The sequence below is a fragment of the Streptomyces caatingaensis genome, assembly GCF_001187435.1.
In the GTDB taxonomy this organism is placed as follows: domain Bacteria; phylum Actinomycetota; class Actinomycetes; order Streptomycetales; family Streptomycetaceae; genus Streptomyces; species Streptomyces caatingaensis.
Genome location: NZ_LFXA01000002.1, coordinates 746058 through 803045, shown reverse-complemented (window position 1 = coordinate 803045; position 56988 = coordinate 746058). Strand labels below are relative to the sequence as shown.

52 protein-coding genes, 2 pseudogenes and 1 riboswitch (2 of these 55 running past the window's edge) are annotated in these 56988 nt (G+C 74.3%); of the genes and pseudogenes, 29 read left to right on the top strand and 25 right to left on the bottom strand.

Features of this window, described 5'->3' with window-relative positions; all coding sequences use genetic code 11:
- The 6 genes from AC230_RS04160 to AC230_RS04135 form a co-directional block, all read right to left on the bottom strand.
- Positions 1 to 175, bottom strand: the beginning of a protein-coding gene (locus tag AC230_RS04160; protein ID WP_049715007.1) for an ABC transporter ATP-binding protein. The gene continues 713 nt to the left of window position 1, outside the view; the window shows 175 of its 888 coding nt (coding positions 1-175); it begins with the start codon at positions 173 to 175; the stop codon falls past the left edge of the window.
- A gap of 41 nt (positions 176 to 216) precedes the next feature.
- On the bottom strand, positions 217 to 1035 hold the full coding sequence (locus AC230_RS04155) for an ABC transporter permease (protein WP_049714531.1): 819 nt from the start codon (positions 1033 to 1035) through the stop codon (positions 217 to 219).
- A 5-nt stretch (positions 1036 to 1040) separates the two neighbouring features.
- Complete coding sequence (locus AC230_RS04150; RefSeq protein ID WP_049715006.1) at positions 1041 to 2003, bottom strand: ABC transporter permease; 963 nt, start codon at positions 2001 to 2003, stop codon at positions 1041 to 1043.
- Between the two features lie 20 nt (positions 2004 to 2023).
- Positions 2024 to 3622: an ABC transporter substrate-binding protein gene (locus AC230_RS04145; protein ID WP_049714530.1), complete on the bottom strand. Its 1599-nt coding sequence runs from the start codon at positions 3620 to 3622 to the stop codon at positions 2024 to 2026.
- 141 nt (positions 3623 to 3763) lie between these two features.
- Entirely contained in the window at positions 3764 to 4117 is a 354-nt protein-coding gene (locus AC230_RS04140; RefSeq protein WP_049714529.1) for a MiAMP1 family antimicrobial peptide, read from the bottom strand.
- 107 nt (positions 4118 to 4224) lie between these two features.
- A complete protein-coding gene (locus AC230_RS04135; protein ID WP_049714528.1) occupies positions 4225 to 4584 on the bottom strand; it encodes an antibiotic biosynthesis monooxygenase family protein in 360 nt (119 codons plus the stop codon).
- A gap of 66 nt (positions 4585 to 4650) precedes the next feature.
- Here AC230_RS04135 and AC230_RS04130 point away from each other — a divergent pair, with 66 nt between their 5' ends.
- Positions 4651 to 4854: a hypothetical protein gene (locus tag AC230_RS04130; RefSeq protein ID WP_157868505.1), complete on the top strand. Its 204-nt coding sequence runs from the start codon at positions 4651 to 4653 to the stop codon at positions 4852 to 4854.
- A 52-nt stretch (positions 4855 to 4906) separates the two neighbouring features.
- Here the strand turns inward: AC230_RS04130 and AC230_RS34620 are convergent.
- Positions 4907 to 5629: pseudogene (locus tag AC230_RS34620) on the bottom strand (helix-turn-helix domain-containing protein); the annotation flags it as partial.
- Between the two features lie 167 nt (positions 5630 to 5796).
- Between AC230_RS34620 and AC230_RS31755 the strand changes: the two are divergent.
- A complete protein-coding gene (locus AC230_RS31755; RefSeq protein WP_157868504.1) occupies positions 5797 to 6048 on the top strand; it encodes a hypothetical protein in 252 nt (83 codons plus the stop codon).
- Positions 6049 to 6234: 186 nt separating this feature from the next.
- On the opposite strand, the gene AC230_RS04115 is transcribed toward AC230_RS31755, so the two are convergent.
- On the bottom strand, positions 6235 to 7281 hold the full coding sequence (locus AC230_RS04115; RefSeq protein ID WP_049714524.1) for a LacI family DNA-binding transcriptional regulator: 1047 nt from the start codon (positions 7279 to 7281) through the stop codon (positions 6235 to 6237).
- Positions 7282 to 7394: 113 nt separating this feature from the next.
- Between AC230_RS04115 and AC230_RS04110 the strand changes: the two genes are divergently transcribed.
- The 12 genes and pseudogenes from AC230_RS04110 (at position 7395) to AC230_RS04060 (ending at position 21768) form a co-directional block, all read left to right on the top strand.
- Positions 7395 to 8693 carry an ABC transporter substrate-binding protein gene (locus tag AC230_RS04110; RefSeq protein ID WP_049714523.1) on the top strand — a complete coding sequence of 433 codons (1299 nt, stop codon included), beginning with the start codon at positions 7395 to 7397 and terminating at the stop codon, positions 8691 to 8693.
- A gap of 10 nt (positions 8694 to 8703) precedes the next feature.
- Entirely contained in the window at positions 8704 to 9591 is an 888-nt protein-coding gene (locus AC230_RS04105; RefSeq protein ID WP_049714522.1) for a carbohydrate ABC transporter permease, read from the top strand.
- On the top strand, positions 9588 to 10421 hold the full coding sequence (locus tag AC230_RS04100) for a carbohydrate ABC transporter permease (RefSeq protein ID WP_049714521.1): 834 nt from the start codon (positions 9588 to 9590) through the stop codon (positions 10419 to 10421). The genes AC230_RS04105 and AC230_RS04100 overlap by 4 nt, the downstream gene beginning before the upstream one ends.
- 11 nt (positions 10422 to 10432) lie before the next feature.
- A complete protein-coding gene (locus tag AC230_RS04095) occupies positions 10433 to 11692 on the top strand; it encodes a glycoside hydrolase 5 family protein (protein WP_049714520.1) in 1260 nt (419 codons plus the stop codon).
- An 80-nt stretch (positions 11693 to 11772) separates the two neighbouring features.
- Positions 11773 to 12348, top strand: a pseudogene (locus AC230_RS34465) (endo-beta-N-acetylglucosaminidase); the annotation flags it as partial.
- An 88-nt stretch (positions 12349 to 12436) separates the two neighbouring features.
- Complete coding sequence (locus tag AC230_RS34460) at positions 12437 to 13606, top strand: endo-beta-N-acetylglucosaminidase (RefSeq protein ID WP_338399777.1); 1170 nt, start codon at positions 12437 to 12439, stop codon at positions 13604 to 13606.
- Between the two features lie 9 nt (positions 13607 to 13615).
- Positions 13616 to 16648, top strand: coding sequence for an alpha-mannosidase (locus AC230_RS04085; protein ID WP_049714519.1), 3033 nt, complete (start codon positions 13616 to 13618; stop codon positions 16646 to 16648).
- Positions 16649 to 16705: 57 nt separating this feature from the next.
- Positions 16706 to 19357, top strand: a complete 2652-nt coding sequence (locus AC230_RS04080; protein ID WP_049714518.1) for an alpha/beta fold hydrolase — start codon at positions 16706 to 16708, stop codon at positions 19355 to 19357.
- Complete coding sequence (locus AC230_RS04075) at positions 19354 to 20202, top strand: ABC transporter permease (protein ID WP_049714517.1); 849 nt, start codon at positions 19354 to 19356, stop codon at positions 20200 to 20202. The genes AC230_RS04080 and AC230_RS04075 overlap by 4 nt, the downstream gene beginning before the upstream one ends.
- 109 nt (positions 20203 to 20311) lie before the next feature.
- The gene (locus tag AC230_RS04070; RefSeq protein ID WP_049714516.1) at positions 20312 to 21169 is read left to right on the top strand and encodes an SCO6745 family protein; all 858 of its coding nucleotides are present in this window, start codon (positions 20312 to 20314) and stop codon (positions 21167 to 21169) included.
- 67 nt (positions 21170 to 21236) lie between these two features.
- Positions 21237 to 21458, top strand: coding sequence for a heavy-metal-associated domain-containing protein (locus tag AC230_RS04065; protein ID WP_049714515.1), 222 nt, complete (start codon positions 21237 to 21239; stop codon positions 21456 to 21458).
- A gap of 118 nt (positions 21459 to 21576) precedes the next feature.
- Complete coding sequence (locus AC230_RS04060) at positions 21577 to 21768, top strand: hypothetical protein (RefSeq protein ID WP_049714514.1); 192 nt, start codon at positions 21577 to 21579, stop codon at positions 21766 to 21768.
- On the opposite strand, the gene AC230_RS04055 is transcribed toward AC230_RS04060, so the two are convergent.
- The 4 genes from AC230_RS04055 to AC230_RS04040 are packed head-to-tail and all read right to left on the bottom strand — an operon-like array spanning position 21769 to position 25254.
- Entirely contained in the window at positions 21769 to 22548 is a 780-nt protein-coding gene (locus tag AC230_RS04055) for an SDR family NAD(P)-dependent oxidoreductase (RefSeq protein WP_049714513.1), read from the bottom strand.
- 47 nt (positions 22549 to 22595) lie between these two features.
- Positions 22596 to 23108, bottom strand: a complete 513-nt coding sequence (locus AC230_RS04050; protein ID WP_049714512.1) for a hypothetical protein — start codon at positions 23106 to 23108, stop codon at positions 22596 to 22598.
- Positions 23105 to 24559 carry a sensor histidine kinase gene (locus tag AC230_RS04045; RefSeq protein WP_049714511.1) on the bottom strand — a complete coding sequence of 485 codons (1455 nt, stop codon included), beginning with the start codon at positions 24557 to 24559 and terminating at the stop codon, positions 23105 to 23107. Before AC230_RS04045 ends, AC230_RS04050 begins: the two co-directional genes overlap by 4 nt.
- Positions 24556 to 25254, bottom strand: a complete 699-nt coding sequence (locus tag AC230_RS04040; protein ID WP_049714510.1) for a response regulator transcription factor — start codon at positions 25252 to 25254, stop codon at positions 24556 to 24558. The genes AC230_RS04045 and AC230_RS04040 overlap by 4 nt, the downstream gene beginning before the upstream one ends.
- 180 nt (positions 25255 to 25434) lie before the next feature.
- Between AC230_RS04040 and AC230_RS04035 the strand changes: the two genes are divergently transcribed.
- A complete protein-coding gene (locus AC230_RS04035; RefSeq protein ID WP_049714509.1) occupies positions 25435 to 27078 on the top strand; it encodes an acyl-CoA dehydrogenase family protein in 1644 nt (547 codons plus the stop codon).
- A 125-nt stretch (positions 27079 to 27203) separates the two neighbouring features.
- Positions 27204 to 27959 carry a bestrophin-like domain gene (locus tag AC230_RS04030; protein WP_049714508.1) on the top strand — a complete coding sequence of 252 codons (756 nt, stop codon included), beginning with the start codon at positions 27204 to 27206 and terminating at the stop codon, positions 27957 to 27959.
- Here the strand turns inward: AC230_RS04030 and AC230_RS04025 are convergent.
- Positions 27937 to 29235, bottom strand: a complete 1299-nt coding sequence (locus AC230_RS04025) for a cytochrome P450 (RefSeq protein WP_241833063.1) — start codon at positions 29233 to 29235, stop codon at positions 27937 to 27939. The genes AC230_RS04030 and AC230_RS04025 overlap by 23 nt on opposite strands.
- A 134-nt stretch (positions 29236 to 29369) precedes the next feature.
- On the opposite strand from AC230_RS04025, the gene egtA reads away from it, so the two are divergent.
- The 9 genes from egtA to AC230_RS03980 all read left to right on the top strand — a co-directional run bounded on the left by egtA (position 29370) and on the right by AC230_RS03980 (position 37206).
- Complete coding sequence (gene egtA, locus AC230_RS04020) at positions 29370 to 30665, top strand: ergothioneine biosynthesis glutamate--cysteine ligase EgtA (protein WP_049714507.1); 1296 nt, start codon at positions 29370 to 29372, stop codon at positions 30663 to 30665.
- Positions 30662 to 32002 (top strand): ergothioneine biosynthesis protein EgtB, encoded by a 1341-nt coding sequence (gene egtB / locus AC230_RS04015; protein ID WP_049714506.1) that lies wholly within the window; start codon positions 30662 to 30664, stop codon positions 32000 to 32002. The genes egtA and egtB overlap by 4 nt, the downstream gene beginning before the upstream one ends.
- On the top strand, positions 32002 to 32742 hold the full coding sequence (gene egtC / locus AC230_RS04010; RefSeq protein WP_049714505.1) for an ergothioneine biosynthesis protein EgtC: 741 nt from the start codon (positions 32002 to 32004) through the stop codon (positions 32740 to 32742). The genes egtB and egtC overlap by 1 nt, the downstream gene beginning before the upstream one ends.
- Positions 32743 to 32781: 39 nt before the next feature.
- On the top strand, positions 32782 to 33753 hold the full coding sequence (egtD, locus tag AC230_RS04005) for an L-histidine N(alpha)-methyltransferase (protein WP_049714504.1): 972 nt from the start codon (positions 32782 to 32784) through the stop codon (positions 33751 to 33753).
- Positions 33754 to 33763: 10 nt separating this feature from the next.
- Entirely contained in the window at positions 33764 to 34249 is a 486-nt protein-coding gene (locus tag AC230_RS04000) for a universal stress protein (RefSeq protein ID WP_198535404.1), read from the top strand.
- 64 nt (positions 34250 to 34313) lie between these two features.
- A complete protein-coding gene (locus AC230_RS03995) occupies positions 34314 to 34940 on the top strand; it encodes an ABC transporter ATP-binding protein (RefSeq protein WP_049714503.1) in 627 nt (208 codons plus the stop codon).
- Positions 34933 to 36528, top strand: a complete 1596-nt coding sequence (locus tag AC230_RS03990; RefSeq protein WP_049714502.1) for a DUF6297 family protein — start codon at positions 34933 to 34935, stop codon at positions 36526 to 36528. The genes AC230_RS03995 and AC230_RS03990 overlap by 8 nt, the downstream gene beginning before the upstream one ends.
- A 91-nt stretch (positions 36529 to 36619) precedes the next feature.
- On the top strand, positions 36620 to 36832 hold the full coding sequence (locus tag AC230_RS03985) for a dodecin (protein WP_049714501.1): 213 nt from the start codon (positions 36620 to 36622) through the stop codon (positions 36830 to 36832).
- A 2-nt stretch (positions 36833 to 36834) separates the two neighbouring features.
- Positions 36835 to 37206, top strand: coding sequence for a VOC family protein (locus tag AC230_RS03980; protein WP_049714500.1), 372 nt, complete (start codon positions 36835 to 36837; stop codon positions 37204 to 37206).
- 73 nt (positions 37207 to 37279) lie between these two features.
- Here AC230_RS03980 and AC230_RS03975 read toward each other — a convergent pair whose 3' ends face one another.
- Positions 37280 to 38281, bottom strand: a complete 1002-nt coding sequence (locus AC230_RS03975) for an Lrp/AsnC family transcriptional regulator (RefSeq protein ID WP_078870935.1) — start codon at positions 38279 to 38281, stop codon at positions 37280 to 37282.
- Between the two features lie 84 nt (positions 38282 to 38365).
- Here AC230_RS03975 and AC230_RS03970 point away from each other — a divergent pair, with 84 nt between their 5' ends.
- Positions 38366 to 39859 carry a carboxylesterase/lipase family protein gene (locus AC230_RS03970; protein ID WP_049714499.1) on the top strand — a complete coding sequence of 498 codons (1494 nt, stop codon included), beginning with the start codon at positions 38366 to 38368 and terminating at the stop codon, positions 39857 to 39859.
- Here the strand turns inward: AC230_RS03970 and AC230_RS03965 are convergent.
- The 7 genes from AC230_RS03965 to AC230_RS32875 are packed head-to-tail and all read right to left on the bottom strand — an operon-like array spanning position 39852 to position 47285.
- Positions 39852 to 40562, bottom strand: coding sequence for a (2Fe-2S)-binding protein (locus tag AC230_RS03965; protein WP_049714498.1), 711 nt, complete (start codon positions 40560 to 40562; stop codon positions 39852 to 39854). The two genes, AC230_RS03970 and AC230_RS03965, sit on opposite strands and share 8 nt — an antisense overlap.
- A gap of 36 nt (positions 40563 to 40598) precedes the next feature.
- On the bottom strand, positions 40599 to 41084 hold the full coding sequence (locus AC230_RS03960) for a DUF4430 domain-containing protein (protein WP_049714497.1): 486 nt from the start codon (positions 41082 to 41084) through the stop codon (positions 40599 to 40601).
- Between the two features lie 37 nt (positions 41085 to 41121).
- A complete protein-coding gene (locus tag AC230_RS03955) occupies positions 41122 to 42630 on the bottom strand; it encodes a prenyltransferase/squalene oxidase repeat-containing protein (protein WP_157868503.1) in 1509 nt (502 codons plus the stop codon).
- Complete coding sequence (locus AC230_RS03950; RefSeq protein ID WP_049714495.1) at positions 42627 to 43466, bottom strand: ECF transporter S component family protein; 840 nt, start codon at positions 43464 to 43466, stop codon at positions 42627 to 42629. The genes AC230_RS03955 and AC230_RS03950 overlap by 4 nt, the downstream gene beginning before the upstream one ends.
- Positions 43463 to 45085, bottom strand: a complete 1623-nt coding sequence (locus tag AC230_RS03945; RefSeq protein ID WP_049714494.1) for an ABC transporter ATP-binding protein — start codon at positions 45083 to 45085, stop codon at positions 43463 to 43465. Before AC230_RS03945 ends, AC230_RS03950 begins: the two co-directional genes overlap by 4 nt.
- The gene (locus tag AC230_RS03940; protein ID WP_049714493.1) at positions 45082 to 46194 is read right to left on the bottom strand and encodes a CbiQ family ECF transporter T component; all 1113 of its coding nucleotides are present in this window, start codon (positions 46192 to 46194) and stop codon (positions 45082 to 45084) included. Before AC230_RS03940 ends, AC230_RS03945 begins: the two co-directional genes overlap by 4 nt.
- Entirely contained in the window at positions 46191 to 47285 is a 1095-nt protein-coding gene (locus tag AC230_RS32875; RefSeq protein ID WP_107082043.1) for a hypothetical protein, read from the bottom strand. The genes AC230_RS03940 and AC230_RS32875 overlap by 4 nt, the downstream gene beginning before the upstream one ends.
- Positions 47286 to 47713: 428 nt before the next feature.
- On the opposite strand from AC230_RS32875, the gene AC230_RS03930 reads away from it, so the two are divergent.
- Together AC230_RS03930 and AC230_RS03925 are read left to right on the top strand one after the other, a co-directional pair.
- Positions 47714 to 50065: a GH92 family glycosyl hydrolase gene (locus AC230_RS03930; RefSeq protein WP_049714492.1), complete on the top strand. Its 2352-nt coding sequence runs from the start codon at positions 47714 to 47716 to the stop codon at positions 50063 to 50065.
- A gap of 112 nt (positions 50066 to 50177) precedes the next feature.
- A complete protein-coding gene (locus tag AC230_RS03925) occupies positions 50178 to 51620 on the top strand; it encodes an amino acid permease (RefSeq protein ID WP_049714491.1) in 1443 nt (480 codons plus the stop codon).
- A 3-nt stretch (positions 51621 to 51623) separates the two neighbouring features.
- On the opposite strand, the gene AC230_RS03920 is transcribed toward AC230_RS03925, so the two are convergent.
- From AC230_RS03920 to nicT, 4 genes are all read right to left on the bottom strand, one after another.
- Positions 51624 to 52487 (bottom strand): Fpg/Nei family DNA glycosylase, encoded by an 864-nt coding sequence (locus AC230_RS03920; protein ID WP_049714490.1) that lies wholly within the window; start codon positions 52485 to 52487, stop codon positions 51624 to 51626.
- 35 nt (positions 52488 to 52522) lie between these two features.
- The gene (locus AC230_RS03915; RefSeq protein WP_049714489.1) at positions 52523 to 53374 is read right to left on the bottom strand and encodes an arylamine N-acetyltransferase family protein; all 852 of its coding nucleotides are present in this window, start codon (positions 53372 to 53374) and stop codon (positions 52523 to 52525) included.
- A gap of 149 nt (positions 53375 to 53523) precedes the next feature.
- On the bottom strand, positions 53524 to 54342 hold the full coding sequence (locus tag AC230_RS03910; protein WP_049714488.1) for a class I SAM-dependent methyltransferase: 819 nt from the start codon (positions 54340 to 54342) through the stop codon (positions 53524 to 53526).
- Between the two features lie 124 nt (positions 54343 to 54466).
- Positions 54467 to 55603 carry a Nickel transporter NicT gene (nicT, locus tag AC230_RS03905; RefSeq protein WP_049715001.1) on the bottom strand — a complete coding sequence of 379 codons (1137 nt, stop codon included), beginning with the start codon at positions 55601 to 55603 and terminating at the stop codon, positions 54467 to 54469.
- A 32-nt stretch (positions 55604 to 55635) separates the two neighbouring features.
- Positions 55636 to 55865: riboswitch (cobalamin riboswitch) on the bottom strand.
- 152 nt (positions 55866 to 56017) lie between these two features.
- Here nicT and AC230_RS03900 point away from each other — a divergent pair.
- On the top strand, positions 56018 to 56988 hold the 5' portion of the coding sequence (locus AC230_RS03900) for an APC family permease (RefSeq protein WP_049714487.1). The gene runs 526 nt beyond the window's last position; 971 of the gene's 1497 nt are visible here — the first part of the coding sequence; the start codon lies at positions 56018 to 56020; its stop codon lies beyond the right edge, outside the window.

The window sequence follows — 56988 nt, the reverse complement described above, 5'->3', positions numbered from 1 at the left end:
CGCCGCCGAGCAGCGCCCGCCCCGAGGCCACGGCGTTGCCCGGCAACAGCCCCAGCAGGGCGGACGCGAGCACGGACTTGCCGCAGCCGCTCTCGCCGATGAGCGCGAGGCACTCGCCCTCCCGGAGCTCGAACGACACGTCGGTGACGGCCGCGACCTCCCGTCCGCCCGGCATGCGGAAGCGGACGGTCAGTCCACGGACGTCCAGCAGGGGCGTCACAGCGCGAGCTCCGATCGCCGGCGGGGATCGAGCCGTTCGCGCCAGGCCCCCGCGAGGCCCGCGACGGCCAGCGTGGGGACGATGATGAACAGCCCGGGGAAGAGGGTCGGCCACCACTGGCCGGCGAGCAGCGTGCCGCGCGCGGCCTGGGCCATCGAGCCGAGGCTCGCCGTGTGGGCGGGCAGGCCGAGGCCGAGGAACGACAGCGCCGACTCGTGCCAGATCGCGTGCGGGACCATGAGGACGGCCGCGAGCCCGGCGCGCGGCAGCACCGCGGGCAGCAGGTGCCGCACGGTCACCCGCCACCGCGAGGCACCACCGGAGATCGCCGCGTCGACGTAGGGGCGGGTGCGCAGCGACAGCAGCTCCGCCCGCACGATCCGGGCCGTGGACAGCCAGTGCGTGACCGCGACCGACGCGACGACCGGCCAGACGCCGGGCCGGAACATCGCCACGACGAAGATCCCGAGCAGCAGGTGCGGCACGGACGAGAAGAGGTCGACGAGGCGCATCACGACACGGTCGGCCCAGCCGCCGAGCGCCCCGGCGAGCGTACCGACCGCCGTCCCGACGACGGTCGCGGCCAGCGCGGCCACGACGCCGACGAGCAGGGACACGCGCAGACCGTGCACACAGCGCAGCAGCAGGTCCCGTCCGACCTCGTCCGTCCCGAACGGGTGCGCCCAGGACGGCGGCCGCAGCTTCGCCGCGAGGTCGACGGCCTGCTCGTCCAGCGGCCAGGCCACGGGGGCGACCAGCGCGGTGAGCACGACGACGGCGACGAGGGCGGCGGACAGCCGCAGGCGGTCACCCATGCCTGTCACATCCCTTCATGGGCCACCCGCGGATCGGCCAGGCCGTACAGCAGGTCGGACAGCAGGTTCCCCAGGAGCACGGCCGCCGTCGCCAGCACCGTCAGCGCCGCCAGCAGCGGGAAGTCCACGGACGTCGCCGCCTCGACCGTGGCCGAGGCGATCCCCGGCCAGCTGAAGACGGTCTCCACGAGCAGCGCTCCGGTGATCAGTTCGGGCACGCGGGAGCCGATGAGGGTCAGGACGGGCAGCAGGCCGGAGCGCAGCGCGTGCCCCAGCAGGACGGTGCGCTCGCCCAGCCCGCGGGCGCGGGCGCCGCGCACGGGGTCCTCGGCGAGCGCGTCACCGACCCCCTGCCGTACGTACAGGACGAACCACGGCAGCTGGGTGACCGCGAGGACGCAGGCGGGCAGCACCAGGTGGGGCAGCACCTGCCCGGCCGTGACCGCGTCGCTCCCGGTGTCCGTGAGCCCGCCCGCCGGCAGCACGTCCAGCCGCAGCGCGAAGAGCCAGACGGCGAGCAGCCCGATCCAGAACGGCGGCGCCGCCTCCAGCATGTAGGAGAGCGCGGTGACGGCCTTGTCGAAGAGCCCGCCGCGGCGGCGCGCGGCGAGCACCCCGAGCACCGTCCCGGCGACGACCGCGAGGACGAAGGCGACCCCGCACAACAGCACCGACCAGCCGATGCGTTCACCGATGACCTGGGACACCGGCTGCCGCAGCGTGGCGGAGTCGCCGAGGTCGCCGGCGAGGGCGTGGGTGACCCACTCCCACCAGCGGACGGCGAACGGCCGGTCGGCGCCCAGGTTCCGGCGCACCTGGTCCAGGACGTCCCGCCCCGCGACCGGCCCGGACGAGCCCGCGTAGGCCGGGTCGAAGGGCGAGGCCGCCGCGACGGCGAAGACGGCGAAGGTGACGACGGCCAGCACGGGGACGGCGGCCAGCAGCCGCCGTCCCGTCATGCGGGCCATCGCCCCCCAGGGCAGGGCGCTCACGGCTTCGGCTGCCACGCCTCGACGTTCCACCACGGGCCCGCGCCGAGGCCGTGGTCGTGCGGCTCGGTCTGCGTCGTCAGGTCCTTCCAGGCGTCGTCGACGACGTAGAGGTGGTCGACGTGCGTGAAGAAGACATAGCCGGGGTTGTCGGCGAGGCCGCGCTGGACCTTGTCGTAGGCCGCCTTGCGCGCGGCCTTGTCGCCCGCGTGCCGGCCCTCCTCCAGGGCCTTGTCGACCTCGGGGTTGTCGTAGGCGGCCATGTTGTTGAAGCCGTCGAGGGCGAGGGAGGAGTGCAGGAGGTTGTAGAGGTCGAAGTCCGGGTCGGCCGGGTTGCCGCCGCCCGCGAGGACGGCGTCGTCCTTCATCTTCGGCTCGATGACCTCCCAGGTGCCGCTCTGCACGGTCACCTTGACGCCGACCTTCTTCGCGTCGGAGGCGAAGGCGAGCGCGTGCTCCTGGCGGAGCTTGTCCCCGGCCGGGAACCAGAGCGTGAACTCGGCCTTCCGCCCGTCCTTCTCCCGGATCCCGTCGCCGCCGGGCTTCCAGCCCGCGTCGTCGAGCAGCTTCCGCGCCTTGTCCGGGTCGTACGGGCGCTCCGTGCCCTTCGCGAACCACGGGCTGTCCGTCGGCACCGGCCCGTAGCCCTCGCGGCCCGCGCCCTCCAGCAGTTCGGCGACCATCGCCTTGCGGTCCACGGCCAGGTCGAGCGCGCGGCGCACGGCGAGGTCGCCGGTGACCTTGTTGGCCGTGGGCAGGGTCACACCGCGGAAGTCGGTGGTCCGGGCGGTGATGATCTTCTTGCCCGCATCCTTGCGGAAGCCGTCCGCGAGGTTCGGGGGCAGGATCGCGCCGTCGAGGTCGCCGGAGCGCAGCCGGGTGGCGCGCACGTCGTCGTCCTTGACGATCGCCATCGTCAGCTTCTTGATCTTCGGCGCGCCGCCCCAGTAGTCCGGGTTGGCGGCGAAGGTCAGCTTCTCGCCCTTGCTCCAGCCCGTCAGCACGTACGGCCCGGTGCCCACCGGCTTGGTGTTGAACGCGCCGGTGTTGACGTCCTGCCCCTTGGCGACGTGCTCCGGGACGATCGGCAGCACCGTGCGCTCGGCGAACGGCGCGTACGGGTACTTGAGCTTGAAGACGACCGAGTCGTCGCCGCGCGCGCTGACGCTGTCGATCGCGTCGAGCTCGCCCTTGTTCTCGTTGTTCGTCTTCTTGTCGAGGATCGTCTCGTAGGTGAAGACGACGTCCTTCGCGGTGAACGGCTCGCCGTCGCTGAACTTCACGCCGTGCCGGAGCTTGTACGTGTACGTCCGCCCGCCGTCGGTCACGGTCGGGAGCTCGGCGGCCAGCGCCGGCCGGAGCCTCATCTCCGCGTCGTGGCGCAGCAGCCCGTCGAAGATCTTGGAGTTGCCGTCCTTGCCGTAGCCGAGGAGCGGGCTCAGCGTGTCCGGCTCCTCCGCCAGACCGACGACGAGGGAGTCCTTGCCCCCGCTCGTGCCGCCCTTGCCGGCGGGCTTCGAACAGGCGGTGGCGGCTCCCGCGGCGAGAATGCCTGCCATGGCCATGGCGGCCATTCCCCGAATGGATCGGGCCGTCATGCGCCGCGCTCCTTTGCTCTCGGTCCATTGCTCTTGCGAATCGCTCGCAATTAAACCGTATGCGCTGGTGGCGGCGGGTGGCGGGGTGGGGAGAACCCCCGGCCGCCCTGGGCGCCCGGGGGTTCTCCGGCACTGCCGGCGTCAGCAGACGATGTACAGGCTCTGCCAGCCGAACGGAGTGGACTGCTCGGCGTCACGGTTGCTCCGCAGCACCGTATGGACCGGGTCACGGCCGTCGGCCGCGTTGTGCATCCGGCCGTCCTGGCCGCGCGGGACCCACTTGTACGACCCGTGGAACGGGATCTGGTGGAACCCACAGCCGTTGATGTCGGCCGAGCGCCCGCTGAAACTCGTCCCCTCGTACGCGACGAAGGACGACGTCATTCCTGCGGCGCCCGATTCCGCGGCGGTCGACGGGACGGCGGCGAGGCCGCCGATCGCGACGGTCGCGACCAGTGCGGCGGCGGCGCGGCGGCCGAACGTGAACGTGCGCATTGCTTCCCCCATTTCGGAGCGGTTGTTCCGTTCCGACGCTAGGGGCTCTGCGGCAGCCTCCGCCTCAGCATTCGATCCTGGTCGAAATCCTGCCCACGGCTTTGCCGCTACTCGTCCAGCTGTTCGCCGAAACCGGCAACGACCTCGTACAGGGCGGGATTTGCCGACACGGTGATATCCGGGTCGTCCTCAAGGGCCCGCATACGCGCCCTGAACTCCGGGTTCGCCATGGCCGCCTGCCAGGCCCCGCGGCTGTCCCAGTGGGCGACATTGATCAGTTGAAAGCGCGTCTCCGAGGACAGGGCCCGGTGCAGCCGGGAATCCCGGAATCCGGGTGCGGTGCTCATGATCCGCGCCCGCTCGCGCCAGGTGGCCACGAATCTCTCGACCTGGTCGGCGGGCACCTCGATGACGTTGACGAACGTGACGGGTGCGACGTCGGCGTCCTGTCTGCTGTCTTGACTCATGGGACGCATGTTCCCACCATGGCCGGATCGGCCGAGGGGCGGGGCCGGGCGGGGAGTTGATGCGTGGTGTCCACCGTGACAGCCGATGTGGTGGTGGCCGGGAACGGGGAGGCGGCCGGCGGCCCCGCCGTCCCCCGGGCCGGGGGCGCCTTCGTCGTCCTCGGCGCCCAGGCCACGCGGTGCGCCGCCGAGAACTACCAGGCCGTCCGCGCGGCCGCCGCGCGGCACGGGGAGCCGTGCCGCGAGGTCGACCCCGCCTCCATCGGATAAACCGGATCGATTCCTCCCGCGACAAGGCATCAGCGCGCAACTGCTCGAAGACCACCCGCGCCTCGGCCACCAGTTTCGCCGAGTCGGTGATCTGCCCTCGCGAGTAGGTCTCTTCGTACAGGACTTCCTTGCCGTTCTGGTGGGTGATCAGGCTGAAGGGCAGCCCTCGCGGCGGAGCTCCGGCACTGAACGGGAACACCTGGAGATTGATGTGCGGCGACTCCGTGGCCTCCGCCAGGAAGCGCAGTTGCTCCCGCATCGCATCGGGTCCACCTACACCGGACCACAGGACGGACTCGTAGAAGACGGCCCACAGCTTCATCGGGTTGGGTCCGTCGAGCAGCTCCCGGCGCTGCATGCGTTGCGCGACGAACGCCTCGATCTGCTGGGGCGAATCCTGCGGACGAGCCGCCCGGAAGACGGCCTCCGCATACGCCGGGGTCTGCGGAACACCCAGGACCAGCATGCCGGAGTAACGGCAATTCGTCAGCGCCTCCCGCTCCAATTGCAGGTAGGGAATGAACCACGCGGGACTCCCCGCATCGGCGGCCTTCTGCCGCATCCGGGCGTAGACCCCCGGCGTCCCGCACACCCGATCCAACTGCTCCGCGAACTGCGCGCTCGCCAGTTGCTGCCCGGTCTCGACCTTGCTCACATGCGGCTGCCGGAAGTGCATCTCGTAGGCGAGCTTCGCCTGTGACCACCCCCGGGCCTCGCGGGCGAACTTGACCTCCTTGCCGAACTCGGCCGCAGGCGACGCACATTCTTCGCCCATACGTCCAACTCCCCGATTCCAGTGGCTGCTTGGAATGGAAAATACCCTGGTCAGCGGGGCCGCGTGGCTGGAATCTGATCCTCCCCAGATGATTCCCGTTCACCGTGAGCGGGACTCCCAGAGGATCGAACGTGCGAACAACGGGACCGGAGTTCCCCCCGAGGTGCGTGGTTGATGGACACGCGACGCGGATGGTCGGGCAGGTCGTGGACGGGACGGGTGCGACAGTCCAGTTGCGGCCGCCCGGCGGCGGACGCGGGTGGGAGGCCGCACCGGAGGGGCTGCGCCTCGCGACGCCCGGGGAGCGGCGGCGGTCGGGGATCCATCCGGTCAAGCGGCAGCGGGTCAGGCTCAGTTGGGTGGGGCCCTCGCTCGTGACGGAGGAGATCGCCGCCCCGGACCTCTGGGGGACCACATGATCCCGCTCCCCCACAGCGGCGGCCCGCCCGTGATGCCCGCGCCGGTGGACGGCTGCGCCCTCTGCCGACGGCTGGACAGGGCCTGGCGGACCGCTTACGAAGGCAAACCGTCCGCGGAGGCCGACACGTTGGCACGGGCCTTCGTGGCCCACCGTCAACGGCACCGGGCGGCGTCCGGTTGAGGGCCTAGCCCCGGCACACCCCCGTACTCCCCCGCGCCTCCAGCCGCAGCGGCTCCTCGTGGACGCGGACCGGGGGTGCGCCGTCGAGGAGGGCGAGGAGGTGGCGGGCGGCGCGGTGGCCGAAGGCGGGGGTGTCGCGGGAGAGGGCGGTGAGGGACGGGTGGGCGGTGCGGCAGAGGACGGAGTCGTCCCAGGCGACGATGGAGAGGTCGCCGGGGACGGAGAGGCCGCGGCGGCCGGCGGCGGCGAGGCCGGCGACGGCCATCACGTCGTTGTCGTAGACGAGGGCCGTCGGGGGGCGGGGGGCGGCGAGGACACGGTGGGTGGCCTCCGCGCCCTGGGCGTCGGAGTAGTCGGTGACGAGGGAGGCGACGCGGTGGAGGCCCCGGCGGTCCGCCTCGGCGCGGAGGGAGGCGATGCGGCGGCGGGTGTGGGCGAGGCCGGGGAGTCCGGCGATGTGGGTGATGCGGCGGTGGCCGAGGGAGTGGAGGTGGTCCACGATGGCGGCCATCGCGGCGGTGTCGTCGGCGCAGACGGCGGAGATCGCCCCGGCGGACGGCGGGAGGGGCCCGGCCGGGGCGCCGACGATCACGGCGGGGAGGCCGAGGGCGGCCAACTGCGCGTACCGGGGGTCGTCCTCGCGCGGATCGACGACGAGGACGCCGTCCACCCGGCGCTCGGCCCACCAGCGGTGGTGGACGGCGCACTCGGCGGACACGTCCTCCACGACCTGGAGGAGCAGGCCGAAGTGGCGCTCGGACAGGGCCTCCTGGACGCCGGAGACGAGCTGGAGGAAGAAGGACTCGACGCCGAGGGTGCGGGCGGGGCGGGCCAGCACCAGGCCGACCGTGGCCGCGCCCTCGCCGGAGAGGGCGCGGGCGGCCGTGCTGGGCCGCCAGCCGAGCTGTTCGGCGACGCGCCGGACGCGGTCGCGGGTGGCGGGCGAGACGCCGGGGCGGCCGTTGAGGGCGAAGGAGACGGCGCTCGGGGAGACGCCGGCGCGGCGCGCGATGTCCTTGATCGTGGGGCGGCGGGCGGGGACACGGCGCATCGCGGTCCCTCCCTTCAGGAGGTCGGTACCCGACCACGCTAAAGCGCATTAGTTCACGACGGAAGTGCCGGGAGTATTGACGCAACTCCCTTGGCGGGTGCACCTTTTCGGGCATGGCATTGTCCCGGGGAAGGGCCCTCGTCACCGTGCCGCTGGTCTCCGCCGTGCTCGCGCTGGCGACCGCGTGCGGAGCGGACGGGGGCGGCGGCGGATCGAGCGCCGACGGAAAGCCGGAAGGAAAGATCACTTTCCAGACCTGGAATCTGCGGGCGAAGTACAAGGACTACTTCGAGGGTCTGGTGAAGGACTTCGGGAAGAAGTACCCGGACGTCACGGTGGTCTGGCTGGACCAGCCCGCCGACAACTACGCGGACAAGCTCGGCGCCGACGCCGCCGGGGGCACCCTGCCCGACGTCGTCAACGTCTCCCCGGATCTCTCCTATCCGCTGGCCAGGGCGGGGATGCTGGTCGACCTGGACGAGGAGAAGGCGGCCGCGCGGTTCAAGGACGAGTACACGCCGGAGGCGTGGCGGGGCAACGTCCTGCCCGGGCTGGGCGGTTCGTACGCGTTCCCCTGGTACCTCAACACCGGCCCGCTGTTCTACAACAAGAAGCTCTTCCGGGAGGCCGGCCTCGACCCGGAGAAGCCGCCGAGGACGTACGACGAGCTGTTCGGCGCGGCGGAGACCATGGCCCGCGCGTCCGGCGGCAAGGTCGCGACCCTGGCCGGGACGCCGTCCATCGAGGACTTCGGCCGCTACGGCGTCCGGCTGATGAACGACAAGGCCACCGAGTTCACGTACAACGAGCCCAGGGGCGTCGAACTCCTCGGCAGGTACAAACAGCTCTACGAGCACGGCGGACTCGATCCGCAGGCGCTCACCAACACCCCCGAGAAGGTCGGGCAGAAATTCCTGGAACAACGGGTCGCCATGAATCCGGGCAGCGCCTTCGACCTGGCCAACTTCAAGAAGAACGCACCCGGCCTGTACCTGAGCCTCGGTATCACCGACGCGCCGAACAACACCGGAAAGCCCAATATGTATGTGATGGGCCTCGGGGTGAACGCGCACAGCAGGCACAAGGCGGCGGCCATCGCCTTCGCGCACTTCGTGACCGAGCGGAGGAACCAGGAGGACTTCGCCCACCGGGTCGCCGTCTTCCCCAGCACCAAGGGCTCGCTCGACACCCCGTACTGGACGCGGGACGACGGCACGGCCGAGGGCCGGGTGCGGGTCGCCTCCGCGAAGATGCTCAAGGGCGCGGTCAATTACACCCCCGTGGTGATGACCGACGAGATGAAGACCGTGCTGAAGAACGAGGTCGCCAAGGCGCTCCAGGGCAGGAAGTCGCCGCGGCGGGCGCTGGACGACGCGGTGGCCCGCAGCAACCACCTGCTCGGGCAGGGCTGAGGACGCCGCCGTGGCCGGACGCGTCCGTACCCACCGGGCCGTGAGCCCCTGGCTGTTCCTCCTGCCGGGCCTCGCGGTGGTCACCGCCTTCAGCCTCTGCCCGTTCCTCACCACCGCCCACCACGCGTTCACCGACGCCCGTACGCTCACCCCCGGCGGGTGGGTCGGGCTCCGCAACTTCCGCGAGATGCTGCACGACGAGCAGTTCTGGGTGGCGCTGCGCAACAGCGGCCTGTACGTCCTCGTCGTCGTGCCGTTCACGGTGCTGCTGCCGCTGCTGCTCGCGCTGCTGGTGGAACGGCGGCTGCCGGGCGTGGCGTTCTTCCGTTCCGCGTTCTACACGCCGGTCGTCGCGTCCGTGGTCGTGGTGGCGCTCGTCTGGGGCTGGATGCTGGACGACCGGGGGCTGGTCAACGGGCTGCTGCGGGTGCTGGGCGCCGGGCCGGTGCACTTCCTGGGCGACCAGTGGCTGCTGCTCCTCAGCGCGATGGCGCTGACCGTGTGGAAGGGTCTCGGCTACTACATGGTCATCTACCTGGCGGCGCTCGCCGGCGTCCCGCGCGAGCTGCACGAGGCGGCCGCCGTGGACGGCGCGGGCGCGCTGCGCCGCTTCGTCAGCGTCACCGTGCCGGCGGTGCGTTCGACGATGGTGCTGGTGGGCGCGCTGTCGTCGGTGGCGGCGTTCAAGGTGTTCTCCGAGGTGTACCTGCTGGCCGGGCCGACGGGCGGGCCGGCAGGGGCCGACACGACCCTCGTCATGCTCGTCCAGCGGACGGGCACGGGGCTCAACGGCCGTGTCGGCTACGCGTCGGCCCTCTCGCTGGTCGTCTTCGGCGTCGCACTGGTGCTGATGCTGCTGGTGCTGCGCGCCAACCGCCGTGGGAGGGAGGGGGGATGAGGTCGCGGGGACGGGTGGTGCGAGGGGTGGTGCGGTACGCGCTGATGCTCGTCGTGCTGGCCGTCACCGTCGGCCCGTTCCTCTGGCAGCTCTCCACGTCGCTCAAGGGCCCGGCGGAGGACGTCTACACCTCGCCGCCGCGCTTCCTGCCGGCGCACCCGACCGGCGCCAACTACGCGGAGGTCGCCGACGTCATCCCCGTCTGGGACTACGCGCTCAACTCGCTGAAGGTGGCGGTGGCGAGCGTCCTCACCAATCTCGTCGGGGCTTCGACGGCCGGGTACGCGCTGGCGCGGCTGCGGTTCCGGGGGCGGCGGGCGGCGGGGCTGGCCTTCGTGGCGGCCCTGCTCGTCCCCCTGGAGTCCGTCATCATCGCCCAGCTGACGCTGGTGCGGGATCTGGGGCTCGGCGACACGCTCGTCGCCGTCGTGCTGCCCGGCGCGGTCGGCGCGCTCAACGTCCTGCTGATGCGCAACGCGTTCGCCGGCGTCCCGTACGAGCTGGAGGAGGCGGCCGTCATCGACGGCGCGAACGTGTGGCAGCGGTTCACGCGGATCGCGCTGCCGTCGGTGCGGGGGACGCTCGCGGTCGTCGCGATCTTCGCGTTCACGGGGGCGTGGGACGACTTCCTGTGGCCGCTCGTCGTCCTCTCGGACTCCGACCGCTTCACCCTGACCGTCGGACTGAACTTCCTGCACGGCACGTTCCAGCAGAATCCCCGGCTCGTCGCCGCCGGGACCGTGATCGCGGTCGCCCCGCTCCTGGTGATGTTCGCCGTTCTCCAGCGGTACTTCTTCCGCGGGGTCGGCGAGGGGGCCGTGAAGGGCTGAGAGGAGTCGTCGTGTCCCGCTCCCCCGTACGCTTCGGGGTCAACTACACGCCCCGGCGCGGCTGGTTCCACCACTGGCTCGACTTCGCACTCGACGACGTCCGGGCCGACTTCGACGACATCGCGTCGCTGGGCCTGGACCACGTGCGGGTGTTCCCGCTCTGGCCGGTCTTCCAGCCCAACCGGACGCTCGTCCGGCCGCGGGCCGTCGAGCAGCTCGTCGCGCTGGTGGACGCGGCCGGCGAGCGGGGGCTGGACGTGGCGGTGGACGGTCTTCAGGGTCACCTGTCGAGCTTCGACTTCCTGCCGTCGTGGGTGACGACGTGGCACCGCCGGAACATCTTCACGGATCCGGACGTCGTGGAGGCCCAGGCCCGCTATCTGGCCGAGCTGGCCGGGGCGTTGGCCGACCGGCCCAACTTCCTCGGCATGACCGTCGGCAACGAGACCGACCAGTTCTCCGGCGAGCCGCATCCCGATCCGGACCGGGTGACGGCGGAGGAGGCGGGGCGGTGGCTCTCCCGCCTCGTCTCGGCCTGCGAGGCGGCCGCCCCGGGGCGGGCGCATCTGCACTCGTCGTACGACGTGGCGTGGTACGACGGGACGCATCCGTTCACGCCCGCGCACGCGGCGCGCATCGGGGCGATGACCGCCGTCCACTCGTGGGTCTTCAACGGGACCGCCCAGCGGCACGGCGCGGAGGGGGCGGCGACCGGCCTCCACGCCGCCTATCTCATCGAGCTCTCCAAGGCGTGGGCCCTCGATCCCGCCCGACCCGTCTGGCTCCAGGAGGTCGGCGCGCCGGCCCCGCACGTCCCGCCCGGGCGGGCCGCGGCCTTCGCCCGGACGACGCTGCTGAACGCGCTGGACTGCCAGGGGTTGTGGGGGGTGACGTGGTGGTGCTCGCACGACGTGTCGCGGGCGCTGGCCGATTTTCCCGAACTCGAGTACGGGCTCGGGCTCTTCACGCAGGAAGGCAGGCCCAAGGATCTCGCGGGGGCGGTGGCGGATGTCGCCCGGGAGGTCCGGGAGGGCACCTTGGCCGTGCCCGCCCCGGTGCGGCGGACGGCACTCGTGGTGGACGCGGGGGATGTGGTGAGTGCGCCGTCGCGGGGGGCGCTGGCGCCGGGGGGTGTGTGTTTCGAGGCGTGGATGCGGATGGCTTCCGGGGGCGGGAGGCCGGCTGTCGTGCTTGCCCAACGGGTGGGGGAGGAGGGGCATTTGGCGGGGAGGGGGATTGAGGAGGTGGTGGGGGTGGAGCAGCTGCGTTAGCTGTTGCTTGTTGGGTTTTGCCCCGGCCCCTCCCCCAGAGGGGTACCCCCAGGACGGGCTAAAACAAGGAGCCCCGCACCATGCACCCCACCCGCCGCCACGTCCTCCTCACCACCGCCGCCCTGGCCATCCCCGGCCCGCCACCCCGACCACACAACAAACCCCAGCCCCAACCCCCACCACCCCACACCCCCTACTGGTTCCCCGACACCCTCCCGCCCGGCTCTCCCCCGCCCGGGACCACCTGGCGCAGCCTCTCCCGCTGGAGACCCGGGGACGACCCGGACGTGCCGTTCAACACGGCGACCGTGCCGCTGGCCCGCCGCGTGGCGGGGAGGGGGCCGCACGCCCGCATCACCGCTCTCGTCTCCTTCGCCCCCACCTCCGGCAACCCCTCCCAGGGATCACCCACCGCCGACAGCTACGCGTTCACGCACTGGGCGTACCTGGACGAACTCGTCTTCTGGGGCGGGTCGTCCGGTGAGGGGCTGATCGTGGCGCCGAGCGCCCCCGTCGTGGACGCGGCGCACCGCAACGGCGTCCCCGTCCTCGGGACGGTCTTCCTGCCGCCGGCGGCGTACGGCGGCAGGCTGGAGTGGACGCGGGACCTCCTGCGGAGATCGGCGGACGGCCGCCGCTTCCCGCTCGGCGACCAGCTCGTCCGCGTCGCGCGCACCCACCGCTTCGACGGCTGGTTCGTCAACGCCGAGACCGGGGGCGGCGACCGCCGGCTCGTACGACGCCATGACCACCACCGGCGCCATCGACTGGCGCAACCGGCTGGACGACCGCAACGCCCCCTTCTTCCGCGCCGCCGGCTCGATGTTCCTGAACTTCGGCTGGACCCGCGCCGGCCTGCGTTCGTCGGCCGCCCTCGCCGAGCGCCTGGGGCGCAGCCGCTACGAGCTGTGGGCCGGGATCGACGTGGAGGCGCGCGGCCGTGACACGCCCGTGGACTGGGACGCCGTCGTCACCTCGTACGGCTTCTACCGCCCGGAGTGGACCTGGAGGACCGCCCCGAGGAACGACCCCGCCGCCTTCCACGCCCGCGACGACCGCTTCTGGCTGGAGACGGACGCGCGGTGGCGCGCCCCGGCCGGCCTCGTCGCCGCCCGCTCCACGGTCACGGCCCTTCCCTTCGCCAGCGCCTTCAACACCGGGCACGGCACCGGCTGGTGGGAGCGCGGCAGGCGCACCTCCGGCCGGCCCTGGTCGCACCTCGGGCTCCAGGACCGGCTGCCCGCCCGCCGCCGCTCGGTCCGCTTCGACTTCACGGACGCGTGGTACGGCGGCAGCAGCCTCCTCGTCGACGACACGTTCGACGCACCGACGACGGTCGAGCTCTTCGCGACCCGTCTGCGCCTCTCCCCCACGGCCGTCCTCGAACTGACGCACCGCGGCGGCCCGCCGGGGGCGGACCTGGCGGTCACCGTCGACGGGCGCACCACGTACCTGCCCGTCCGGGGGCAGGGGCCGGGCTGGACCACCACTGTCCTCCCCCTCGGGCACCTGCGCGGCACGGTCGACGCGCTGGGCCTGCGCCTGCGGCCCGGCCGCGTCCACTGGCGCCTCGGCCGCCTGGCCGTGTACGACGGCACCGCGCCACCGCCCCCGCCCCGGCCCGGATCCCCGGCCGTGACCGCCTCGGCGCTCAACCCCGACGGCTCCGCCGCCCTGCGCGTCACCTGGCGCACCACCGGACACCCCGTACGCCACTACACCCTCCATCAGCGCCTGCCCGGCGGAGGGGCCCGCTTCCTCGGGGGCACCTGTGGGCATGCCTACTACGTTCCTGCGCTGATCCGTACGGCCGGGGAGGCGGTCACGCGCGTGGAGGTGCGCGCCGTGGACGAGTTGTACGTCTCCTCGGCCCCCGCTCCGTTCCTCTTCCCCTGGCCGACCCAAGGATCCTAAGGACACCTCATGCACAACGACCGCACCCTGACCGAGGCCCGTCTCAAGCGCGTGCTGGACGAACGGATCCGGCCGGCCGTGTATCCGGCGTCGGTCCCGCTGGACGTCGGGGTCTGGCAGGCGCCCGGTGAACGCGTGCCCGTCCCCGAGGGCATCGCGGCCCCGCGCGAGCGGGTCGAGCCGGGCGCGGCGTGGGGCCCGGCGTGGGGGACGAGCTGGTTCACGGTGTCGGGGACGGTCCCCGGGGCGTGGGCGGGGCGTACGGTCGAGGCCGTCCTCGACCTGGGCTTCGACGAGAACATGACCGGTTTCCAGTGCGAGGGGCTGGTCCACCGCGAGGACGGCTCGCCGGTGAAGGGGCTCAACCCGCGCAACCACTGGGTGCGGATCGCCGCCCCGGCCGCCGGCGGCGAGCGCGTCAGGCTGCACATCGAGGCCGCCTCGAACCCGGTCATCCTCGACTACCACCCGTTCACCCCCACCGAGCTGGGCGACCGCGAGACCGCCGACGACCGGCCGCGCTACCGGCTGGGCCGGATGGACCTCGCGGTGTTCGACGAGACGGTGTGGGAGCTCGTCCAGGACCTGGAGGTGCTGGAGGGGCTGATGAGGGGGCTGCCGGAGGAGTCGCCGCGCCGCTGGGAGGTGCTGCGGGCGGTCGAGCGGGCGCTGGACGCCCTCGATCTCCAGAACGTCGGCCGGTGCGCGGCCGCCGCCCGCGAGCGGCTCGCCGGTGTCCTCGCCGCCCCGGCGCACGCCTCCGCGCACCGGATCAGCGCGGTCGGGCACGCGCACATCGACTCGGCGTGGCTGTGGCCGCTGCGGGAGACGGTGCGCAAGGTGGCCCGTACCACGGCCACCATGACGGCGCTGCTGGAGGACGAGCCGGGCTTCGTCTACGCGATGTCGCAGGCGCAGCAGTTCGCGTGGGTCAAGGAGCACCGGCCGGAGGTGTGGGCGCGGGTGCGGAAGGCGGTGGCGGAGGGCCGGTTCGTCCCGGTGGGCGGGATGTGGGTGGAGTCGGACACCAACATGCCGGGATCGGAGGCGCTGGCGCGGCAGTTCGTCCACGGGAAGCGGTTCTTCCTGGACGAGTTCGGGATCGAGACGGAGGAGGTGTGGCTGCCGGACTCGTTCGGCTACTCGGCGGCGCTGCCCCAACTGGTGCGGCTGTCGGGCTCGAAGTGGTTCCTGACGCAGAAGATCTCGTGGAGCAGGACGAATGTCTTCCCCCATCACACCTTCTGGTGGGAGGGGTTGGACGGCACCCGCGTCTTCACCCACTTCCCGCCCGTCGACACGTACAACGCCCAGCTGTCGGGTGAGGAGTTGGCGCACGCCGTTCGCAACTTCCGGGAGAAGGGCCGGGCGACGCGCTCGCTGGCGCCGACGGGCTGGGGCGACGGAGGCGGCGGGACGACGCGGGAGATGGTGGCGCGGGCCAAGCGCCTGGCGGACCTGGAGGGTTCGGCGCGGGTGGCCTTCGAGCGGCCGTCGGCGTTCTTCGAGAAGGCGCACGCCGAGTACGAGGACGCGCCCGTGTGGGTGGGCGAGCTGTACCTGGAGCTGCACCGGGCGACGCTCACCAGCCAGGCCCGCACCAAGCGGGGCAACCGCCGGGCCGAACACCTGCTCCACGAGGCGGAGTTGTGGTCCGCGACAGCGGCGGTGCGCACCGGCTTCCCGTATCCGTACGAGCGGCTGGACCGGCTGTGGAAGACGGTGCTGCTCCACCAGTTCCACGACATCCTGCCGGGCACCTCGATCGCCTGGGTGCACCGCGAGGCGGTGCGGACGTACGGGCAGGTCACCGCGGAACTCGAGGAGTTGATCGGAGAGGCCACGTCCGCGCTCGCGGGGGACGCCTCGGCGGGCGGCACGGTGGTGTTCAACGCGGCGCCGCACGGGCGGGCCGGCGTGGCGGCGCTGTCGGCGCGCCGGGAGGGCGCGCCCGTCCCGGAACCGACGACGATCACGCCCCGCGAGGGCGGCGGTCACGTCCTCGACAACGGTCTGCTGCGCGCCGAGATCGACGGGCGCGGCCTGCTGGTGTCCGTCCGCGACACGGAGACCGGCCGTGAGACGCTCGCCCCGGGCACGGCGGCCAACCTCCTCCAGCTCCACCAGGACTTCCCGAACATGTGGGACGCCTGGGACGTGGACGAGTTCTACCGCAACACGGTCACGGACCTCACGGACGCCGACACGGTGGAGCCGACGGACGACGGCGCGGTGCGCGTCGTCCGGTCCTTCGGCCGCTCGCGCTTCGAGCAGCGCATCGCCCTCCCGGCGGGCGTGCGGCGCGTCGACATCGACACCGAGGTGGACTGGCACGAGACGGAGAAGTTCCTCAAGGCCGCGTTCCCGCTGGACGTGCGCACGGACCGGATCGCCGCCGAGACGCAGTTCGGGCACCTGTACCGGCCGACGCACGCCAACACGGGCTGGGACGCGGCCAAGTTCGAGGCGTGCGCGCACCGGTTCGTCCACCTGGAGGAGGGCTCCTGGGGCTGGGGCGTGGCGCTGGTGAACGACTCGACGTACGGCTACGACGTGACGCGTGACGTCCGCCGCGACGGCGGCACGACCACCACCGTCCGCCTCTCCCTGCTGCGCGCCCCGCGCTTCCCCGACCCCCGCACCGACCAGGGCGTGCACCGCTTCCGCCACGCCCTGGTCCCCCACGCGTGGATCGGCGACGCGGTGCGCGAGGGCTACCGCATCAACCTCCCCGAGCGCCGCGTGCCGGGCGACCGGGGCACGGGGGCCTTGGCGCACTCGGGGAACGAGGCGGTGGTGATCTCGGCGGTGAAGCTCGCCGACGACGGCGGCGGGGACGTCGTCCTGCGCGTGTACGAATCCCTGGGCGGCCGGGCCGAAGCCGATCTCTCCCTCTCCTTCGACGCCGCCTCCGCCCACCGCTGCGACCTGCTGGAACGGCCGCAGGAGGCGGTCGCGGTCGACGGCGGGCGGATCCGGCTGCCACTGCGCCCGTTCGAGATCGCGACGCTGCGCGTCGTACGGGCCGATGCCGCGCGATAAGGGCCGCTCGGCCCACCGGCCCGCACATCCGCACGAGCCCCCACATAACATTCCGGCATGAAGCTCCGTCCGCCCCGCCGCCGGCGCACCCGTCTGGCGGCGGCCGCCGCCGCCCTCGCCGTGCTGGCCGGTGCCGGCACCTGGACCGTGGCCGCCGCCGGCGGCGACCCGCCGGTGCGCCGCGAGGACCGGTTCCTGGCGGCCGCCGGGGACGGGGTGCGGCTCGACACGTCGTTCTTCACCGCCGGCGACGCCGGCCGGCGCAGACCGGCCGTCCTCCTCGCCCACGGCTTCGGCGGCAGCAAGGACGACCTGCGCTCCCGGGCCGAGGACCTGGCCCGCGACGGGTACGCGGTGCTGACCTGGTCGGCGCGCGGGTTCGGGAAGTCGGGCGGGAGGATCGGGCTCAACGACCCCGACCGCGAGATCGCGGACGTCGGCCGGCTGCTCGACTGGCTCGCCACCCGCCCCGAGGTCCGGCTCGACGGCGAGGGGGACCCCCGCGTCGGGATCGCCGGCGCCTCCTACGGCGGCGCGGCCGCGCTCCTGGCCGCCGGGCACGACAAGCGCGTGGACGCCGTCGCCCCGTCCATCACCTACTGGAACCTGGCCGACTCGCTCTTCCCGGACGGCGTGTTCAAGAAGCTCTGGTCCGGGATCTTCTTCACCAGCGGCGCGAGCGGACCCTCGAAGGCGCGCTGCGGGCGGTTCGCGCCCGACCTGTGCGCCATGTACGAGCGCGTCGCCACCGCCGGCCGCCCCGACGCCGACGCCCGCGCGCTCCTCGAACGCCGCAGCCCCTCCGCCGTCGCCGACCGCATCAAGGTCCCGGCGCTGCTCGTCCAGGGACAGGGCGACTCGCTGTTCCCCCTGACCGAGTCCGACCGCGCGGCGCGGGCGATCCGGCGCAACGGCGCGCCCGTCGCCGTCGACTGGATCGCCGGCGGGCACGACAGCGGGTCGAAGGAGGAGGACGGCCGGGTGGCGGACCGCACCCGCACCTGGTTCGACCGCTACCTCAAGGGCGACAAGAGCACCGGCACCGGCCCGGCGTTCCGCATCAGCCGGACCGGCGGCCTCGACTCCGCCGAGGGACGGCAGCGGCTGCGCGGCGCGAGCGGCGACCGCTACCCGGGGCTGCGCAACGATCCGCGCACGATCCCCCTCGCCGGCCGCGAGCAGCGCTTCGGCAACCCGGCGGGCGGGGCGCCGCCCTCCGTCTCCGCCGTCCCCGGGCTCGGCGCGGCCGCGCGCCTGTCGGGGCTGGGCCTGGGCCTGGCGCTGGACTTCCCGGGCCAGTACGCCCGTTTCGACTCCGCGCGGCTCACCGAGGGCGTCCGCGTCACCGGCACCCCGGTCGCCAGGGTCGAGGTGGCCTCGGACAGCGGCGAGGCGACGCTCTTCGCCAAGGTCTACGACGTGGGGCCGGACGGCAAGGAGCAGCTGCCGGGCCAGCTGGTCGCCCCGCTCCACGTGACCGGTGCCCGGGACGGCCGGACGGTCGAGGTCCGGCTCCCCGCCATCGACCACACCTTCGAGGCCGGGCACCGGATGCGGCTGGTCCTCTCCGCCACCGACCTCGGCTACGCCTCCCCCGCCGCCCCGGCCGCGTACACCGTCTCCCTCGCCGGCGGCGGGCTGAGCGTGCCGACCGCACCGGACGTGACGACCGGTTCGGCCGGACTGCCCTGGTGGGCCTGGGGACTTCCGGCCGCCGGCGCCGCCGCCGCGGCCGCCCTGCTGCTCACCGGACGGCGCCGGACCGCGACGCCCGCGCCCGATCCGGCGCTGGCCGACGTGCCGTTGCAGATCAGCGGACTGACCAAGCGCTACGCGAAGTCCCACGACCGGTACGCCGTACGGGACTTGTCGTTCCGCGTCGAACGCGGCCAGGTGCTGGGCCTGCTGGGGCCGAACGGCGCGGGCAAGACCACGACCCTGCGCATGCTCATGGGCCTCATCCGCCCCGACGGCGGGGAGGTGCGGGTCTTCGGCCACGCGATCCGGCCCGGCGCGCCCGTGCTGTCGCGGGTGGGCGCCTTCGTGGAGGGGGCGGGCTTCCTGCCGCACCTGTCCGGGCGGGCCAACCTCGACCTGTACTGGCGCGCCACGGGCCGGCCGGCCGGGGACGCGCACGTGGCGGAGGCGCTGGAGATCGCCGGGCTCGGCTCCGCGCTGGACCGGGCCGTCCGCACGTACTCCCAGGGCATGCGCCAGCGCCTCGCCATCGCCCAGGCGATGCTCGGCCTGCCGGACCTGCTGATCCTGGACGAGCCGACGAACGGCCTGGACCCGCCGCAGATCCGCGAGATGCGCGAGGTGATGATCCGGTACGCGGCCGGCGGCCGCACGGTGATCGTCTCCAGCCATCTGCTGGCCGAGGTCGAGCAGAGCTGTACGCATCTGGTGGTCATGGACCGGGGGCGGCTGGTCACCGCCGGGCCGGTCGCCGACATCACCGGCTCCGGCGACACGCTGCTGGTCGGCGTGGCGGGCGGGGTCGGCGACGCCCTCGCGGAGAAGGTGGCGGGGCTGCCCGGCGTCGCCTCGGCCGTGCGCGCCGACGAGGGCCTGCTCGTCCGGCTCGGCGGCCTGACCACGCCCGAACTGCTCGGCGAACTGGTCCGGTTGGAGATCCCGGTGACGTCCGTGGGACCGCACCGGCGGCTGGAGGACGCGTTCCTGACCCTGATCGGAGGCACCCCATGAGTACGGCGTCCGCACCGGGCTACCGGCCGGGCCGCACCCTGCCGCTGCGCGTCGAGGCCGCGCGCCAGCTGCGGCGCCGCCGCACGCTGGTGGTCGGCGGGGTGCTGGCCGTGCTGCCGTTCGTGCTGATCGCCGCGTTCGCCGTCGGCGGGCGGTCGGGCGGCCGCGACGACCGGATCTCGCTGATGGACACCGCGACGGCCTCCGGCGTGAACTTCGCGGCCACGGCGCTGTTCGTCTCGGCGGGCTTCCTGCTGGTGGTGCCGGTCGCCCTGTTCTGCGGCGACACCGTCGCGTCGGAGGCGAGCTGGTCGTCCCTGCGCTATCTGCTGGCGGCGCCCGTGCCCCGGACGCGGCTGCTGGCGAGCAAGCTGACGGTGGCCCTGGCGTTCAGCGCGGCGGCGATGCTGCTGCTGCCGCTGGTGGCGCTCGCGGCGGGCGCCGCCGCGTACGGCTGGGGGCCGTTGCAGCTCCCGACCGGCGGGACGCTCCCGGCGGGCACGGCCGTGGCCCGGCTGGCGGCCGTGGTCGCGTACGTCTTCGTCGGCCAACTGGTCACCGCCGCCCTGGCGTTCTGGCTCTCCACGGTGACGGACGCGCCGCTCGGCGCGGTCGGCGGGGCGATGGGGCTCACCATCCTCGGCAACGTCCTGGACGCGGTGACGGCGCTCGGCCACTGGCGCGACCTGCTGCCCGCGCACTGGCAGTACGCGTGGGTGGACGTCCTCCAGCCGCACGCCGAGTGGGGCGGCATGGTCAGGGGCGCGGCGGTGTCCGTCGCCTACGCGCTGGTGCTCTTCGCGCTCGCCTTCCGGCACTTCAGGGCGAAGGACGTCGTGTCCTGACGGGGTGTCCTGACGCGGTGTCCTGACCCCGCGTGGCGGCCGGGCGGGGGCTTCTGGGAGGCTGTCCCGGCCCGCAGCACCAGGTCCCTCTCCCGGAGGTCGGCAGCACATGGACGCAGCAGCGGCGGCGACGACCGCCCGTACCGTCTGGCGATGGACCGAACCGGTCCACGCCGTCACCTACTTCTCGCCGGAGGGCCGGGCGGCCTTCGAGGACGCGGGGCTGCGCGGCTGGTGGCGCGGCTACTTCGCGGGCCGCTCCGCGCCCTTGGGGCCGGTGGGGCCGGAGCCGGTGACGGCCGCGTTCTTCGGCTTCGCGCCGGGCGCGGTGGCCCGCTCCCTGCCGTCGGTGTGGGAGGTCGTGCCGCCGGGCCGCGCCCTGGAGCTGCGGCGCACGGGCTCGCGCGCGGCGCTGCGCCGGCTGCTCGCGGGCCTGGAGGCCGAGGCCGCGCGGGCGGCGGAGCTGCTCGTCCGGCACCTGGACGGGCTCGACTGCGCCGGGCGGCCGCTCGGCGCGGCCAACGCGGCGCTGGGCTTCCCCGTGGATCCGCTGGACCGGCTGTGGCACGCGGCGACGCTGCTGCGCGAGCACCGGGGCGACGGCCATGTCGCCGCCCTCGTCACGGCCGGCCTCGACGGCTGCGAGTCGCTGGTGCTGCGCAGCGGCATCGACGTGCCGCGCGACCGGCTCCAGCCGTTGCGCGGCTGGACGGACGAGGAGTGGGCGGCGGCCGCCGGGCGGCTGGCCGGCCGCGGGCTGCTGGCGGCGGACGGCCGGGCGACGGAGGCGGGCCGCGCGCTGTACGCGCGGGTCGAGGCGGCGACGGACCTGGCGGCGTCCCGGCCGTGGCAGGCACTGGCGCCGGACGCCGTCGAGGCGTTGGGGGCGGTGCTGCGGCCCGTGGCGCGGGCGTGCGCGGCGGAGCTGCCGCAGCCCAACCCCATGGGGCTGGCACGGGACTTGTAGGCCCCGCGCCCCGGGGTGTATCGGTCGGGCAGCGAAGTGACCGGTCCGGTACCCCCGGGAGGAATCGATGCCGTCCGTCACGACCGTCTACGCCGTCTCCGGCCTGCACTGCGAGCGCTGCGAGGCCGCCGTCGTCAAGGCCGTCACCGCGCTCCCCGCCGTCCGCGCCGCCGAGGCCGACGCGGCGGGCGGGCGCCTCACGGTCACCACCGCGGGCGAGCCGGACGACGCGCTGCTCGCCCGCGCCGTGGAGGGGGCCGGGTACGCGCTCGCCGGCCGTTTTTCGTGATGACTCTGTAACAACGGGATCTTCTGCCGCGCGGGGCCCGTCTTCACCTGTGACAACGCACGCATGTGACGACACGCGCATGTGACGACGGACGAACCACCGAAAGGCAGAACGGATCATGGCACTGCCGCAGCTGTACAGGAAGCGGATCGCGGCTCTGGTGACGGCCACGGTGCTCGGCTTCGCCGGGACCGTCACCGCCGCCGTCACCGCCGACGCGGTCGGGCGGGGCACGGACGCGAGCGGTCCCGTGGTGGAGCGGCCCGCGCAGGGCGTCGTCCAGGTCGTGGACGACGCGCACCGCCGGTGACTAGTGGACGGAGAACCCGCCGTCCACGAAGAGCGACTGCCCGGTGACGTACGCCGAGGCCCCGCTCGCCAGGAACACCACCGCCCCCGCGAAGTCCTCCGCCAGCCCGTTGCGCCCCACGAGCGTGCGCGCGGCCAGCGCCTCCACCGTCGCCGGGTCGGACGACAGCCGCTCGTTGAGCGGCGTCCTCACGAACCCCGGCACGAGCGTGTTGCAGGTGACCCCGTGCGGGGACCACGCCTCGGCCTGCGAACGGGCCAGTGACTCCAGCGCCCCCTTCGAGACGCCGTAAGCCCCGCTCCGCGCGAAGGCGCGGTGGGCCTGCTGGGACGTCACGTGGATGATGCGGCCGAATCCGCGCTCGGCCATGCGCGGGCCGAAGCGCTGCCCCAGGAGGAAGGGGGCCTCCAGGTTCACGGCCATGGTCGTGTCCCAGACGTCCTCGCCGAGGTCCGTCATGGGCGGGCGCAGGTTGACGCCGGCGGCGTTGACGAGGATGTCCGGCTCGCCGAACGCCTCCACCGCGCGCTCCGCGGCGGTGCGGACGCCCTCCCTGCCGCCGAGGTCGGCACTCACCCAGGCCGCCCGGCAGCCCTCGTCGGTGAGCCCGTCCACGGTCTCGGCCAGGGCCCTCTCGCCGCGGGCGACCACGACGACGCCGGCCCCGGCCCGGGCGAGGGCGGTCGCCATGGCGCGGCCTATGCCGGAGCTGCCGCCGGTGACGAGGGCGACTCTGCCCCGGAGGGAGAAGAGGCGGGAGAGGTAGTCCGTTGCGATCATGGTGTCGCACCTTAGCCGGTGGAGCCCCGGCCCCGTCCCCCTGCGCCCTACGGAAGGGTGCAGCGCAGATCCGGGAGGCGCTTCCCCCCGCCGGCGAGCGTCACCTTCACGTCCGCCGCCGGCACGTTCCCCGGCACCTCGTTGTGCGCCGCCGTGCACACCAGCTGCGTCCGCGCCGGGCGCGTCAACTGCCCGACGTCGAAGGGCAGTCGGATCGCGACCTGGCCTCGGGAGACCGTCACGGAGACCCCCGCCCCGGAAGGCCCCGGCTTCATCATGACCTCGCTGAAGAATCCCCGCGCCCGCTCCGCGTCGTTCGGCCCGGCGAGCATCAGCCGCACCGCCTGTTCCGCGTCCACGGGCCCGTCCGCCGGCCGCGGCAGGCCGAAGACGGCGCCGTTGACGACGGCGAAGTAGAGCCGGGCCCGGTACCCGGGATCGCCGGGCCGTTTGACGCCGGTCGCCGGCAGCCCGAAGTCGATGACCTCGGTGCGCTCGATGCCGCAGCCGGCGAGCAGGCCCAGCAGCGGGACGACGGCCAGCAGGCGCCGCGTTCTCACTCCTCCCCACCTCCCGCGCACAGCGGCAGCTCCACGGTGAACACGGCACCTCCGTCGGGGGAGTTGGCGGCCCGCACCGTGCCGTGGTGCAGCCGTACGTTCTCCATGGTGATCGCGAGCCCGAGGCCGCTGCCCTCGGAGCGGGCGCGGGCCGCGTCGGCCTTGTAGAAGCGGTCGAAGACGTGCGGCAGGACGTCGGGGTCGATGCCGGGCCCGCGGTCGGCGACCTCGATGAGCAGCCGCTCGTCGTCCGCGCGGAGCGAGACGCGCACGGGCTCGCCGCCGTGCCGGAGCGCGTTGCCGACGAGGTTGGCGACGACGACGTCGATGCGGCGGGTGTCGAGGCGGGCGCGGACGCCCTCCGGCAGGGTGGCCGCGACCCGGTCCTGCCAGTTGCGGGCCTGGAGGGTCTTGCGGACGGTCTCGGCGACGTCGACCTCGTCGAGGTGCAGCGCCGCGGCGCCGGCGTCGAAGCGGGAGATCTCCATGAGGTCCTCGACCATGCGGGCCAGTTTCCCGGTCTCCTCGCTGATGAGGCGCACGGCGTAGGCCGTGTCGGGGTCGAGGGTGGCGGCGTCCTCGTCGAGGACGTCGACGACGGCGGTCATGGCGGCGAGCGGGGTGCGCAGTTCGTGGGAGACGTCGGCGGCGAAGCGCCGCGAGTTGGCCTCCATGCGGCGCAGTTCGGCGACGTTCTCCTCCAGCGCGGCGGCCATGCCGTTGAACGTCCGGGAGAGTTCGGCGAGTTCGTCGCGTCCGGTGACCTTCAGCCGGGTGTCGAGCGCGCCGTCGGTGATCTGCTGGGCGCCGCGGCGCAGTTCGCGGACCGGCCGCAGGACGCTGCGGGCGGCGAAGAGGGCGGGGACGACGGCGAGTCCGACGGACAGCAGGGCGCCGCTCTGGGCGGCGTTGACGAGGGCCTGGACGTTGGCGTCGTCCTCGCGCAGCGGGACGCGGGCGTAGACCTCCAGGCCGGACGTGGTGGTGGTGTTCTGGTAGGTGACGGGCAGGCCGACGACGAGCCAGGGGCGGCCGCCGGACTCGACGCGCTGGACGGCGGGGACGCCGTTCCTCACCTTCTCCTGGACGCCGGAGCCGATGACGTCCTCGTCCTCGGTCCGCACGCCCGGGATCAGCGGGCCGTCCTTGTAACGGGTGTGGACGATCCAGTGCTGCGACGCCTCGCCGGCCACGGTCAGGCCCTTGGAGAGCTTGGCGAGAGCCGCCTCGCCGGGCGGCATCGCGAGGTCGGTGACCTGGGAGTTGACCTGGCCGCGCAGGGCGTTGACCGCGGTGTCCTGGGTGCGCTGGAGGATCGCGGTGCGGGCCTCGCGGAAGGTGAGGGCGGCGGTGGCCAGCGCGCTGAGCGCGGCGACGAGGAGGAAGGCGACGACGAGGCGGGCGCGCAGTCCGCGCGCGAGCCCCCGCACACCGCCCCCGGGGCGTCTCACAGCGGGCCGAACCGGTAGCCGAAGCCGCGCACGGTCTGGATGTAGCGGGGCGAGCGCGTGGAGTCCTCGACCTTGGTGCGCAGGCGCATCACGCAGGCGTCCACGAGCCGGGCGTCGCCGTGGTAGCTGTGCTCCCAGACGTGCTCCAGGAGCTGCTGGCGGCTGTAGACCCGGCCGGGGGTGGCGGACAGGTGGAGCAGCAGCTTCATCTCGGAGGGGGCGAGGGCGAGGTCCCGGCCGTGCTTGGAGACGAGCAGTCCGGCGCGGTCGATGACCAGGTCGCCGTGGGTCTCGACGGGGGCGGGCCGCTCGGGGTCGGGGCCGCCGCCGTCGGGGGCGGCCCGGCGCAGGACCGCGCGTATGCGGGCCTCCAGGACCTCGCCGCGGGCGGGCTTGACGATGTAGTCGTCGGCGCCGGCCTCCAGGCCGAGGACGACGTCGATGTCGTCGCCGCGGGCGGTGAGCATGATGATCGGCAGTTGCTGGGTGGCGCGGATGCGCCGGCAGACCTCGAAGCCGCTGACGTCGGGAAGCATCAGGTCGAGGAGGACGAGGTCGGGGCGGAAGGCGCCGAGGGCGGCGAGCCCGGCCTCGCCGGTCGCCGCGGCCTCGACCTCGTGGCCGCGGCGGCGCAGGGTGAGGCTGACGCCTTCCCTGACGGCGCGGTCGTCTTCGATCAGAAGCACGCGAGACATACGGACAGTATCGGTCGGGTTAGCACACGAATGCGCCGCGAGAGGACCGCAGCCGGGAACTGTCACCGATTGCTCATATTCCCCTTCCTCCCCTTCCGCACCGGCCGGGGCGGCACCGGCCCGGATAATGGGCCTCGGTTGTCCGTACGCCTTCAAGGACCGCACGACCCGGAGGTCGCCGTGAGCACGCACGAGGTCTTCAACCAGCCCCCTCCCCTGACCGGCTTCACCACCGCCGACGACCCCGCGCTGCTGGAGGCCCTGCGCAGGGACGGCGGCGCCTGGGGCGAGGAGGCGGTCCGCGCCCTCGGCGCCCGGGCGGGCTCGGAGGAGGTGCGGGAGTGGGCGCGCCAGGCCGAGGCGTACCCGCCGGTGCTGCGCACCCACGACCGCTACGGCCACCGCGTCGACGAGGTCGACCACCACCCCGCCTGGCACCGCCTGATGACCGCCGCCGTGGAGAGCGGCCAGCACGCCGCGCCCTGGGTCCAGGCGCGCCCCGGCGCCCACCTGGTGCGCGCGGCCAAGTTCTACGTGTGGGCCCAGGCCGAGGCGGGCCACGGCTGTCCGGTCTCGATGACCAACGCGGCCGTCCCGGCGCTGCGCGCCGAGCCGGAGCTGGCGGCCGCCTACGAGCCGCTGCTGGCCTCCCCCGTCTACGACTACGGCCCGCGGCCGCCGCTGGGCAAGCGCGGGCTGATCGCGGGCATGTCGATGACCGAGAAGCAGGGCGGCTCGGACGTCCGCGCCAACACCACCACGGCCGTCCCGGCCGGCGAGGGCACCTATGTGATCACCGGGCACAAGTGGTTCACCTCGGCGCCGATGAGCGACGTGTTCCTGGTGCTGGCCCGCACCGAGGAGGGCCCGACCTGCTTCCTGATGCCGCGCGTCCTGCCGGACGGCTCGCGCAACGCGATGCGGCTCATGCGCCTCAAGGACAAGCTGGGCAACCGCTCCAACGCCTCGGCGGAGGTCGAGTACGAGCGGGCCGTGGCCTGGCGGGTGGGCGAGCCGGGGCGCGGCGTGCGCACGATCGTCGAGATGGTCAACATGACCCGGCTGGACTGCGTGATCGGCGCGGCCGCCGGGATGCGGGCCGGGCTGCGGGAGGCGCTGCACCACGCGGAGCACCGCCGGGCCTTCGGCGCCGAGCTGGTCGACCAGCCGCTGATGCGCAACGTCCTGGCGGACCTGGCCGTCGAGTCGGAGGCCGCGACCGTGCTGGCGATGCGGCTGGCGGCCGCGCTGGACCGGGCGGAGGCCGGGGACGCCGCGGAGGGGGCGCTGCGCCGGCTGGCGCTGGCGGCCGGCAAGTACTGGGTGTGCAAGCGCGGCAGCGCGCACGCGGCGGAGGCGCTGGAGTGCCTGGGCGGCAACGGCTACGTGGAGGAGTCGGGCATGCCGCGGCTGTACCGGGAGGCGCCGCTGCTGTCGATCTGGGAGGGCTCCGGCAACGTGGCGGCCCTCGACGTGCTGCGGGCGCTGGCGCGGGAGCCGGCCGCGCTGGACGCCTACGAGGCGGAGGTCGCACTGGCCGCGGGGGCGGACGCCCGGCTGGACGCGGCGGCGGCCGGGCTGCGGGAGCTGCTGGGCTCGCTCGGGGACGCCCGGCGGGACCAGGTGGTGGCCCGCCGGCTCGCCGAGCGGCTGACGCTCGTCCTCCAGGGGGCGCTGCTCGTCCGGCACGCGCCCCCGGCGGTGGCCGACGCGTTCTGCGCGTCGCGGCTGGGCGGGGACTGGGGGCAGGCGTTCGGCACGCTGCCCGCCGGTACGGACCTGGGGGCGGTCCTGGAGCGGGCCCGGGCGAAGGACGCCGGGTAGCCCGTGCGGGGCGCCCTCGAACACCTCACCCCATCGGGGGAATTCATGCGGCCATCGGGGTGAGCGGGCGGCGGGGGATGCAGGATCCGGACGCACCCCGCCGCACTCGCTCCCCGGAGACGCCCATGTCGGACTGGCTGGTCCTGGTCCTCACGATCGCCGTGACGACGGCCGTCGTGCTCTCCGTCGCACTCCTCAAGGAGCGCGGACGCAGCGTGGACCGGGACCGGTCGGGGATCCCCGACGTGATCGAGTACATGACGATGATGATCGGCGTGGTCTACGCCATCGTGCTGGGCCTGGCGATCGCCGGGGTCTGGGAGGCGCGCAACGCCGCGCAGGCCACCGTCCAGGCCGAGGCCCAGGCGCTGCACGAAGTCGCCGAGCGGGTGCAGGTGTTCGCGCCGCCCGTCCGGGACCGGGTCCGCCAGGACGTGGACGCGTACGTGCGGTACGTGGTGCACGAGGAGTGGCCCGGGATGCTCGACACCGGGGAGGTCACCGGGCGGGGCGCCGCCCTGCTCGACCGGGTGCGGGCCGACGTCACGGCGTACCGGCCGCGCGACGACCACGAGAGCCAGTCCTACCAGCCGCTGCTGGACCAGGTCGGGGCGGCGGACGCGGCGCGCAACGCCCGGGCGCTGAGCGCGGGCGACACCATGCCGGGGGTGGTGTGGTTCGGGCTGATCGGCGGAGCGCTGGTCGCGGTCGGCCTGATCTTCACCCTGCAGATCCGGCGGACCTCGCGGGAGCTGCTCCTCGCCGGCGTCTACACCGCGCTGATCGCCTTCCTGCTCTTCCTCATCTGGGACTTCAACTCCCCCTTCGGACGCGCCCCTTCGGACACCACGGACGCGTTCACGTCCCTGTTCGCCATCTGACGGGCAGGTGCACCAGGCCGTTCTGGAAGTTGGAGGTGAGCCGGACGGCCTCGCCGGCGCGCTCCAGGCCGGGCAGCAGGTCGAGGGCCGCCCGCAGCAGGGCGCGCAGCTGGACGCGCGCGAGGTGGGCGCCCAGGCAGAAGTGCGGCCCGAAGCCGAAGCTGACGTGGTCGTTGGGGCGGCGGGTGATGTCGAAGCGGTCGGGGTCGGGGAAGACGCGCTCGTCGCGGTTGGCGGAGGCGTGGTGGACGACGACCTTCTCGCCGCGCCGCACGCGCACGCCCGCGAGCTCGGTGTCCCGGGTGGCGGTGCGCCGGAAGTGCAGCACCGGCGGCCAGTACCGCAGCGCCTCCTCGACGGCCGGGGCCATGAGGCCCCGGTGCCCGCGCAGCAGGGCGAGCTGGTCCGGGTGGTCGAGGAGGGTGAGCAGCGCACCGGGGACGGCGTTGCGCAAGGTCTCGTTCCCGGCCACCGCGAAGAGGAAGAACATCGTCTCGAACTCGTCGCCGGTCAGGCCCGCCCGGCGCATCCGGGCCATGACGCTGCCCTCGCGGGGGCGTTCGGCGAGGCCGTGGGCGTAGGCGAACATGTCGGGGAGGGCGGCGCGGGAGCGGGGGTTGAGCGGGGCGCCGTCGGGCCGGGCGAGCGGTCCGGGGCGCAGGACGTGCGCGGCGCGGCCGAGGGGGCTGAGCGCGGCGGGGTCGACGGCGTCGGCGTGCGCGCGCCGGGGGTCCTGGTAGCCGATGACCCGGTCCGCCCAGTCCGCCAGCAGCCCGCGGTCCTCCTCGGGGACGCCCAGGAGGTGGGCGAGGGTCCGTACGGGCAGGTCGGCGGCGAGCGGTACGAAGTCGGCCCGCCCGCGGGGGGCGACGGCGGCGACCAGGGAGCGGGCCCGCGCCTCGATGACGTCCTCCAGCTCGCGGACGGCGCGCGGGGTGAACGCGGCGGCGACGATGCGGCGCAGCCGCGCGTGGGCGGGCGGGTCCTGGTTGAGCATCATCGCCCGGACGAACTCCAGGTCCTCGGGGCTGTCGGGGTCGCGCAGCTGGGTGGCGCCCAGGTGGGAGGAGAAGACGTCGGGGGTGCGCAGCACGTGCTTGACGTCGGCGTGCCGGAAGACGGCCCAATAGCCGGGCCCGGCGGGCCAGTCGCCGACCGGTGGTTCGGGAACGCGGCACACCGGGGCGCGCTCGCGCAGCTCGCGGTAGAGGTCGTGGGGCACGCCCCGGGCATGGGCCGCGGGGTCGAACACGGCGGTGACCTGGCGGGAGTTCACCAGCGGACCGTACGCCGGGCCGGGCCCGCCGCGTCAAGGCCCCGTCAAGGGGCGGCCGTCGGGGGTGACGGCGAGTGGTGCCGTCCGTTTGGGGGTACAGCCCAAGGGGGCTTACCGACAGGAGGGCACCCGGAGTGAGCGACGAGAGCATTGCTTACGGCGAGGGCTCCACCCGGACGGTCAATGTCGACGAGGCCGAGGCCCTGGTGCGGGGCATCTGCTTCAAGACGGGACCGCCCCGGCGGCTCGGGGTCGAACTGGAGTGGCTCGTCCACGACCTGAACGACCCGACCCGGCCCGTCGAACCGGCCCGGCTGGCCTCGGCCGCCGGCCGGCTGCGGAAACTTCCGCTGCGTTCACCGGTCACCGTCGAGCCCGGCGGACAGATCGAGTTCAGCTCGCGGCCCGCCGGCTCCCTCACCGCCTGCGTGGAGGAGGTGGCCGCCGATCTCGCCCTCGCACGCGCGGAGTTGCGGGACATCGGGCTCTTCCTCTCCGGCTACGGCAAGGAGCCGTGGACCCATCCCGGCCGCGTGGTCGTCACCCGCCGGTACGACGCGATGGAGGTCTTCTACAACTCCTGGAACGAGGCCGGGAGCACCATCATGTGCCGCACGGCCTCCGTCCAGGTCTGCCTCGACGCCGGGCACGAGGAGCCCGGTCCGCTCGGCTTCGGCCGCCGGTGGCGGCTGGCACACCTGCTGGGCGCGGTGCTCAACGCCGCGTTCGCCAACTCGCCCCTGCACAGGGGGCGTCCGACCGGCTGGCGCTCCACGCGCCAGGCCACGTACGCGCGCATGGACCCCGGCCGCACCCTCGCCCCCGCCGAGGACCTGGAGCCGCGCGCCGCGTGGACGGAGTACGCGCTGGACGCGGAGGTGATGTTCGTCCGGCGCGAGGAAGGCCCGTGGGAGCCCCGGCGGGGGCTGCCGCTGCGGGAGTGGCTGCGCACCGGCGAGCCGCGGCCGGCCACGGTGGGCGACGTGCTCTACCACCTGACCACGCTGTTCCCGCCGATCCGGCCGCGCGGCCACCTGGAGCTGCGCATGATCGACGCGCAGCCCGGCGACGACGGCTGGATGGTGCCGCTGGCGGTGACGGTGGCGCTGTTCGACGACCCGACGGCGGCGGAGACCGCGTACCGCACGGTCAAGGCGCTGGCGGACACGACGGGCGGCGAGCCGACGCCGCGCAACGCGCTGTGGCGCCGGGCGGCGCGGTACGGGCTGGCGGATCCCGAGCTGCACGCGGCGGCCGTCGCGTGCTTCGCGGCGGCCCGGGAGGCCCTGCCCCGGCTGGGGGCCTCGCCGCGGATCCTGGCGGCGGTGGACGGGTTCACCGCGCGCTACGTGGCGCGGGGCCGCTGTCCCGCCGACGACCTGCTGGACCTCGTCGCCGAGCGGCCCGTGGGCTCGGGGGTCCGCTCGTGACCGGCTGGGCGGAGGAGTACGGCACGGATCCCGGCGCGCTGCGACGGCGCGCCGCGGAGGCCCTGCTCGCGGCCCGTGAGCGCACCGCGGCGCTCACGGGCTGTGTGCCGGACGCGGAACTGACCGCCCAGCACTCGCCGTTGATGTCGCCGCTGGTGTGGGACCTGGCGCACATCGGCAACCAGGAGGAGCTGTGGCTGTGGCGCGCGGTGGGCGGCCGGGCCGCGCTGCGGCCCGAACTCGACACGCTGTACGACGCGTTCGAGCATCCGCGCGCCGCGCGCCGCGCGCTGCCGCTGCTGCCGCCCGAGCAGGCGCGCGGCTACGTGGCGGACGTGCGGGGGCGGGTGCTGGACGTACTGGAGAGCGCCCCGGTGGAGGGCGGCGGGCCGCTGCTGGCGGCGAGCTTCGCCTTCGGGATGGTCGCCCAGCACGAACAGCAGCACGACGAGACGATGCTGATCACCCATCAGCTGCGGACGGGCCCGGTGGCGCTGACCGCCCCCGACCCGCCGCCCGCCCCGCCGGACGCCGCCGCCCTGCCGCGCGAAGTGCTGGTCGAGGGCGGCCCGTTCACCATGGGCACCAGCACCGAGCCGTGGGCGCTGGACAACGAGCGGCCCGCCCACGTGCGCGACGTCCCCGCCTTCTTCCTCGACACCCTGCCGGTGAGCAACCGCGCCTACCGGCACTTCGTGGAGGACGGCGGCTACGACGAGCCGCGCTGGTGGCACCCGGCGGGCTGGGAGCAGGTGCGCCGCCACGGCCTGACCGCGCCGCTGTTCTGGCGGCGGGAGGGCACGCAGTGGGTGCGGCGCCGCTTCGGCGTCGTGGAGCCCGTGCCGCCCGACGAGCCGGTCCTGCACGTGAGCTGGTACGAGGCGGCCGCGTACGCCGCCTGGGCGGGGCGGCGGCTGCCGACGGAGGCCGAGTGGGAGAAGGCCGCCCGGCACGACCCCGCCTCCGGCCGCTCCCGGCGCCACCCGTGGGGCGACGAGGACCCCGCTCCGCACCACGCCAACCTCGGCCAGCGGCACCTGCGTCCGGCGCCCGTCGGCTCGTACCCGCGCGGCGCCTCGCCGCTGGGCGTACGGCAGCTGGCCGGTGACGTGTGGGAGTGGACGGCGAGCGACTTCCTGCCGTACCCCGGCTTCCGCGCCTTCCCCTACCGCGAGTACTCCGAGGTGTTCTTCGGCACCTCCTACAAGGTGCTGCGCGGCGGCTCGTTCGGGGTGGACCCGGTCGCCTGCCGGGGCACCTTCCGCAACTGGGACCTGCCGGTGCGCCGGCAGATCTTCGCCGGCTTCCGCACGGCCCGCGACGCGGAGCCGCGCTGATGTGCCGGCACCTGGCCGTGCTGGGCCCCTGCGCCCCGCTCGGCGCGTCCGTCGCCGACCCGCCGTACGCGCTGGTGCGCCAGTCCTGGGCGCCGCGCCGGCAGCGGCACGGCACGGTCAACGCGGACGGCTTCGGCATCGGCTGGTACGCGGACGGCGACCCGCGGCCCGCGCGCTACCGCCGGGCCGGGCCGGTGTGGGCCGACCCGTCCTTCGCCGACCTGGTCCGCGTGGTGCGCAGCCGGGCGCTGCTGGCGGCGGTGCGCGACGCGACCGGGCCGAGCGGCGACGGGGAGGCCGCGGCGGCGCCGTTCACGGCGGACCGCTGGCTGTTCAGCCACAACGGCGCCCTGACCGGCTGGCCGGAGTCGGCGGAGCCGCTCGCTCCGCTGGTGCCGCCGGGGGCGCTGCTGCGGCTGGAGGCGCGCTGCGACGCGGCGTTCGTGTGGGCGCTGGTGGCGCACCGGCTGCTGGCCGGTGCCGCGCCCGAACGGGCCCTGGCCGGGGCCGTGGTCGCCCTGGCGGAGGCCGCGCCCGGTTCCCGGCTGAACCTGCTGCTGACGGACGGCGCGTCGGTGACCGCCACCGCGTGGGGGGACACCCTCTGGTACCTCACCGGTCCCGGTGAACGCGTCGTCGTGGCGTCCGAGCCGTACGACGACGATCCGCGCTGGGCCGAGGTGCCCGACCGCACCCTCCTCTCCGCCGACCGCACCCGTCTCTCCCTCTCCTCCCTGTAGCCCGCCATCGGCCGTTCGCCCGTGCAAGGAGCCCTCTCCGTGAGCCCGTTCGTCCTCACCCGCACCCTCCCGCCCGACGCGACGGCCGCCGCCCTGCGCGCCGACGTCGCCGAGGGGCTGACCGGTTCGCCCAAGGCGCTCCCGCCGAAGTGGTTCTACGACGCGCGGGGCAGCCGGCTCTTCGACGAGATCACACGGTTGCCCGAGTACTACCCCACCCGTGCCGAGCGCGAGATCCTCCTCGGCGAGGCCGGCTCCGTCGCCCGCGCGACCGGGGCCCGCACCCTCGTCGAACTCGGCTCGGGCTCCGCGGACAAGACCCGCCACCTGATCCGGGCCCTGGACCGACTGGACACCTACGTCCCCGTGGACGTCAGCGAGAGCGCCCTGGCCGGTGCCGCCGCGACGCTGCTCGCCGAGCACCCGCGGCTCACCGTGCACGCCCTGGTCGCCGACTTCCAGGACGGGCTCGTCCTCCCCGACACCCCGGGGCCGCGCCTGGTGGCCTTCCTCGGCGGCACCGTCGGCAACCTGCTGCCCGCCGAGCGCGCCGGTTTCCTCGCCGGGCTGCGGGCCCGGCTCGCCCCGGGGGACGCGCTGCTGCTCGGCACGGACCTGGTCAAGGACGAGCGCGTCCTCGTCACCGCCTACGACGACGCGGCGGGTGTGACGGCCGCGTTCAACAAGAACGTCCTCCTCGTCGTCGACCGCGAACTCGGCGCCGACTTCGACCCCGACGACTTCGACCACGTCGCCCTCTGGGACGCGGAGCAGGAGTGGATCGAGATGCGGCTGCGGGCGCGGCGCGCGGTGACCGTGAAGGTCCGCGCGCTCGACCTGGAGGTGTCCTTCGAGAAGGGCGAGGAGCTCCGCACCGAGATCTCCGCGAAGTTCCGCCGGGAGGGCGTGCGGCGGGAGCTGGCGGCGGCGGGCCTGGAGCTGTCCCGGTGGTGGACGGACGCCGCCGGCCGCTTCGCCCTCTCCCTCTCCCGCCCGCGGGCGCGCGGGTAGCCTTGGAGAGGTGAACGACGAGCAGCGCACCCCCGAGAGCGCCGGTCTGCCCACCGGCTTCGAACGCGGCACCGACGGGCCCAAGGTGATCGTCGTCGGGGTGGACGGCTCGGAGTCGTCCTGGCGCGCCGCCTCCTACGCGGCGGGGCTGGCCCGCCGGCAGCACGCGCTGCTCGCGCTCGTCTACGTCCAGCCGATCCTCGCCGGCACGGCGGCGCTCGGGGCGCCGGTGTCGGACGTGACGGAGGAGGTCGCGGAGGAGCTCCTCGGGGAGATCCGCGCCACGACGGAGCGGCTGCGGGACGTCTACTCGATCCGCTGGGAGTTCCACACGTTCCGCGGCGACCCGTACGCGGGGCTGGTGCGCGCCGCCGACGACTTGAAGGCCGACGCGGTCGTCGTCGGCGCCTCCGAGCGCGCCGGACACCGGCTGGTGGGCTCGGTGGCGGTGCGGCTGGTGAAGGCGGGGCGGTGGCCGGTGACGGTGGTGCCGTAGCGACGGGCGAGGGAGATGCGCCCCGGGGCCTCCGCCCATGGGGGCGCATCTAGAGTGGGGCATCATGCCCGACCTGCTCCATCTCTCCGCCGTCACCCCCACCCACCTGCCCCACGCCGCCCCCACCACCCTCACCCTCTCCCCCGGTGAGTGCCTCGCCCTCACCGGCCCCAACGGTGCCGGCAAGTCCTCCCTGCTCCGCATAGCCACCGGCCGTGAGAGACCGGCCACCGGGGAGGCGCTCTTCGACGGCTCTCCCGTCCACGAGGACGACCCGGCGGCCCGCGCCCGCATCGCCACCGTCATGGACGCGCCCGCCTTCTACCCGGACCTGACGGTCCGTGAGCACCTCATGTTCGTGGCCCTCGCCCACGCCCTCGGCGACGAGGCGCCCGGCACCGTCGAGAGGATCCTGGAGGAGCACCACCTCACCGCCCAGGCGGACGCCCTGCCCTCCACCCTCTCCTCCGGCCAGGGCCAACAGCTCCTGCTCGCCTCGGCGTTCACCCGCCCGCACGACCTCCTCGTCCTCGACGAACCGGAGCAGCGCCTCGACGCGGCGGCCCGCGACGAACTCGCCGGCCGGCTCGACGCGCACAAGAAGCACGGCACCGCGATCCTGATGGCGACCCACGACCACGCCCTCGCCGCCGCCGTCGCGGACCGCGTCCTGGAGGTCGGCGGTGTCTGAGGCCCTCGCCTACCTGGACGACGCCCGCCGCGCGGGCACCCGCAGCCGCCGCCGGTCCGTCGCCACGACGCTCTACGCCCTGGCGCTGACGGCGGCCGTGTGGGTCCCGGGCCTGATGGCCCTGGCCCGGACGCTGCGCACGGACGACGGCGTCCGACTCCCCGTGCTCCGCGACACGTTGTCCGTCACGGTGCCCGCCCTCCTCGCCACCGCGCTCCTCGCCGTCGTCCGCAGCGCCCGCTGGCGCGGCCCCGTCCTCCTCGACGAGCCGGCCGTCCAGTGGGTCCTGCCCAGGCCGCTGGCCCGGCGCCGCGTGCTGCTCCCCCGGTTCGCGACGGCCGCCGGCACCGCGGCCGCCGTCGGCGCGGCGGCCGGCGCGGCCCTGGGCCTGGTGACACACGCCCTCACCGCGCGTCCGTGGCCGGCGCTCACCGCCGCCGGCGCCTGGGCCGGCGCGGCCACCGCGCTGACCGCGACGGCCTGCGGCGCCCTCGTCGAGCGCCACGGCGAGGCCCCGGCCGCAGGCCGGACCGCGGCACGCCTGAGCGGCGCCGCCACCGCCGCGGTCCTCGCCGGGACCGCCCTCGCGGCGACGGCCGTGGCCCGCGGCCGCCCGCTGCCGGGCAGCGCCGGGGCCCTGCTGTGGTCGGGCCCCTGGGGCTGGGCCGCCCAGCCGTTCGTCCGGGCGGCCGGGGGCCCGGCCCCGGCCTGGCCCGTCGCCGCGGCGCTGACGGCGGCGGCCGCGGCGGCCGCGACCACGGCGGCGTGGCGGGCGACCCCCGGCATCCCCACGGCGGCGCTGCGCCGACGGGCCACCACCGCCGCCCGGATGACCGCGTCGCTGTTCAGCCTCGACCTCCGCCGGGCCCGCGCCGCGACCCGCACCACCGCCCGCCGCCCCCTGACCACCCTGCGGCTGCCGATGCCCCGCAGCCGCCACCTGGTCGTCCCGTGGCGCGACGCGACCGCCCTGCTGCGCTCCCCCGGGCGCCCGGCCATGGCCGCCGGCTGGCTGGCGGCGGCCGTGGCGCTCACCGCGACGTCCCCGGCCGGCCGCACCGGACCGGCCGTCCTCGCCGCGGTCCTCGCGCTCGCCGCCGCCTACCTGGCGGCCGCCCAACTGGCCGAGCCCGCCCGCCTGGACAGCGACGACCCGCGCCGCGGCCGCCACCTGCCGTACTCCGGCGCCGCGCTGGCCCTGTGGCACGCGGCCGTGCCGGCCGCCCTGCTGACCGCCGGTCTGGCGGCGGGCGCGGCACTCTGCGGGACGGCGGCGGCGTGGACGCTGGTGGGCTGCGTCCCGGGGCTCGTCGGCGCCGCCCTCGTCAGCGCGCACCGGGGAGCGCTGCCGCCGCGCGCGGCGATCGGCACGGACACCCCCTTCGGCAACACCGCGTCGTTCCAGCTCGTCGGCTGGTACCTGCGCGGCCCGCTGGGCGTGCTCGCCACCACCGCACCCGCCCTGGCCCTCGTCCTCCTCGGCAGGAGCCCCGGCCCGGCCGTCCTCGCCGGCTGGCTCGCCGCGGCGGGCGCCGCCCAGCTGGCCTGGGCCCGGCGCGCGGCGCGCCGCCTCCACCGGGGCGGCTGAGGCGCCCGTCCCCCGAACGCCACGCCGTCCGCGCGGCCCCGCCCCCGCCGGGGCAGGGTGGGGGGACGGGGCCCGGCACGAGGGAGAGGGCATGTCCAACCACACCTACCGTGTGACGGAGATCGTCGGCTCGTCCGCCGAGAGCGTGGACGACGCGATCCGCAACGGGATCGCCCGTGCGTCGCGGACGCTCAGGGAGCTCGACTGGTTCGAAGTCACCCAGGTGCGCGGGCACTTGGAGGACGGCCGGATCGCCCACGTCCAGGTCGGCCTGAAAGTGGGCTTCCGGCTGGAGGACGCGTAGCGATGCTCCGCGGCTCCCGGGCGTTCAGCAGCTTCTCGGTGGACGACGTGCCCGCGGCGCTCCGCTTCTACGGCGGGACGCTGGGCCTGGAGGTGACCGAGGAGCACGGGCTGCTGCACCTGCGCCTGGCCGGCGGCGTGACCGTCCTGCTCTACCCGAAGGCCGACCACACGCCCGCCTCGTTCACCGTCCTCAACTTCCCGGTGCCCGACATCGAGCGGGCGGTGGACGAACTGTCGCGCCGGGGCGTGGAGTTCGAGCGCTACCCGGGCCTGGAGCCGGACGAGAAGGGCGTCTTCCGCGGCGGGGGGCCGCTGATCGCCTGGTTCACGGACCCGGCGGGCAACGTGCTGTCGGTGCTCCAGGAGCGCTGACCGGCAGGAGCGCCGACGGGCCGCGGGCCCGGGGATGACCGATTCCGTCCCCCGGGCGCGCTCCCGTGTCGGATCACGGCGTCGGACGCGCGTCGGGGCGACAGGGCTCCGGTTCCGGGCCATGATCGGCGCGTGATCCGGGGCCGCGGCCCGCCGGAATCGCCCCGAGCAGCAGGCCGAACGGCCCGGTGGAGCGGGTGACCACGGCGGTTTCCACGGAACGGACGCCGTCCAGGAGGCCGACCCGCCACTGGACGTAGTCGTACAGCGCGATGTCGTCGCGGCACACCATGACGGCCAGCAACTGGTGCGGACCGGTCGTCGCCCCGACGAAGGTCGTACCGGGGTCGCCGGCCAGGGCCGCGGCGACGGGGCCGAGACGGGAGGGGGTGACGGACAGCCAGAGCAGGCACTGGGCCGAGTAGCCGAAGAGGCGGGGATCGGTCGCGACGTCGAAGCGGATCGTGCCGGACGCGCGCAGCTCCTCCAGCCGTCGGCGGACGGCGGACTCGGACCAGCCGACGGCGCGGGCCAGTTGGGGGTAGGCGGCCCGCCCGTCGGCCGCCAGTGCCGGCAGCAGCCGCCGGTCCAGGTCGGTGAGGGCCACGGGGGTGCCGTCACCGGCCGTCCGGCGGTGGTGCGTCAGGTTCCGCAACAGCCTCTGCGCGTCCACCCGTACGATGCCCTGACGCCGCGTCAGCCCGGTCAGCGGCGCCGGGGCGCCGTCCATCGTGCGGAAGAGGCACACGATCTCCGTACCGCTCGACACCACGCACACCCAGGGGGTGTCGGGCCGCCGCGCCAGCGCGTCGGCCACCGCGTCGGCGACGTCGGGCAGCACGCGCACCCGCACCAGCCACTCCCCCTGCCCGGTCCGGCTGCTGTCCGGCACGACCGTGATCCGGACGAGCCCAGAGGCGCGCAGCCGGTCGAAACGGCGGGCCACCGTGCGGTCCGAGACGCCGAGGACGTCGGCGATGCGGCGGAACGGGGCACGGCCGTCCAGTTGCAGGGCGTGCAGGATCCGCAGATCGAGCGGGTCCACGGCGAACGGTGGTGGGGTGACCGAATCCACCCCTCCAGGCTAGACCGGTGTCGATTCACGGCGTCGGCCGGGAGTTCGAGGGGCGAATGGTCGATTCCGAGCCATGATCGGCCCATGAACGACGACGACATACGTCTCTCACGTCACACAGGCATCTCCCGCCGCAGCATGCTCAGGGCCGGGGCAGGTGGGGCGGGCGCTCTCCTCGTCCCGGCCCAGGCCGTCCGAAAACGGTCCGTCCCCGCGGACGTTCCGGAGGCCCGGACGGTCGTCGAGACCGCCTCGGGCCGCCTCCGCGGGCGGACGACGGGCCGGGTCACCGCCTTCCGCGGCATCCCCTACGCGACGGCCGAACGCTTCGCCCCGCCCCGGCCCGTGGCTCCCTGGACCGGGGTCCGCGACGCCCTCGAACCGGGCCCGGCGGCCCCCCAGCTCACCTCTCCGCTGGCCCATGTGATGGGCGACTTCACCGTCCCGCAGTCCGAGGACTGCCTCTCGCTCAACGTGTGGGCGCCGCGGGGCAGCCGGCTCCCGGTGCTGGTCTTCCTCCACGGCGGCGGCTTCTCCACGGGCGGTGCGGGGCTGCCCTGGTACGACGGCGCGTCGCTCGCCGACACCGGCGACGTCGTCGTGGTGACGATCGCCTACCGGCTCGGCGTCCTGGGCTTCCTCCGGCTGGCGGGGGTCAGCGACGGGAACCTGGGCCTGCGCGACCAGCACCTCGCGCTGCGCTGGATCCACGACAACATCGCCGCCTTCGGCGGGGATCCGGGGAACGTGACGCTCGCCGGCCAGTCGGCGGGCGGCTACTCGATCCTCACGATGATGGCCGACGCCCGCACCAAGGGCCTCTTCCACCGGGCGATCCTCCAGAGCGTCCCCTCCGGCAAACCGCCCGGCACCCTCGACGAGGCCCGGACCAACAGCCGCCTCCTCCTCGAGGAGCTGGGCCTGGGCCCCTCGGACGGCGCCCGGCTGCGCACCGCCCCGGTCGCGGACCTGCTCCGCGCCCAGGACGCCGTCGCGTTCCGCACGGCCAAGCCGCTCGACGCGATACCGCCCTTCCAGCCCGTCGCCGACGGGGACCTGGTCCAGGACGACCCGGTGCGGGCCGCGGGGGCCCGCACCGACGCCGGCCTGCGGGTCATGCTGGGCAGCACGCGCGACGAGGCCGCCGCTTACGTCGTCGGCGACCCGGCCGTCGACAAGCTCACCCAGGACGACCTCGACAAGCTCGCCGTCCGGTGGTTCGGCGACGCGTCGCCCGCCCAGTCGCACGGGCGGACCGTCACCCAGGTCGCGGTCGACATGTGCACCCGGCAGCTCTTCCGGGACTCCGAGGACCGCCTGGCCGGGCTCCTCGCCGGCCGCGGCTCCGCCCCCTGGCGCTACCGCTTCGACTGGAGCCCGCGGCACAGCCCCTACGGCCCGTGCCACTGCATCGAACTGCCCTTCCTGCTCGGCTCCCCGGGCGCCTGGAAGGACGCGCCCATGCTGGACGGCGAGCAGCCGGCCGCCCTGACGGGGGAAGTCCAGCGCGCCTGGGCGTCGTTCGCCCGGAGCGGCGACCCCGGCTGGGCGGCGGGGACGGCGCACCGCTTCACCTGATCCCCGGGGTGCGTGAGCGGGGCGGGTGCCGCAGGACGCAGTCCCCGCACATGCCGGCGCCCGCCGGCACGCGGTAGTAGAGACAGCAGGTGTCCCGGACGAAGACCGGGCCGCCTGCCGTCACCGTCAGCTCCCCCGTGCCGGTGAGCAGCGGATGCCGGAACAGACCGCGGGCGACGGCGAGCGCCCGCTCCGCGTCCGCCGCCCGCCCGCGCTCCCGGCACCAGCCGTGCAGCACGCGCAGGGCGCCCGCGAGGGCGGACCCCGCGTTGCCCCGCATGAGCCGGGGCGACACGGGGACGACGTCCCGCATCAGCCCCAGCAGCGGGACGAGCCGCCCGTCGAGGACGACGTCGGCGAGCCGCTCGGCGGGGACGGCCGGCACGGGCCCCGGCAGCCACAGGTCGTCGGGCGCCGTGAGCGTCGGCTGCCAGCGCAGCCGCCCGCTCCTCAGATCGGGCACCTCCCCGGTGAGCACGACGGCCCCGAGCCCGATCGACAGCAGCCGCCCCGCGATCCCCTGGAACGCCACCGACGCCGCCACCCGCCGGTCCTCCGTCCCCATCCGCCGCCCCACGGTCTCCACCCGGATCCCGACGGCCTCGCGGCCCGGCGCAAGGTATCCCCCGGCGCCCGCCGGTTCCTCCTCGTCGGTGCGCAGTGCGAAGAACGGTCCGACGGAGGCGAGTTCGTGCGGGCGCATGGGGGCTTCCGGTTCGTTCTGTTCGTTCTGTCCGTTCTAGAGGGCGGTCCAGGTGAAGGCCACCTTGTCGCCCGCCTTGAGCTGGTACTGGCAGCCGCCCACCTCGGTGGACTTGCCGTTGACGGCGATGTTCCAGTAGTAGCTGTCGTTCCCGGTGTCCTTGGCTATCCGGTTGACGAAGAAGTCATCGTACTGGGCGTACCAGGTGGCGTCCCAGGTGAAGCCCTTCACCTTGGCGGCGTCGTCGAGCGCGGCGGTCGGGGTCGCCCCGGGCGTGGGGTTGGCCTTGTTGTTGGTGCTGTCGCACTTGTGGGTACCGCCGGAGGCGGTGGTGACGTTGTGACCGGTGGTCTTGATGTCACCGCTGAAGACGACGCCGTTGGAGCCCTTGACCGTCAGGTTGACGGTGATCGGCGCGGGGGCGGCCGCCTTTCCGGCGGCCGAGGCCATCGGAGCGGCGGTCAGGGCGAGCCCGAGGGCGGCCGCGGCGACGGCGGTCTTGCGCGGAAGGGTCGTGAGCATGAGGGACGGCCTTTCGTGTACGAGGTGATGCGCTGGATCAGTTGGCACGTGCGGTACGGCGCTTGCGCGCGACGACCACGGCCCCGGAACCGGTGAGCAGCAGGGCCCCGGCCCCGATGGCGGCGGGGTACGCGGCGCCGGCGCCGGTGCGGGCGAGGCTGTCACTGGCGGAACCGCCGCCGGTGGAACCGGAGCTGGTGCCGCTCCCGCTCGTGCCGCCGGAGCCACCGCCGGTTCCACCGGTGGTGGTGTCCGAGGTCGCCGTCGGCGAACCGGTGACGGTGGCGGTGGCGGTGGCGGTCTCGGTCGGGCCCGGGCTCGCCGTCCCGGAGGACGACGGGTCCGCGGTGGTCGCGTCCGTCGACGGCGACTTGGTGGCCGGGGCGGAGGTGGTGGTCTCGGTGGCCGTGCTGCCGGTTGCGGGACCGCCGGAGGTGGTGCCCTCGGACTCGCACACGACCGGGACGGAGCCGCGCTTGGACGCCCGCCCGTCGATCTCGTACAGCGGCTGCCGTGCGAGGGCCGGGATGGCCTGCGCGGTGGCACGCAGCGCGAGTCCGTCCGCGCGGGCCTCCTTCCAGCCGACGGCCCCGCGGTCGGCCTTGACACCGGCGCAGCCGACCTGGACGCTCTGCAGCCAGGCGATTCCCTCCTCGGCCGCCTCGTTGCGTCCGCCGGCGATCAGCGCCTGGACGGCCAGGGCGGTCGAGTTGGAGTTGCTGGGAGCGGCTTGCGAGCCGAAGCCGTTGTCGGGGAAGCCCCCGTTCTTCTGCTCGTCCTGGACCTTCGTCAGCCAGTCCAGGGCGCCTTGTGCCTCCTCGCCCCGCTGAGCGGAGTAGAGGGCCTGCACGGCCACGCCCGTGCTGTCCACGTGCGACGTGCACGACGCGGGGTCGGGGTTGTCCTTCAGGCTGAGCGGGAACCCGCCGTCCTTGCAGCGGTTGCGGACGATGAAGTCGACGGCCTTCTTGAACTCGACGGGCTTCTTGGTGGCTTCGCCCGCCCGCTGCATCGCCATGACGGCGAGGGACTGGGTGAACTGGTTGGAGGGATCGCTGTCGCCCCCCTTGACGCGCCCGCTCTCCTGGAGCGACTTCTCCAGGAGCGCTATGAGGTCGTGGCCGCCGAAATTCCGGGGGCCACGGTCCTTCCGTCCCTCGATCGAGGCCACCAGGGCGAGCTTCGCCGTCCCTCCGGCATTGATCTGGTCCTTGCCCCTGACGATGTAGTCGTCGGCCTTGGACTCCAGCCAGTTGACCGCCCGCTCCGACGTCCCGCCGGCCGTACCGGTGGAGGCCAGTCCCATGACGATGTCGGCGGTCAGCCCGTAGTCCCTCATGGCGTTGGAGCGGCTGTCCAGCTGATGCGCGGCCCACGTGGCGGCCGCCTCGGAGGCCCAACGGCGGGGCTGCGTCCCGGCCTTCGCCGATGCGACGGACGCGTCGTCCGCGAACGCCATCCCCACCGCCCCGGTGGACAACAACGCCGCCCCCACCAGAGCCACCGGCACCGCGGCACCTCTGACCGAACGTACGGACTGTGTCATACGGTTCTCTCCTCGGAAACAGACCGGCGTGACGCCGGGACGGCGAAAGTGACCGGCGCGTCGAACGCCGCCCGGCGGGCCGCCCGGCGCAGCACGGTGAGCACGGCGGGACCCACGAGCAGGATCGCCACCGCGTTGGTGAGAGCCCTCCCCGTGTCCCAGCCGAACGTGGACGTGACGAGCGTGAACATCGCGAAACGGTGCAGGTTGTCCAGGAGCGGAGCCCCGGGCTGGAAGGACAGCTGCGTGTCGGGCCCGGCCGTGAAGGGCCAGAACCACATGTTCATGAGGAAGCCGAACGCGTAGGCCACAAAGACCCCGTACGCGACGAGCATCGCGATCTCCGCCCGCCCGGTGACCCGCTTCGGCAGCAGCCCCGCCCCCAGCCCGATCCACGCGGACGCGATCATCTGGAACGGGAGCCACGGCCCGACCCCGGCCGTCAGCAGCGCCGACGCGAAGAGCGACGTCGCGCCCAGGACGAAGCCGAAGCCGGGGCCGAAGACCCGTCCGGCCAGGACGAGCAGGAAGAAGACGGTCTCGATCCCGGCCGTGCCGGCGCCCAGCGGGCGCAGCCCCGCGTTGACGGCCGACAGGACACCGAGCATGGCCAGCGCCTTGGTGTCGATGCCGCCCGAGGCCATCTCCGCGAGCACGACGGCGAGCAGCACGGGCATGGCCACGACGAAGACGAGCGGGGCGTCGGCCGTGTGGGCCATGCCGCCGGTGCGGGGACGGACCCCGCCGAGCAACGGCCAGCAGAACATGGCCAGTCCGGCCGCACTGGCCAGGACCAGCACCAGGGCGCTGCGGGAGCGGACGCGGATGACGTTCATGCCCGCACCTCCCCGGCGACGGCGGCGAGTTCGTCCGCCACCTGCTCGACCGTCAGCCAGCGCTGCGGTGCGAGCACCTTCGCGACCTGCGGGGCGAAGGCCGGGGAGGAGACGACCACGTCCGCCGTCGGGCCGTCCGCGACGACCTCGCCGTCGGCCATGACGAGGATGCGGTCCGCCGCCCGCGCGGCGAACTCGACGTCGTGCGTGGCGACGACCACCGCGCGGCCCTCCCGCGCGAGGCGGCGCACCAGAGCGGTGAAGCGTTCCTTCGCCGGGTAGTCCAGGCCCCGGGTCGGCTCGTCCAGCAGCACGGTCCGGGGCGCCGCCGCGAGTTGGACGGCGAGGACGAGGGCGAGGCGCTGGCCCTCGGACAGGTCGCGCGGGTGGCGGCCGCCCGGGATGCCGGGCGCGAGGTCGTCGAGGAGGGACCGGGCCGTGCCGGGCGCGGCGCCCGACTCCCGGTCCGCCTGGGCGCATTCGGCGTCCACGGACTCCAGGTAGAGCAGGTCGGCCGCGCTCTGCGGGACGAGGCCGACGAGCGTACGGGCGCGCCGCGAGGACACCCGCCCCGGGTCCGTGCCGTCCGCGTCCACGCTCCCGGAGCGCCGCGGCCCGGAGCCCTGCAGGGCCCACAGCAGCGAGGACTTGCCCGAGCCGTTGCGGCCCATGAGGGCGGTGACCTGCCCGGCGGCCAGCTCCAGGGAGACGCCGCGGACGGCGGTGACGGAGCCGTAGCCGACGACGACGTCCCGGGCCGACAGGACCGTCTCCCCCGCCGTTCCGGGGACCGGCGGCGGCACGCGGTCCGCGAGCCGTTCGCGCAACGGCCCCGCCGCGCGCCGGGCGTCGCGGACGGAGAGCGGCAGGGGGTTCCAGCCGGCGAGCCGGCCGAGCCGGACGACGGGCGGGGCGACGTCCGTCTCCCGGACGAGGGCGGCCGGTTCGCCGGCCAGCACCCGTCCCTCGCCGGGCAGGTGGACGAGCCGGTCCGCGTACTGCAGGACGCGTTCCATGCGGTGCTCGGCGACGAGCACGGTGGTGCCGAGGTCGTGGACGAGCCGGGTGATGGCCGCGAGGACGTCCTCGGCGGCGGCCGGGTCGAGGGCGGAGGTCGGCTCGTCCAGGACGAGGACGCGCGGCTGCCGGGTGAGGACGGAGCCGATGGCGACGCGCTGCTGCTGCCCGCCGGAGAGCGTGCGCAGGGCGCGGTCGCGCAGCGGGGCGATGCCGAGCAGGTCGAGGGTCTCCTCGACGCGCTTGCGCATCACCTCGGGGGCCAGGCCCAACTGCTCCATGCCGTAGGCGAGTTCCTCCTCGACGGTGTCGGTGACGAACCCCGCGAGCGGGTCCTGGCCGACGACGCCGACGAGGTGGGCGAGTTCCTGCGGGGGCGCGTCGGCGGTGGAGACGCCCGCGACGGTGACCCGGCCGGCGAGGTGCCCGCCGGTGAAGTGCGGGACGAGGCCGTTGACGGCGCCGAGGAGGGTCGACTTGCCGATGCCGGTGCGGCCGGTGACGAGGCAGAGTTCGCCCTCGCGGATGCGCAGGTCCACCGCGCGCAGCGCGGGCCGGGCGGCGCCGGCGTAGGCGATCGTGACGTTCTCGAAGCGGATCACGCGACGGCCTCCCGCGCGGCGGCGGGCACGGGCGGCGGGGGCGCGAGCCAGGCCGGCAGGGCGCCGAGGAGGATGGCGGCGACGGGCAGCGGGGCGGCCTCGGGCCAGGTGAGCGGGGACAGCGAGGGGTGGAGCACGGCGGCGTCGGCGCGGGCGGAGACGTACAGCAGGACGCCGGTGGCGATCCCCGAGCCGGCGACGAGGAACTCCGCGGCTCGCCACCGGTCGGGGCGGTACGTGCTGCGGCGCACGCGGAGTCCGCCGAGGACGAACCCGGCCACGGCGAGGCCGAGGCCGCCGAGCAGCAGCGGCACCCCGAGCCAGGGGGGCGTGTCGGAGCCGAGCACTCCATAGAGCCCGGCGCACACGCCGAGGAGACCGCCGATGACCAGGGCGCCGGTCACCCGCCGGGCGCGGGGCGCGGCGGTGCCGGTGCGTCCGTAGCCGTGCGAGGCCATGGCGGCGGCGAGCGCGAGGGAGCGGTTCAGGGCGTCCTCCAGGACGGGGACGGCGATGCCGCGCAGGGCGCGCATCCCGCGCTGCCGGCCGCCGCGCAGGGCCCGGGCGCGGCGCACCCGCTGGACGCTCTCGACGAGTTGGGGGGCCATGGTGAGGGCGACGACGACGGCGGTGCCGATCTCGTGGAGGGCACCGGGCAGCGCCTTGAGCATCCGCTTGGGGTTGGCGAGGGCGTTGGCGGCGCCGACGCAGACGACCATGGCGGCGAGCCGCAGCCCGTCGTAGACGCCGCCGAGCACCTGCTCGGCGGCGACGGGCCCGAACAGGCGGACGCCCGCGGCCCATTCGGGCAGCGGGACCTCGGGGAGGGTGAAGAGGACGTGGTCGCCCTGCCCGCCGCCGAAGACGACGCGGAAGACCACGCGCGAGACGACGATGAAGGCGCCCAGCGCGAGATACATGGGAAAGGCCAGGGCCCAGGGGTTGTCACCGCGCCGCCGGACGACGACGCAGCCCGCGGCCGCGACGAGGAGCACGAGCAGCAGCGGGTTGGAGGTGCGTCCGGCGGCGGTGGCGAGCCCCAGGGCCCACAGCCACCACGCGCCCGGGTGCAGGGCGCGCGACAGCACGACGGGTCGTACAGCCGTCACGGCGCTCCGTCTCCCCGCGCTGCGCGCTTGCGGCGCCAGGCGGTGAGGGAGGCGGTGGCGGCGAGGGCGGCGGCGGCCGCCGCGACGACGATCGTGCCGGTGGGGACGCCGCCGGAGCCGCCGCTGTGGCCGACGCTGGAGGTGCCGGGCGCATCGGCGGAGACGCGCTTGCCGCTGTCGTCGCCGCCGGTCCAGTCGGCGGCCTCGGTCGGGGTGTCGCGCGGGCCGGGTGTGCGTTCCTCGGTGGCGCCGGCCGCGGGGGACGGCGTACCGGAGGAGCCGCTTCCGGGCGCGGCGGAGGCGGAGGGAGCGCTTCCGGAGGGGGCGGTCCCGCCCCCGGGCCGCTCCGGCTCCCCGGACGCGCCGGCGCCCGGCTGCGAACTCCCGCCCGCCGTCCCCGGGTTACCGGGCTTCTCCTGGCCATCCCCGGGCCCGGTATCCCCGCTCCGGCCACCGCCGTTCCCCCCGTTCCCGCGCGGCGGGCCGGCGGGCGGCTGCTGGGCGTCGCCGGGCCGGGGCTGCGGGCGGGAGTCGCTGCCGGGGGCGGGCGGCCGCGGGGGTTCGGGCGCGGGCGCGGACGGCCGGCGGGGCGCGACGCGCGGGGCGGGCGCGCCGTTCTCGCCCCGGTTGAGCGAGAAGGACCACCCCTCGAAACTCCCCGCCGGGGGCGTACGGTTGGCGACCCCCCACTCGCTGTACTTCCACTGCCCGTTGTTGGGCGCGTGCCAGTAGGACCAGTAGGCGCTGGCCGGCGGGGTGTCGGAGCAGGACTCGCTGCGCGGCGAGGGCTTCTCCTCGATGCGGCAGATGAAGCCCTCGCCCCAGCGGAGGGTCCCGGCGATCCGGAATCCGGCGTTCTTGAGGGCCTTGAGGCCGGTGGCCTGGCCGCCGGGCGCACAGCGCACGATGGTGCTCCCGCCGAGTTCGCGGAAGTCGACGACGACCGTCACGCCGTTGTCGTCCGGACAGAACCCGGGCATGCCGCGCCCGCCGTCGACCGCGGCGGCGTTGCCCGCGGTCACCACGCCGAGCCCGGCCGGCGCGACGCCCAGCGCCAGGGCCGTGACCAGCGCGCGTATCCGACCGGCCATCGTGGTGCCCTTCGTTGGGGCCCGCAGCCCGGGGCCGACGAACCAGGGGCTCAGGGCTCCACGCTGCAGACCATGACAGTGGGAAGCAGTGCTCACGGCACCCCGGGCGATCCGGCTCGCGCCCCTCGGCGGGGTCCGCTCACGGTTGCAGGTCAGCGCCGGTCTCGCACCGGCTTTCCCCGGAAAGTGCCGCTGATTCGGTTGTCTCTCGCGTTCCTGCCGCTCCGTCACCTGTTCGAACGGAACGCCGGTACCTTACACCGACGCCGCCGACTGAAACACCGTCAATCCCCTGTGAACACACCCACAACACGACCTGCCGGACGGCCGGATCACCACGCCCACCGACCGCCGCCTCCTTGACTCCCCGTTGACCCCGGGCCAGCCTCCCCGTGACAACGATGTCGGGCAGCCGGGAGGCAGGGACCATGGGACGAAGACGGACGGGAATCTTCCGGTGGGGGGCCGCCGCGCTCGCCCTCGCGGGGGTGCTCGGGGGCGCCGGGCTCGCCCCCCGGAGCAGCGCCGCCGCGCGGCCCGCCGAGCGGCCGACCGATCTCGTCAACCCCTTCATCGGCACGAAGAACGAGGGCAACACCTTCCCCGGCGCGGCCGTCCCGTTCGGGATGGTGCAGCTGTCGCCCGACACCGGGCACAGCACGGGCTACGACTACCGGCACGACCACATCCGCGGCTTCAGCACGGTGCACCTCTCCGGTGTCGGCTGCCGGATCGGCGGGGACCTGCCCGTCCTGCCGACCACCGGCGAGGTGGAGGAGACGGACAACGCGCGCTACGCCGCCGCGTTCGACCACGCCGACGAGACCGCCCGGCCCGGCTACTACCGCGTGCGCCTCGCCTCCGGTGTCACCGCGGAGCTGACGGCCACCGCCCGCACCGGGCGCCAGCGCTACACCTTCCCGGCGACCGAGCGGGCCAACGTCCTCATCAACGCGGGGCAGTCGCTGCACAGGACCGTCTCCAGCTCGGTCCAGATCGTGGACGACCGGACGGTGCGGGCGACCATCACCGGGCGGGGCTTCTGCCAGGACACGCGCCCGTACACCGTCCACACCCTCACCCGCTTCGACCGGCCGTTCACCGCGTACGGGACGTGGGAGGGCGCGCGGGTCTCCCGCGGGACGCGGGCCGCCGGGGGCACCGGCCGCACCGGGGCCTGGGTGCGGTTCGACACGACGCGCGACCGCCGCGTGGAGGCGACGACGGCCGTCAGTTACGTCGACGCCGACGGCGCCCGCGCCAACCTCGGTGCCGAGGAGGCCGGTTTCGACCGCACGGCGAGCGCGGCGCGCACCGCCTGGGAGGAGCGCCTGTCGGGCGTGGCCGTCCAGGGCGGGAGCCGGACGCTGCGGCGCACCTTCTACTCGTCCCTCTACCGCGCTTTCCTCTCGCCGAACGTGGGCAGCGACGCGGACGGGCGCTACACCGGCTGGGACCAGCACGTGCACCGCGCGCGGGGGTTCACGTACTACCAGAACTGGTCCCTGTGGGACACCTACCGCACCCAGGCCCAGCTGCTGGCGCTCCTCGCGCCGCGCGAGTCGCGGGACATGGCGCTGTCCGTGCTGCGGATCGACGCGGAGGGCGGCTGGCTGCCCAAGTGGGGGTACGGGACGGTCGAGACGAACATCATGACCGGTGACCCCGTCACCCCGTTCCTCACCAACGCCTACCGGCACGGCCTCCTCAAGGGCCACGAGGAGGAGGCGTACCGGGCGCTGCGGAAGAACGCGGACGGCGTGCCCCCGGCCGATTCCCCGTACGCCGGGCGGGACGCCAACGACCGGTACGCCGAGGACGGTTACGTCCCGCTGGCCCCCGAGCTGTCCCGGCACAAGCCCGGTGACTCCGACTTCCAGGAGGGCGCCTCGGCGACCCTGGAGTACGCGCTGGCCGACGGCGCCCTCGCGGAGATGGCGGAGTCCCTGGGCCACCACCGCGACGCCCGGCGGTACGCGGACCGGGCCCGCAACTACCGGCGGATCTTCGACCGCGAGACCGGCTTCTTCCGGCCCCGCGACGCGCGGGGCGCGTTCACCGGCTCCGAGGACCCGGCGCGGAGCCCCGGCTTCCACGAGGGGACGGCCTGGCAGTACCAGTGGCTGGTGCCCCAGGACCTGCCGGGCATGATCGAGCTGCTCGGCGGGCGGGCGGCCGCGGACCGGCGCCTGGACTCCTTCTTCGCGTACGACCGGCTGCTGGAGGACCCGGCGCGCACCGCCCGCGAGGTGTGGGTGCACGGCCCGTACGACTACTACAACGCCGACAAGTACAACCCGCAGAACGAGCCCGACCTCATCGCCCCGTACACCTACCTCGCCACGGGCCGCCCGTGGAAGACCACGGACGTGGTGCACGCGGCGCTGACCCTCTTCACCGACGCCCCCGACGGCATGACCGGCAACGACGACCTCGGCACGATGTCGGCGTGGATGGTGCTCTCGTCGATCGGCGTCTTCCCCGTGCGGCCGGGGTCGGACGTGTGGGGGCTGAGCACACCGGTCTTCGACCGGGTGGACCTGCGGCTGGACCGGCACTGGTATCCGCACGGCCGGTTCACGGTCACCGCGCCCGGCACCTCCGCGGCCGACCGCTACGTGCAGTCGGCGCGGCTCGACGGCCGGCGGCTGGACCGCACCTATCTGACGACGGCGGCCCTGCGCGGGGGCTCGCGGCTCGACTTCACCGTCGGCCGTTCCCCGTCCCGCTGGGGCACCGGGCGCGCGGACGGCCTCCCGGGCCTCCCCGCCATCGGCTGAACACCCGGCGGGGACGGAGCGGCGCCTTCCGTCCCCGCCGCGGGTACACCATGATGAGCGGCCCGTCAGCAGCCGCCGCAGGGCCGGCGGCCACGAGGGAGAGGACACGGCCATGGCCGGACTCCGGGCAGGACAGGGCATCCTGCGCCGCAAGCCGATCGAGACCATCGAGGAGGCGGAGACGGCCGAGGCGCACGGCGAGCACCTCACGCGCACCCTCGGGCTGTGGCAGCTCACCGCGATCGGCGTCGGCGGCATCATCGGCGCCGGCATCTTCAGCCTCGCGGGCACCATCGCCAACGGCGTGGCCGGTCCGGCGGTGCTCGTCTCGTTCCTCATCGCGGGGGTCGCGAGCGCGGCGGCGGCCTTCTCGTACGCCGAGTTCGCCGGCCTGATCCCGCGCGCCGGCTCCGCCTACACCTACGGGTACGCGGTCCTCGGCGAGATCGGCGGCTGGTTCATCGGCTGGGACCTGCTGCTGGAGTACACGGCGATCGTCTCCGTCGTCGCCATCGGCATCTCCGGCTACGTCAACTTCCTGGTGCGGGAGACCGGGGCCGACCTGCCGCACTGGATGCTCGGCGCGCCCGGCACGGGCGACGGGCACCGTGTGGACCTCTTCGCGGCGGTGCTGTGCCTGCTCATCGCGTATCTGCTGACGCTGGGCATCAGGAGCGCGGCCCGCTTCGAGACGATCGTCGTCGTCCTCAAGGTCGTGGTGGTGCTGCTGGTCGTGGCCGTCGGCTTCTTCCACATCAGGACCGCCAACTACCACCCCTTCTTCCCGTTCGGCGTGAGCGGGGCGTTCACGGGCGCGGCGACGGTCTTTTTCGCCGTCTTCGGCTACGACGCCATGAGCACGGCCGCCGAGGAGTCGAAGGACGCCCAGCGCCACATGCCGAGGGCCATCATGTACTCCCTCGGCGTCTCGATGGTCCTCTACGTCCTGGCGTGCCTCGTCCTGACCGGGATGCAGAACTACCAGGGCATCGACAAGGCGAGCGGTTTCTCCACGGCGTTCAAGTCCGTGGGGCTGGGCGGGATCGCGGACGTGGTCGCGGTGGGCGCGATCATCGGCATCCTGACGGTGATGTTCACGTTCATGCTGGGCGTGACCCGGGTGTGGTTCGCCATGTCGCGGGACGGGCTGCTGCCGAAGTGGTTCGCGCACACGCACCCGACGCGGCACGTGCCGACGCGGGTGACGTGGATCGTGGGCGTCGCCTCGGCGGCGATCGCGGGCCTGGTGCCCATCGGCGAGGCCGCCGAACTGACCAACATCGGCATCCTCCTGGCCTTCGCCGTCGTGTGCACCGCCGTGATCGTCCTGCGCTACCGGCGTCCCGGACTGCCGCGCTCCTTCCGCTGCCCGGCGGTCCCGTTCGTCCCGGGCGTCGGCGTCGTCGCGTCGGTCTGGCTGATCACCTATCTGGCGTGGCAGACGTGGGTGCGCTTCGCGGTGTGGTTCGTGATCGGGCTGGCGGTCTACTTCTCGTACTCGTACCGGCACTCGGAGCTGGCGCACGCCGACGCGCGCGGGATGCCGCGCGACTGAGGGCTACTTCAGCAGCCGCGACAGGCGCCGGTCCGCGAGGACCTTCCCGCCCGTCTGGCAGTGGGCGCAGTACTGCAACGACGAGTCGTGGTAGGCCACTTCGCGGATCACGTCGCCGCAGACCGGGCAGGGCTCGCCCGTGCGGCCGTGCACGCGCATCCCGGACCGCTTCTCGTCCTTGAGTTCGTCGGCGGCGCGGCCGCGTGCGCGTTCCACGGCCTCGGCGAGCGTGGAGCGCAGCGCCTCGTACAGGACGGCGGCCTGCTCGTCGGAGAGGCCGTCGGCCAGGGCGAAGGGGGACGTGCGGGCGGCGTGCAGGATCTCGTCCGAGTAGGCGTTGCCGATGCCGGCGACGACGGACTGGTCGCGCAACACGCCCTTGATACGGCGGTGTTCGCCCTTCAGGAGGGCGGCGAACGCCTCGCGGGTGAAGGCGGCGGAGAGCGGGTCCGGGCCGAGGGCGGCGACGCCCGGCACGTCGGCGGGGTCGAGGACGCAGTGGGCGGCCAGGCGCTTCTGCGTGCCGGCCTCGGTGAGGTCGAGGCCGGCGCCGTCCGTCAGGCGCACCCGCAGCGCCAGCGGCCCCTTGCCGGGGCGCGGGGGCGCGGCGGGCAGGGTGTCGCGCCAGCGCACCCAGCCGGCGCGGGCGAGGTGGAGGACGAGGTGCGGCCCGCCGTCCGTCGTGATGTCGAGGAACTTGCCGTGCCGGCGGACGTCCGTCACCGTCCGCCCCTCCAGGGCGGACAGCGGCGGATCGTACGTCTTGAGCACGCTGATCGCGACCGGGAGCACCCGCTCGACCGTCCGGCCGGCGAGCCGCCCGGCCAGGAACCCGGCCAGCGCCTCCACTTCCGGCAGCTCGGGCATGGTTCCAGTGTGACGGCGGGGGCCGGGGCGGCAACTCAGGCCGAGTCGAGGCCGTCCCGCAGCCGGGCCAGGGAGGCGGCGTCCAGCTCGATCCCGAACTCCTCCGCCAGCACCCGGCCCAGCGCGTCCGCCTCGATCTTGCGCTCGGTGGCGGTGCCGTCGGGCAGGTACGTCGTCCAGGTCGTCGCGTCGAGCGCCTGGTGGCGGGCGGCGCAGAACGTCTGGGCGTACAGGCGCCGTACGAACGGCGAGCGCGGGTGGGTGGCGACGTAGTGGCTGCCCATCAGCCAGTCCTTGGGGGAGGCCGGGGTCAGGGCGAAGGTGTGGCGGTCCTGCCAGCGGCCCTCCTTGCGCTGGTGCAGCCACCACTCGTCGGCGCCGAGCGCGCCCGTGCGGCGCTCCATGCGGAACCGCCAGCCGTCGAAGTCCGCCTCCGCGCCGTCCCGGATCTCCACCGGCTCCAGGGGGCCGCTGCCGAAGCCGACGTCGCAGAGCCACAGCCGCTCGTCGTCGGCGGCCCGGACGGCCAGCAGGGCGTGGGTCTGCGGGTTGGCCGTGCCGGCGCCGAGGGTGACGCGGCCGCTCAGCCCGGTCGCCCCGAAGCCGAGGCGTTCGAGCGCGGCGGCGAAGAGGACGGCGTGCTCGAAGCAGTAGCCGCCGCGGCGGCCGCGCACGAGCTTCTCCTGGAGGGAGGGCAGGTCGAGGGCGACCGGCTCGCCGAGCACCGCGGCGAAGTTCTCGAAGGGTATGGAGGTGACGTGCGCACGATGCAGCCCCCGCAGCGCGGCGAGCGTCGGCGCCCGCTCCCCGTCGTACCCGACGCGCGCCAGATAGGCGTCCAGGTCGAGCAGTTCGCCGTCCCATCCGTGGCCACGGTCCCTCTGCATCTCGGCTCCTTACGTGCGGTCGTTCCCGATCACGGTAAGGGGTGCACGGCCCGTCCGGCCTCTACCCGGAGTCGCTTCCGCCCTCACTTCCTGGCCCTGGGTCCGGGGTCGCAACACGCCAAGATCGTCTTCCGGATCGCGGCCGGAAATCAGTAGCGGAAGCGCATGATCCGCCAGGCGTTCCGCACCCGGGGCGTCCTGCCCAGCAGCCAGGCGTAGCAGCGGTGCCGCGCCGAGAGGCCGTCGATGCCGCCCAGCTCGTGGGCGCGCCGCGCCTCCAGCAGCTGCACGCCCTCGCGCTGGGCCTCGATCCGGCGGGGGTCGTCGACGGCCCAGTGGAGCGTGGCCCCCGCGTTCCGCACGGCGGGGATGAGGTGCTGCGCGCGGATGCCCAGCGGGCCGAAGGCGTCGAAGATCAGCTCGCCGCCGGGGAAGTGCCCGGTGATCCGGCGGATCAGGCGCAGGCCCTCCTCCTCCCGGAGGTACATCGAGAGCCCCTCGAAGACCACCGCCGTCGGTCTGTCGGCGGGCAGCTCCTCCAGCCAGCCGTCCTCGGTCACCGACGTGCCGACGAGCCGGTAGTCGCCCTCGGGGGCTGGGAGCAGCCGCCGGCGGAGTGCGACGACGGCCGGGTGGTCGACGTCGATCCAGCGGACGGCCGGCGGGGGCGCGAGGCGGTGGACGCGGCTGTCGAGTCCGCAGGCCAGGTGGAGCACGGTGGCCTCGGGGTGCCGTACGGTGAACGCCTCGGTCCAGTCGTCGAACTGCCTGCCGCGCAGGGCGATCTGGACGGCGTTCGCGGTGGAGATCCCGGCGTGGGCGAAGTCGTAGTCGATCCGCCGGACCGTGCGGTACGCCGTGTCGTCGTGGAGCAGCGAACGCGGCGAACGGCTGTCGAGCGCCCGGCCGTAGAGGGTGGCGAGCATGGTCTCGGGGGCACCGGTGAGGGTGACTTTCTCGCGCTCCATGGGTTCACGGTAGCGCCACCGGGGGTGTGCCCGGCCGTCGTTCGGCAAGGGCCCGTCGGGTGCGGGCGGTTCGGGGGTGAGCCGGACGGGGCCGGGTGCCCGGACCGCCCGCGGCGGTGTGCGCTCAGCCCTCGGCGGGCACCCCGGCCGCCGGTGACCGCGCGGCCCACCGCTGCTCCACCTTGGCGAGGCGCCAGTACGCCAGGGCCACGGCCCAGACGACCACGAAGAGGCCGACGATGACGAAGCCGACGTTGTCGAGGTCGAGTCCGGCGATCCAGGTGCTCACGGGGTCGTCCAGGCCGAGCTTCTCGTGGAGGACGCCGACCAGTTCGATGGTGCCGATGAGGAAGGCGACGGCGATGGACAGGCCGGTGATGGTGAGGTTGTAGTAGACCTTGCGCACGGGGTTGGAGAACGCCCACTGGTAGGCGAAGTTCATGAACGTGCCGTCGAGGGTGTCGAAGAGGCTCATGCCGGCGGCGAAGAGCAGCGGCAGGCAGAGGATCGCGTACCAGGGCAGGCCCGCGGCGGCGCCGGAGCCGGCCATCACCATCAGGGTGACCTCGGTCGCGGTGTCGAAGCCGAGGCCGAAGAGGAAGCCGAGCGGGTACATCTGGCCGGGCCGGCTGATGGAGTTGGTGAAGCGGCCGAGGATGCGGTTCATGAACCCGCGGGAGTCGAGCTGCCGTTCCAGCTCCCGCTCGTCGTAGCGGCCGTCGCGCAGGGCGCGGAAGATCCGGGTGATGCCGGCGAGGGCGACGAGGTTGAGCGCGGCGATGAGGTAGAGGAAGCCGCCGGAGACGGAGGTGCCGACCACGCCGAGGGTCTGGTGGGCGGTGGAGTCCTCGTCCATCAGCGTGCCGGCGAGCCGCGTGCCGCCCGAGACGAGGGCGGCCATGACGACGACCACGCTGGAGTGGCCGAGCGCGAACCAGAAGCCGACGGAGACCGGGCGCTTGCCGTCCGCCATCAGCTTGCGGGTGGTGTTGTCGATCGCGGCGATGTGGTCGGCGTCGAAGGCGTGCCGCATGCCGAGGGTGTAGGCGGTGACGCCGAGGCCGACGCCGTAGACCTTGGAGCCCACTTCGTAGTGGTTCGGCACGACGAGCAGGAAGAGGACGCCGAAGGCGACGACGTGCAGGGCGGCGATGACGGCCAGGAGGCCGGCCGTTCTGACGGTGTCCTCGCGGCGCCAGCGGAAGGAGGGCGTCCGGGCGGCGGTGGCGGTGCCGCTGGGGACGTCGGTGGGCAGGGTCATGTGCGGGTCACGCTCCAGCACCTCGTGGAATCCGTTCGTGAGATGCCGTGGCCGGTCTCCTGGCTGACGGGTCCGTCGCGCCCGTCCCTGCCTTCCCGGCAGCCGGCTGCGGCCAGTGGCTCCGCGCGGCCCGGCGGGGGATCCCGTTCGGACGCGCGGAACGGGACGGTAACTCCCCGATCACAGTGGCGAGGGCCGCGCCGGAATCGGAGCCAGGGGCTCCGCACCGGTCTTCCCGAACACCACGGCCGGGCCACTCTAACGGCACGTCGCGGGCCGGAGCGGCGGGAGTGGTGATTGTCATGTTCCTGTTTCGGCGCGCGCCCGCGACCCGCCGCGCACGAGTCTTGACTCGGCGCTCGCGCCGGAGCCACAGTCACCGCACCCACCGGGCTACGAGAGGCAGGCACCGCCATGGCAGACGGAGCGAACGAGCCGGACGGGCAGGCCGGATTCGTCCGCCGGATCGGGCTCTTCCAGGCGACGGCCATCAACATGAGCCAGATGTGCGGCATCGGGCCGTTCGTCACCATCCCGCTCATGGTGGCGGCCTTCGGCGGCCCGCAGGCCGTCATCGGCTTCCTCGCCGGGGCCGTGCTCGCGCTCGCCGACGGGCTGGTGTGGGCCGAGCTGGGGGCCGCCATGCCCGGCGCGGGCGGCAGTTACGTCTATCTGCGCGAGGCGTTCCAGTACCGGACCGGCAGGCTGATGCCGTTCCTCTTCGTGTGGACGTCGATGCTCTACCTGCCGCTCGGCATGGCCAGCGGCGTCATGGGCTTCATCCAGTACCTCGGCTACCTCCGGCCCGGCATGGGCCAGTTGGAGGGCGACCTCACCGGGCTCGCCCTCATCGTGCTCGTCGTCGCGCTGCTGTGGGGACGGGTGGAGAAGCTGGCCCGGATCAACGCCGTCATGTGGTGCGTGATGATCGCGGCCGTCGCCCTCGTCATCGTCGCCGCCTACACCCACTTCAGCCCCGACCGTGCCTTCACCTACCCCGCGCACGCCTTCGAGCCGGGCTCCGACCACTTCTGGACCGGCTTCGCGGCGGGCCTGACCATCGGCATCTACGACTACGGCGGCTACTGGACCACGGCCTACATGGGCGCCGAGATCAAGAACCCCGGGCGCAACCTGCCCCGCTCCATCATCTGGTCCATCCTCGGCATCATGACGATCTACCTGCTCCTCCAGGTGGGCACGCTCGGCGTCGTCGACTGGCACGACATGCTCGACCCCGGCAACATCGCCTCCACCTCGGTCGCTTCGGCGGTCATGGAGAAGACCTGGGGCAAGGGCGCCGCCGACGCCGTCACCGTCCTCATCCTCGTCACCGCCGTCGCCTCCGTCTTCACCGGACTCCTCGGCGCCTCCCGCATCCCCTA

Coding starts and splice junctions, on each gene's coding strand:
- AC230_RS04155 (WP_049714531.1), bottom strand. CDS start 1,035: ATGGGTGACCGCCTGCGGCTGTCCGCCGCCCTCGTCGCCGTCGTCGTG.
- AC230_RS04150 (WP_049715006.1), bottom strand. CDS start 2,003: ATGGCCCGCATGACGGGACGGCGGCTGCTGGCCGCCGTCCCCGTGCTG.
- AC230_RS04145 (WP_049714530.1), bottom strand. CDS start 3,622: ATGACGGCCCGATCCATTCGGGGAATGGCCGCCATGGCCATGGCAGGC.
- AC230_RS04140 (WP_049714529.1), bottom strand. CDS start 4,117: ATGCGCACGTTCACGTTCGGCCGCCGCGCCGCCGCCGCACTGGTCGCG.
- AC230_RS04135 (WP_049714528.1), bottom strand. CDS start 4,584: ATGAGTCAAGACAGCAGACAGGACGCCGACGTCGCACCCGTCACGTTC.
- AC230_RS04115 (WP_049714524.1), bottom strand. CDS start 7,281: ATGCGCCGTGTCCCCGCCCGCCGCCCCACGATCAAGGACATCGCGCGC.
- AC230_RS04110 (WP_049714523.1), top strand. CDS start 7,395: ATGGCATTGTCCCGGGGAAGGGCCCTCGTCACCGTGCCGCTGGTCTCC.
- AC230_RS04100 (WP_049714521.1), top strand. CDS start 9,588: ATGAGGTCGCGGGGACGGGTGGTGCGAGGGGTGGTGCGGTACGCGCTG.
- AC230_RS34460 (WP_338399777.1), top strand. CDS start 12,437: ATGACCACCACCGGCGCCATCGACTGGCGCAACCGGCTGGACGACCGC.
- AC230_RS04085 (WP_049714519.1), top strand. CDS start 13,616: ATGCACAACGACCGCACCCTGACCGAGGCCCGTCTCAAGCGCGTGCTG.
- AC230_RS04080 (WP_049714518.1), top strand. CDS start 16,706: ATGAAGCTCCGTCCGCCCCGCCGCCGGCGCACCCGTCTGGCGGCGGCC.
- AC230_RS04075 (WP_049714517.1), top strand. CDS start 19,354: ATGAGTACGGCGTCCGCACCGGGCTACCGGCCGGGCCGCACCCTGCCG.
- AC230_RS04070 (WP_049714516.1), top strand. CDS start 20,312: ATGGACGCAGCAGCGGCGGCGACGACCGCCCGTACCGTCTGGCGATGG.
- AC230_RS04065 (WP_049714515.1), top strand. CDS start 21,237: ATGCCGTCCGTCACGACCGTCTACGCCGTCTCCGGCCTGCACTGCGAG.
- AC230_RS04060 (WP_049714514.1), top strand. CDS start 21,577: ATGGCACTGCCGCAGCTGTACAGGAAGCGGATCGCGGCTCTGGTGACG.
- AC230_RS04055 (WP_049714513.1), bottom strand. CDS start 22,548: ATGATCGCAACGGACTACCTCTCCCGCCTCTTCTCCCTCCGGGGCAGA.
- AC230_RS04040 (WP_049714510.1), bottom strand. CDS start 25,254: ATGTCTCGCGTGCTTCTGATCGAAGACGACCGCGCCGTCAGGGAAGGC.
- AC230_RS04030 (WP_049714508.1), top strand. CDS start 27,204: ATGTCGGACTGGCTGGTCCTGGTCCTCACGATCGCCGTGACGACGGCC.
- egtC (WP_049714505.1), top strand. CDS start 32,002: ATGTGCCGGCACCTGGCCGTGCTGGGCCCCTGCGCCCCGCTCGGCGCG.
- AC230_RS03995 (WP_049714503.1), top strand. CDS start 34,314: ATGCCCGACCTGCTCCATCTCTCCGCCGTCACCCCCACCCACCTGCCC.
- AC230_RS03985 (WP_049714501.1), top strand. CDS start 36,620: ATGTCCAACCACACCTACCGTGTGACGGAGATCGTCGGCTCGTCCGCC.
- AC230_RS03980 (WP_049714500.1), top strand. CDS start 36,835: ATGCTCCGCGGCTCCCGGGCGTTCAGCAGCTTCTCGGTGGACGACGTG.
- AC230_RS03970 (WP_049714499.1), top strand. CDS start 38,366: ATGAACGACGACGACATACGTCTCTCACGTCACACAGGCATCTCCCGC.
- AC230_RS03965 (WP_049714498.1), bottom strand. CDS start 40,562: ATGCGCCCGCACGAACTCGCCTCCGTCGGACCGTTCTTCGCACTGCGC.
- AC230_RS03960 (WP_049714497.1), bottom strand. CDS start 41,084: ATGCTCACGACCCTTCCGCGCAAGACCGCCGTCGCCGCGGCCGCCCTC.
- AC230_RS03955 (WP_157868503.1), bottom strand. CDS start 42,630: ATGACACAGTCCGTACGTTCGGTCAGAGGTGCCGCGGTGCCGGTGGCT.
- AC230_RS03950 (WP_049714495.1), bottom strand. CDS start 43,466: ATGAACGTCATCCGCGTCCGCTCCCGCAGCGCCCTGGTGCTGGTCCTG.
- AC230_RS32875 (WP_107082043.1), bottom strand. CDS start 47,285: ATGGCCGGTCGGATACGCGCGCTGGTCACGGCCCTGGCGCTGGGCGTC.
- AC230_RS03930 (WP_049714492.1), top strand. CDS start 47,714: ATGGGACGAAGACGGACGGGAATCTTCCGGTGGGGGGCCGCCGCGCTC.
- AC230_RS03925 (WP_049714491.1), top strand. CDS start 50,178: ATGGCCGGACTCCGGGCAGGACAGGGCATCCTGCGCCGCAAGCCGATC.
- AC230_RS03920 (WP_049714490.1), bottom strand. CDS start 52,487: ATGCCCGAGCTGCCGGAAGTGGAGGCGCTGGCCGGGTTCCTGGCCGGG.
- AC230_RS03915 (WP_049714489.1), bottom strand. CDS start 53,374: ATGCAGAGGGACCGTGGCCACGGATGGGACGGCGAACTGCTCGACCTG.
- AC230_RS03910 (WP_049714488.1), bottom strand. CDS start 54,342: ATGGAGCGCGAGAAAGTCACCCTCACCGGTGCCCCCGAGACCATGCTC.
- nicT (WP_049715001.1), bottom strand. CDS start 55,603: ATGACCCTGCCCACCGACGTCCCCAGCGGCACCGCCACCGCCGCCCGG.